The following is a 55,299-nucleotide window of genomic DNA, read 5'->3' on the forward strand; positions in this document are numbered from 1 at the left end:
ATTACTGCGCAGTTGCCCCTCTGATCTGTATTCATCCTTGGCAAACAATGTGACTCATGCGAACATTCGCGGCTGTATTTTAGAGTGCATTGACAGGAGCTGAGGGTGCAGGTCAAAACCTGTCATGAATGCGGGCTGACACAAAAAACAGGAATAACGGCATCACGGTCTGCCCCCTGCAGGGTTCAATGTTGCCGCTGCCGAAGTACATTAATCAAATACCAGCCGAAGTTCGCGGCCCGGGCTTTGGGTTATGCCATATCCGGTCTGGTATTTCTGGTGATTGCCGCCAGCTTTTCCTTTCTTACCCTGACAGCAGCAGGGCGAGCCCAGTCAATTACTCTGTGGTCAGGGGTCGAAACTGTCTGGGCTCAGGGCTACCCGCTCCTGGCCGTGATTGTCGGTCTGCAGATTGTATTGATGCCGGCACTGTTGATGTTGCTGGTCATCTATCTCCTTTTACCTTATCACCTGGGTTTAAAACCACCGGCTATCGGCGCAAGACTGGGCGCATTACTGCAGCATATGGCGGCATGGAATATGGCGGATGTGTTTCTGGTCGGGGTGCTGGTTGCTCTGGTGAAGCTGTCGGCTATGGCTATCGTGCTACCGGGTATGTCGTTTATTGCCTACTGCGGTTTTTGTGTCTGTCTGGTACTGGCGTTGACGACAATTGATTACCATACCCTGCTGCAATGGCTGGGAAATGCCGGTCACAACTCACATCACTCAAGGCCTGATAAGCGAAGCCTGCAGCGTTGTTGGGCGCTGCTGCTGACAGCGGCCATCTGTTTTATCCCTGCCAACCTTTTGCCTATCACAATTACCATCAGTGCGGGTCAGTCATCGCCCGGTACGCTGCTGGATGGTGTTATCACTTTATGGGGCATGGGATCCTGGCCGGTTGCCAGTGTGATCTTTTTTGCCAGTATCTTCGTGCCGCTGGCCAAAATCTTTTCCCTGACTTATCTCTGCTTCAGTGTCCAGTCTGGTATGACCACCCGGCAACAGGAGCGGACGTCATTGTATCGGCTAACCGAGTTTTTCGGGCGTTGGTCAATGATTGATGTCTTTGTGGTGGCAATTCTGGTTTCTCTGGTGCAGTTCGGGAATCTTGTCGCGTTTTATGTGGGGCCGGCCGTTATCGCCTTTTTTGCCGTGGTGATCCTGACCATGCTGGCGGCTGAAAGCTTTGATCCACGTCTTATCTGGAATCCGGCGCCTGAGGCCGGTTCGGAGAAATCAACTTGAGTAACATTGAAGTCGATGAGCCGCAGGCCCGGATTGTGACCGGTCAGCGGTTCTCAACGTTATGGGTATTGCCGCTGATTGCCCTGATCATTGCCGGCTGGATGGTGTGGCACCATTACTCGACCCTGGGACCTCGTATTACCATCCGGTTTGAATCCGCTGAAGGTATTGAGGCGGGTAAAACTGTTGTTAAATATCGCAATGTGGTCGTCGGTGATGTGATTCAGGTGCAGTTAACACCTGATCTGGAAGGTGTTGTAACCACTGTACAAATGACAGCCGCCGGTCAGGACTTGCTGCATGATGAAAGTCAGTTCTGGGTTGTTCGCCCAAGGGTAACCGCGGAAGGGGTTTCCGGTCTGGGAACATTGCTGTCCGGTGCCTATATCGAAATCAACCCGGGGAAGGGACCTTTCTCTGTGAAAGCCTTTACCGGTAACGAGAAGCCGCCGGTTGCGGCGCCGGACGCCCCGGGCCTGAGAGTAGACCTTTACAGCCAGCGGGCAAACTCGCTCAATGTCGGAGACCCGGTTCTCTACAGTGGCTTTACCGTTGGGCGACTGGAGTCGATTGATTTTGATCTGAAAACCCGCAAGGTCCGTTATCAGCTCTTTATCAATGCCCCGTACAACCAGCTGGTCACTAACCAGACCCGGTTCTGGAATGCCAGTGGGATCGAACTGAAGGCAGGCAGTGCAGGCTTTGAACTGAAGACAGGTAGCCTGGCTTCATTACTGAGTGGTGGCATTGCTTTTACAACGCCGCCGGATGCGCCTCCCGGTAAGGAAGTTCAGGACTATCACAGTTTTCAGTTGTTTGATGATTTCTCCAGTATTCGGGAAGCCGGCAGCTGGCAAGGTTTTAATTATTTATTGCTGGTCGATGCGTCGGTCAGGGGGCTGCAACCCGGAGCAACGGTCGAGTTTCGGGGTATCCAGGTCGGAGTTGTACGACGGATTGCGATTGACCTGATATCGGAAGGGATGGATGAAACCAACAGCGCTATTCCTGTACTGGTAACCATTCAGCCCGGGCGTATGGCTCCGGATGGCGAGCAGCTTAGTATGACCGAGATGAATAAGTACATTGCAAGCAGTGTCAAGGCCGGACTGAGAGCCTCCCTGAAATCAGGCAACCTGCTGACGGGTAGTCTGTATGTCGATCTGGATTACTATGCTGATGCAGGTGACAGCAATGGAACCCTGAATGAATATCGCGGCTATACCGTACTGCCGACGATTAAAGGCGGGCTTGGACATATTACCGAGCAGGTCAATAGCCTGCTGACCAAACTGAACAAGCTGCCACTGGATAAAACCGTTACCGGACTGAACCAAACCCTGACCAGTGCAGACAAGAGCCTGAATCAGGTGACGGTGACCGTGAAAAAGCTGGAAACCCTGCTGGCAGATATCCAGGAAAAACAGCTGCCTGAAGAGTTGCAGCAAACACTGGGCACGTTGCAGGGAACCTTGGACGACTATTCAGCTGAGGGTGAACTTTACAGTGAACTGCAGGCGACCATGGCCCAGCTCAAGCTGATGATCTGGCAGCTGCAGCCACTGGTACGGCAGTTGAATGAAAAGCCGGATAGCCTGGTGTTTGGTCGTGATCCCGCACCGGAACATAAGGAGTCGGTACAATGAATGCAGGAATGAAAACAAGCACTGTTCTGACCGCCGGTATGTTGCTGTTATTGCTGGCGGGCTGTGCCAGCCAGACTGCCAGACCTGTCTATCTGTTGCTGGGAGACTCGGCAGCTCAGGGCATCAGCACCCAGCGTTCATTGAATAAGATCACCCTGACTGTTGCGCCTTATCTGGATCAGCCTCAACTGGCGATTGCTTCAGGCCCCAATCAGGTGCAGTTCAGTAATGCTTATCTTTGGGCCGAACCGCTGTCTCTTTCTCTCACGGAGTTACTCCGGCAGAAGATAGAGGCTTTCAGAGATCGGTCAGCTGAAGCTGATCTCAATGCAGATATCAGAGTTTATATTCGCAGGCTGAATTTCAGTCCATCCGGCAGGGTCAGTCTGTCGGGAGAATACTCGCTGCATTGGGATAACAAACTGCTGGTAAAGCGTGGATTCAATCTGGGCAGAGACAGTGGTACTTCGAACTATCCGATCATGGTACCTGTGGTTGAACAGCTGCTGGAGCAGCTGGCAGCCGATATTTTTAAGGAACAACCACAGCAAAAATAAATTTTGAATCCAATCTCATCCTGGCTGCGTATACCAACACAAAGAATGTTGCGAATTTAAAATTAAAGAAGTCAGGTGAGAATAATGAAACGTATCAAAGCTGTGTGGGCTGCTCCGGTAGTATTGGCATTGGCCGCAGGTGCGGGTATCAGTATTGCCGCATCCGGCAAGTCAGGATCCAGTGGGGAATCGCCGGAAACTGCAACGGCAATCTTTGCCGGGGGTTGCTTCTGGTGTACTGAATCTGACTTTGAACATGTAACCGGCGTAATCGAAGCGGTCAGCGGTTACACTGCCGGTGATGAAAAGCACCCGAGCTACCGTGATGTATCAGCCGGTCGCACCGGTCATACTGAAGCCGTAAAGGTTATTTATGATCCGAAGAAGGTCAGCTACAGCAAACTGCTGGATGTGTACTGGCACAGCATTGATCCGACGGTAGAGAATCGCCAGTTCTGCGACAGCGGTACTCAGTACCGAACCGGTATCTACTACCAGGGTAAGGAACAGGAGATCGAGGCCAAAGCTTCTCTGACCGCATTGGAAAACAGTGGCAAGTTTGAAAAGATCTATACCGAAGTCCAGCCGCTGGGCGAGTTCTACCCGGCCGAGGATTATCACCAGAACTATTACAAGGTGAACCCGGTGCGTTACAAATACTACCGCTATCGTTGTGGCCGGGATCAGCGGTTGCAGGAAATCTGGGGTAAGGATGCTGGTAGATACTGATTTCTCTACATAGTCCTGTAATTGTCCTGAAAGAGCCGGATACTGAACTCGTATCCGGCTCTTTATATCTGCAGCCGTAGAAAATTTCAGTGTCCCGGAAATACAAGACCGTTAAGCTGTTTTATTGGTCAAGGAAGCTTGGGTTATGTTATAACGTGGTCTGATCAAATGACTGACAGCGATATACAGCTGTGACCTGAATATTTTCCGGATTCATGACTGCCAGCCTTATTCTTACTCCATCAGACCACCAGCATCGACGGCCTCTGGCCTGGGTCATGTTGGTTATGTATCTGCTGGCGGTCTACTTCTCTGTCAGTCATACCCATCATGACCGAAGTCAGCATCAGGATTTCTCGGCCAGCAATACAATCAAACTCCAGCTGTCAGATGATACCGCAGGCCATTGGTCACCGGACGTTCATCATGCGGGCTGTACCCTGATATCTCAGGCGCCGGACAGCCTGCTGAATTATTCCTCCAGCTGTAACTTGACGGCTGTTTTATACAGTTTTGAGCCATACCAGAGTCTTGATACCCCGACACCCACCAAGCGCCTGACCCGGGCTCCGCCTGAAGCCGTGTTTCATCTCGGTTAAAAGTTTTATCTCAGTTAAAGCACAATCGATTTTGCTACAGGTGTCATTATGAAACGTTTTTCCCCTATGGCTGCGCTGGCGGCCAGTATTGCGCTGTCTGTTGCTTCCCTGAATGTATCCGCCGAGTCCGGCCGTCATGCTGATGCTCATATCCATGGTACCGGGCAACTCAATTTTGCTGTCGAAGGTAATCAGGTTTATCTGGAACTGGACACCCCGGGGTTTGATATTCTCGGTTTTGAAACCCTGGCGACCGAAGAGCAGCATCACAAGCTGGAACAGGCACTGGAGCAGCTGAAACAAGCCAATCTCTGGGCATTTACTCCGGCGGCCAGTTGCAGCCTGAAACAGGTCAAGGTCAGCAGTAGTGCAGAAGAGCATGACGAGCATGAGTCTCACGCTTCTCACGATGACCATGAAGATCACGAATCGCATGATGGCCATAAGGAAGATCATCGCGGCAAGCATGACGATGATCATCATGACAAGCACCAGGAAGAGCATCACGGGCATGATGCGGATCACGGTGATCACAAAGAAGGTCATCACGGTCATGACGCGGATCATGATGAACACAAAGAAGGTCATCACGATCATGATGTGGATCATGAAGAACATAAGGAAAGCGGCCATATGGATATTTCTGCAACCTATGTCTACGAATGCAGCAATATCAACAAGCTGACTTCTATTCGGACCCGTCTGTTTGAAACCTTTGAGCACAGTGAACAGCTGAAAGTGCAGGGCATTACTTCCAAAGGCCAGATGGCAGCGGTCATCAGCCGCGCCAAGCCGGAACTGGAGCTGTAATATGTCAGGCCACCTCCCGCCGGTCATTGAGCTGGACAGTGTCGAATTCAGCTGGAAAGAAGGCATTCCGGTACTGGATATTCCCGAACTGAAACTGTATCCGCAGGAAAAAATCTTTATCCGCGGTCCTTCCGGTTCGGGCAAGACAACCCTGCTTGGCCTGCTGGGAGGTGTTATTACACCACAGCAGGGAACGGTCAATGTGCTGGGTCAGGATCTGGCGGCAATGTCCGCAGCGCAGCGGGATCATTTCCGGGCTGACCAGATCGGTTTTGTGTTCCAGCTGTTTAATCTGATTCCTTACCTGTCTGTAATTGAGAATGTGGTTCTGCCGCTGGGGTTTGCGCCCCGTCGACAGCAGAAGGTCAGTGAAAGTGGTCGCACTAATCAGCAGGAAGCACTGCGACTGCTGCAACATCTGGGGTTAGATGATCCGCAACTGTTGCAGCGTCCGGTAACTGAACTCAGTATCGGTCAGCAGCAGCGGGTAGCCGCAGCGCGGGCGCTGATTGGCAGTCCCGGGCTGGTGATTGCCGATGAGCCAACGTCAGCACTGGACAGTAATCTGCGAACCGCATTTATCCAGCTGTTGTTTGATGAATGTCAGGCAACAGGCAGCACGCTGGTGTTTGTCAGCCATGATATGGCGCTGGAATCACAGTTTGACCGCTCTATCGATCTGCAGCAGCTCAACCTGGCAGGGGAGGTGGCCTGATGTCAATTATGGGACTGGCATTAAAAAGCCTTAAAAATCGTCGTGCGACCGCATTACTGACAATATTTTCCATCGCAGTCAGTGTGGCACTGCTATTGGGCGTTGAACGGATTCGGGTTGAAGCACGTAATAGCTTTACCAGTACCGTGTCGGGCACTGACCTGATTGTGGGTGCCAGAAGCAGTTCTCTCAACCTGTTGCTGTATTCGGTGTTTCATATCGGAAATGCCACCAACAATATTACCTGGGAAACCTATCAGGAGCTGGCAGGCGACGAGGCTGTCAAATGGACCATTCCGCTGTCACTGGGCGATTCTCACCGGGGCTATCGAGTGTTGGGTACCAGTGATGCCATGTTCAGCTCATTTCAGTACGGAGATGGTCAGTCACTGGCTTTCAGCGAAGGTAAACCTTTCAGCGTCTTGTATGATGCGGTCATTGGCTCTGAAGTGGCAGCAAAGCTTGGCTACAAGACCGGCGACAGCGTGGTCCTGAGTCACGGCGTAAATTCGGATAGCCTGCAGCAGCATGATGACAAGCCGTTCCGGATTAGCGGTGTATTGCAGCCAACAGGTACGCCGCTGGATAAAGTGATTATGGTATCGCTGGAAGGGATTGAGGCTTTGCATATTGACTGGATCAATGGTGCTCCTCCAATCGCTGCGTTCTCGATATCGGCCAAAGATACCGAAGCCATGTCATTGCAGCCGGAAAGTATCACCGCATTTCTGGTTGGACTTAACTCCAGAATCAGTGCCTTTCGCTACCAGCGCCTGGTCAATGAGTATGGTGAAGAAGCCTTGACGGCAATTCTGCCGGGTGTTGCCCTGGGCGAACTGTGGCAATTGGTTGGCACTGCCGAATCTGCCTTGCTGGCGGTTTCCGGACTGGTGGTTATTGCCGGCCTGCTGGGTATGCTGACCATGATTCTGTCTTCGCTCGGTGAACGACGACGTGAGATGGCGGTATTGCGTGCCGTAGGCGCACGACCGCGACATATCTTTACTCTGATGGTTACCGAGTCTGTACTGTATGCCGCCGGTGGCGTGATGCTCGGGTTCACGCTGTTGTATGGACTGTTATTTACCCTGCAGCCGATTTTCCAGCTGCAGTTGGGTTTGCATCTGGCCATAACACCGCCAGGAGAGTTTGAGTTGATACTGGCGACGCTGGTCGTTATTTCTGCCGCACTGCTGGGTTCAATTCCGGCATGGCGAGCTTATAAAAACTCTCTGGCAGATGGTCTGACAGTCAGGCTCTAACTCTCAGGTAATAACAAGCATTATGTGGAAGCCCGGAACAATGAAATTCTATCCCCTGCAAACCATCAGCCGCTGTTTGTTAGCCGGTCTGGTCATGTTGCTGACAGTCGCTCAGGTCAATGCGCGTGAGGCCAACGTACAGACATCAGAGCCAATCGCAAAACCATCAGCCTCGCGAACAATTGGCTGGGACGAACTGATGCCCCCGGTCGATGAGGCGGTTGTCGCTCGTTACAAGTCCGGTGCCATGACCATGGAAGATGTTGAGGATTACATGGAACGCCTGGGCCAGACAGCAGTACAACAGCTGGATGCGGTGAAGGTCAGGTTGCCGGGATATCTGGTGCCGTTGAACATTGATGCAAAGCAGATGGCAACAGAACTGTTGCTGGTGCCCAGTGCCGGGGCTTGTATCCATGTACCGCCGCCACCTCCGAACCAGACAGTTTTCGTACGAATGGCGGAAGGTATCAAGGTGACCGAAGCCGGCTATACGCCTTACTGGATTGAAGGTGTTATGACAGTCAATCGTAACGAGACCAAGTACACGGACTCTCTTTACGAAATCAAGGTGACAAAACTTGAAGAGTACTATCTGGAACCTGATCCGCTTCTGGATGCTGATCCGGCTACCGGTGGCTAACTGAGTCAAACGTGAGTTCGAATGTAGAAAATGCATCGAGCTCACGTCTCCCTCCTGTGCTTCCTTCCTAAAAATCAGCATGTAATGCCAATGTTTCGGGTAATGTTTGTCCACCATCAACCACAATCGTTTGGCCGGTGATATAACCCGCTTCTTTTGAGGCCAGAAACAACGCAGTATGGCCAATATCATCAATATGACCAATGCGCTTTAAAGGGATCGTTGCTGCCATGGCATCTAGATCATCCGGGCTCAAATGGCTACTGAGTCCCTCGGTGTAAATAAAGCCGGGCAGGATAGCATTCACCGTCGTCTGATATTTGGCCAGCTCCATTGCTGCGGTACGCATAAAACCAAGCTGCCCGGCCTTGGAAGCGCCATAGTGAGAGAGCCCGGGAATACCCGTCATCGGACCCGTGATGGAAGAGGTCAGAATCACCCGTCCATGACCGGCTTTGGACAAATGGGGAAGGGCTGCCTTGACGCATAGAAAACTGCTTTTCAGGTTGTTATCCAGGACTTCATCCCAGTTGCCAGGCGTCATGGCTTCAATGGGTATCACGGGATAGCAACCGGCATTGGCACATAAAATATCCAGCCCGCCAAACTCATTTACGGTGTGCTCTACCAGATGTTGCACATCATCCCAGTCAGAAACATCACAGCAGCAAAAATGAACATCTCCTTCAAACTGTGACAGTTCCTCAAGTGTTGTTTTTGCTGCGTTGCGATCCCTGGCTGCAATCATGATTCTGGCTTTCTGCCGGGCAAAGGCTTTGGCGATACCTTTTCCTATACCTTTGGTTCCGCCAGTCACTATTACCGAATAATTTTCTAAGCTGGAAAACATTCATCACCTCAAAAACAAGTTTGTTTCTTCAGCCAGCCTTGGATCAGTTGTCCAGTAACAATAGTGGAAATAGTTAAGCGAGCAAAAGTATCAGGCAGGAATCAGGAGCTTTTGACTTCAGCCTCTTGTTGTATCATCCGGGAGTCCTGCGCCCGGTATCTGATAACAAGTAGAACAATAATAATCTGTAAAACGCAGGTCCCCAGCATTCCCACAATAGCCTGCAACTGGTCATATTTTTCGGTGTAGATATAGAGTGAGATATTGCCGACGGCAAATGCACTCCAGGCCGGGATAGAGACACCTTCCGAAGTTTTTGTTTTCAGCAGATGAAACAGTTGCAACAGACTTGCCCCTGGAAAAATAAGGGCAGGGAGGATTCCGGCGATTTCAATCAGTGTCATTCTGTTCGGGTCTCCTGACTATTTATTTTTAGCTTCAGATTATTGCAAGTGTGCGAGCAAGAAAACCATTCGTTAAAAGTATCGTGATCCGAAAGCGACCTGAAATATTGTGATGCGAAAAATGGTGGCGGGATTTTGGATAGTCAGTGTGAGCTGGTGATATCTTTCAAGGAAGGTCCGCCAGAGAACATGGAAATCGCTGATCTCTGGCTGGCATAGAATTGGCTATTTGCTTATTTACTACATACCATCATGGCAGGTTTTGGTTCGGCCCCGGCCTTGACAGCAATACTGTAAACCCTCTCCGGAAACTGATCCTGGTGGGAAAGTAATCTGGCGTTTTGGTAAGTGTCATCACCAAATACTGTCTGGGTAGACTTCTGTTTGCCGGTTTTGCCATCCAGTATGGTGACTTCATTTCCCTTGAGTATGACAACTCTGCCATCCTTCAGTGCTGATATTGACGGTGAGGCAACAGGTGACCAACCTGCTCCGGTAGAGCGCTCCTTGTAGTTTTCGCCAGCAGGCATTTCTGAAGCAAACATCATTTTCCCGGCAGCATCAAACTTTGCCATTCTGAGCAGCCGCTTCTTCTTTTTCTGGAGGTAATCGACCAGTATCAGGCTGTCATCGGGCATTAGCAGAGGTTGTGATGATTCAGCCATCAGAGTGTCCATTGCATGATTTTCACTAAGATCTGCGTTGGCGCCGTAACGACGAGTACCATAAATACTGCTCCAGATGACTTTGCCTTGCATATCAATCATCATCAACCAGCCGTGTTGTCCCTGTCCCTTGTCAAAATAACTGGCAGAGCCCCAGGCATAAAACTGCCCGGCAGTTGCTGATTCAAATACACCCTGTATTCCCAGTGCTTTGGGGCTTTTGCCGGAACTCGATATGCCAGTGTAGGTAGCAATGCTGAAAGGGAGGGTGGAAACAGTACCGTTTTGATCAATAACACTGAACTTATCCAGTGAAAGTGGCCCCCGGCCGAGATAACTGATATTGCTTCCGGCAGGGAACTCCCTGAGGATTACGCTCTTGTGTGCCATGGAATAAGCCCAGGGGCTGATGTTAGGTCCCCAGACCTTGAATTCTTCAGTTTTCATCCAGTACTGGGTATGGCTGAAATCACGCCTGGACAGAAATGATGTCCAGGTCTGGCCATAGTTTCGGCCCTTGGGGTGGTATTGCCGTGTCATCACCAGATGGTAAAAGTCACTCTGACTCAAAGGGAAGTAGCGCACCGGGTTATAGGGGAATTCTGCCCGCTCCAGTACTGAGACCTCTGATATTGACTGGCTGAATGCAGGCTCCCGGTGATGAGAAATGACGGATCCACCCCGGTTGAAGACAACCACATCGGTAATAACCAGTCCCGGGCGATGATGAAAGCGGGCGTCGTTAGCCGAAGCTTCCCGAGCAAAAGTGGCTAGATAAAGGTTCCCGGGCAACAGATAGAAGTCGACCGGATAGGCAGTCGCCGGGCTGGCCAGCGGCTGCTGTACCGTAACTCGCTGACATGAATTGCTTTTCTTCTTTTTGGCCATCAGACCCTGACTTGTTGTCAGGGCGAAAATAACCATCAAACAGTTGATAAGCAGGCGGTGCATGATTAAATTCCGTCGAACTCATGGGTATATTGCCTTCATCGACTGAACCCAATGTCCCTTTATTCAAAACGCTGCCGGATACGTTTTAATTTCATGACCTTCTGCCTGTTGACCCATCAAACCGAATTTTACAAATCCACCAATACCGGGCAGCTTGTGAAAGAGCTACTGCCAGACACGCTGATATTCGAATGGAGCAGGGTTGAGCCGCCAGAGCAGTTATTGGACAGACTGGCAGACACTGATATTGATCCCTGGCTTATCTTTCCTGAGCATTTTGCCATCTACCATTCAGCAGAATTGCCAAGGGCGGCACCGCAAAACAGATCCGGCCAGCCGTTATTTATCGTGCTGGATGCAACCTGGCAGCAGGCAAGAAAGATATATCGTCAAAGCCCCTATCTGCATAACCTGCCACTCTATGATCTGGGGGAAGTCCCTGAGTCTGTTTACACCCTGCGCCGTAATCAGCAGGCGGGGCATCTATGTACTGCAGAGGTGGTGGCATGTGTTCTCGGGAAGGAAAGTCAGTTAGATAAGCAGATACGGCTGGAAAGGTCTCTGGTTCAGTTCATCGAAGACCAGAGAATGCGATGAAAAAATGAACAGAGCACGGAATAACCACTAAAAATCACAGTCAGATGACATGTTATTCATTCCTGACAGGCAGGAAGATATAGCAGACAGAGGTCTGGTCAGTACGGCAACAGGCTGAAACCGGACTAGTCTTGCTGTATCCCTGTCAGGTTAAAACCTGAAGGGGTAGGTGCATTGCATAATCAATGCGAAACCTGTCATGCAGGAGTTTATGATGGATACCAGACTGTCACCGGCAGAACTGCTGGAAACCAACCATTACTGTGTACTGGCAACCGCCAACTCAGAGGGTGAACCGTGGAATACACCGCTTTTTTATGCGTTTGATCATAACTGGCAACTTTACTGGATATCATCCACTGATTGTCACCACTCCCGCTTGTTGGCGGAGAACCCCAAAGCATCTGCGGTAATTTATGAGCCGCCCGGAGTATCTCATGAAACGTCAGCACTCTATCTCAGTGGCACCGCTGCAATCTGTGAAGGGGCTGAAATAGAGCAGGCCCTGGAATTTTATTTACAGCGAACCGGGCTTGGAATTTCACGTAATGCCGATGATTACCAGGGTGACAGTCCATGCCGGTTCTGGAAACTGTCACCGGAGAAGGCGTGGACCCTGCAGGAGCCTGAATGGCAGGATAACCTGTTATTGGATCGTCGCACCGCGGTAGATATTCCCTGAAGCAACCCCGTTCTACATGGACGTTGAATTACGGATAAACCTTATCTCTTTTTATACCCTGCGCACGTTAGAATCCTTCGGGTTTTCTATATCAGCCCGCCGCTTGCGGGATAATAATCAAATCAGGGTCATATCATGCGCAAGTTTGTTCTGGGTGCCGCTCTTTTAACTTCTGCTCTTTCAACAACGATGGCTCTGCCTGTCAGCGCAGAGTATTCACGTTTTCAGCAGAATGAACTGACACCCGCTGCCGGACGTCAGCTGGTTGCTATGGTGATGAGTGAAGCCAGCGATGAAATCCGCGCCCTGCGTGATGCCTATTTCCAGCAGTGTGAACAGCAACGACTGAGTGACGCCAGCCAGAGCAGCCATCTCAGCTGCAGTGATGAGGCGGACGAAAAGATGGTTTCGCTGTTGAGTACCGCGGTAGGTCGTGCCTATTCAGCCGGAGCTTCCGACACTGAAGCAAGCCGTACCCGCGGCTGGTAAACAGTCATGTTATTTCCGGACGCTATACAGGGTCCGGAATCCGCATTGACTCTGATTGCTGTTGTGATACTGCAGCAGTGTTGTAGAAATTGTCCACCACCCAGTTATCAATCGCTGCTATCAGAGATAGTAGCGACCTGCCAAGATCGGTCAGTCGATAGTCTACTTTAGGTGGAACCTGTAGATAATCAGTGCGCGATACCAGCCCGTGGCTTTCCAGTTCTTTCAGGGTCTGGGTTAACATCTTCTGCGAAATCCCCTCAATTTTCCTTAACAGCTCACTATTTCTTTTCGGGCCTTCTGCCAGTAATGGAAAAATCAGTAATGTCCATTTGTTACCGATAATCGCTATCAGCTTGCGGGAAGGGCAGGTGGCAATGTAAGGATCAGGCGTCGGTAATGTCATGATTATTTTATAGTTACTTTTTTGTGCGTACTGGTGCCAGGACATAGTACAGACATAAGATCATTCAGGCAGCTAATTCTTGTCTGGAGGACTTATGAAACGTGTTTTGACTGCTGTTATTGCAGCGTTCTTGCTTACCGGCACTGCACTGGCTGCCAGCCCCAAGCGGGTATTGGTATTCGGCGACAGTAACAGCTGGGGCTGGAAACCAACGGAGCAAGGCTTTCCTGCCGAACGATACGGCGATGCTGAACGCTGGGCCGGGGTACTGGATCTGGCATTGCCGGGAGTCACGGTAGAAGTGGATGGGCTTGTTGGACGGCGTTCCAATATTGATGGCAGCAATGCTGTCGGTTTTGTTGAGAAGGATGACTTTAACGGAGCCAAAGCCCTGCCGGAAGCAATTGCCAGAAATATGCCGCTGGATCTGGTCATTATTATGCTGGGTACCAATGATCTGCAGACGGGTACTGAACGTCCAGTTGAGGATGTGGCAGCTGCTGTTTTCAGAATGGCGGACCGGGCAAGACAAGCAGACAAACCTGTGTATTCTGCCTATCCCGCACCTCAGGTACTGGTTATCAGTCCGGCAGTATTGGGAGATACTTCCCGAACACCTTTATCCGGATTATTTCAGGCTGGTGAGCAACCTTCCAGAATGTTACCTGCGGCTTTTGCCCGTGAAGCCACTCGTCACGATATTCCTTTCTTCAATGCCGCAGCTGTAACAGCAACGGACGGTATCGATGGCATTCATTTCAATAAAGATAATCATAAAGTGCTTGGAATGGCGATGGCTCCGGTCGTTGCATCCATTCTGGAAAACCGAGAGTAATAACCAATCAAAAATATCGGGGGTTATATGACAATCGTCGCAGTTGTATATCACAGTGAAAATGGCCATACCGAAAAACAGGCAATGCATGTGGTCAAAGGCATTAACAATATCAATGGGGTTACGGGACGATTGATAAAAGCAGAGTCGGTTACTGAAAACCCGGAAACTCTGAATACAGCAGATGGGATTATTTTTGGGTCCCCCACCTATCTGGGAAATGTTTCTGCCCGGTTCAAGGCTTTTATGGATGCAACATCAGGTATCTGGTTTGGCCAGCAGTGGAAGGATAAAGTCGCGGCCGGTTTTACCAACTCCCAGAGTCTGGCAGGAGATAAACTGGCAACGCTGCTGTCATTGACTGTTTTTGCAGCTCAGCACGGTATGATCTGGATAGGTCAGTCAGCGATGAACGGCTCTGCCAATGGCGATCACGGCAACCCTGAAGTGATAAACAGGACCGGCACCATGCTGGGTGCAGTGGCACAATCAGATGATGCTCCGGCAGAAATAACACCCCCGGCAGGGGATCTGAAAACAGCAGAAATGCTTGGGCAGCGAGTAGCCGGGATTGCACTCAGGCTACATTCAGGGGGGATAAATAATGGATAGTTATCAAGCGGTCCTCGATCTGGTAAATCGTTACAGTTTTACTCTGGATTCCGGTGATCTGCAGGGGTTTACGGATTTGTTTGCAAAGGCAGAGTGGGTATTTGATGGCGGTGAGCCGGCACATGGCAGTCAGGAGCTGTTTGACCGGGTTGTATTCAGAGTCATTCTGTATCCGGATGGAACACCCAGAACCCGCCACAGTAGTACCAATGTCAATATCGTGGTAGATGAACAAGCCGGTACAGCGACATGCGAACGCTATGTTGTGGTTTACCAACAAACAGATGTGTTGCCATTGCAGCTGATTTATTCAGGCCACTATTTTGATGAGTTTGCCAGGAAAGATAACCAGTGGCACTTTACACGGTGTGAAATTCGCCATCCTTTTTATGGTGATATCAGCCATCATCTACGCCCGCAAAGCTGACACCTGTAATTGCTAAGGATTGAGCGCGACAGCCTCGTTGCACTCAATCCTGTATCTACCCATGTTAAAGAGTAATTTCCGTCCAGATCGGCGCGTGATCTGAAGGTTTTTCCATACCACGGACCTTATAGTCAACACCGGCATCAACGCAGCTGTCTTTCAGGGCATCAGACAGCAGAATATGATCGATTCTTAATCCCCGCTTCGGTTCCCGTTCAAATCCGCGGCTGCGATAATCAAACCAGCTGAATTCATCGTTCTTATCCGGATAGTGCAACCGGTAGCTGTCGTGCAGTCCCCAGCCCAGTAACTTCTGATACCACTCTCGCTCTTCCGGCAGGAAACTGCATTTGCCGGTTTTCAGCCAGCGTTTGGCATTGTCCGGACCGATACCGATATCGTTGTCCTGGGGTGAAATATTGAAATCACCCATCACCACAACTCTGTCGTTCGGAGTAAAGTTGGTTTCCAGATATTGCTGGAGGTCAGCATAAAATTTTGTTTTGGCCGGAAACTTGGTTTCATGCTCACGGTTTTCGCCCTGGGGAAAATAACCGTTGATAACGGTCAGTTTGCCCTGTGCCGTTTCGAATTCACCAATAATCATTCGTCGCTGGCTGTCCGGTGCATCGCCGGGAAAACCACGTTCGACTTTTACCGGCTTCTGGCGACACAGCAGCGCAACACCGTAGTGAGTTTTCTGGCCATAGAAATAGGGTTCATACCCCATTTCCTGCAGGGCTTCGACCGGAAAATCATCATCCGTGACCTTGCTTTCCTGGATACCGATAATATCCGGCGCATGCGTATCTGTCAGAGCCTGCAACTGGTGGAAACGAACCCGAATGCCGTTGGTATTAAAAGAGACAAGTTTCATCCGTATTCTCTGTATCGCGAAACCGGGAAGGGGAGAGCAGGTTAATCACTATAAGGGGTAGGGTAGTCGGGGTGCAATGTGTTTGATGGACATATCTGTCCTGCACCTACGATTCAGTACCATCGATCTGGTAATATGCAGTCACTTTAATTCGTGAACGAATAACTCTTTACAGAGTATAAAGAGCCAATAACAAACAGGAAGTATTGCCATGCACAAAAGATTATTGCCAATGGTTCTGGGTGTCGCTCTGCTTACAGGTTGCAGCGCGGTCAATACCAAGTCAGCAATTGCTAATCCCGGCGGGGAGCCGACAGTTCTGGTGGTCGAGAACAATGCACTACTGGCCAGTCGGCTGGAAGTTGTCAATGTCCAAATGACCAGCACCGGTTATCCCGTCAAAGCCCAGGCTGAGCTGCGTAATCGTTGGGTATTTGAACTGGATTTTGCCTACCGTTTCCAGTGGTTTGATAAAGACGGTTTTGAAGTAACGTCCTGGCAGCGCCCCTGGACCCGGATTGTACTGGCCGGGGGAGAGCGTAAATATGTGCAGGCCGTTGCACCGAAGCCGGAGGCGGTTTCTTTCAAGATTCAGGTTTCGGAATAACGTAGAACAACTGAAACATACAGAATGGCATAGCGATCAAGGTATCAATATCTATTCATTGGATGTCGATACCTATGTCAATCTAATTGATAATGATTCGCGTTTGTGTATACTTGCGCCGTCTTATAGGAGTGGCTTGTCAGCCATTATTCATGTGGCTGACAAACCGGGCAAAACACACAACCGGTCATTCAATCCAATGCAATTCAACAAGCTGTCTCTCTGTATCGGGCTTTCTATAGCTCTTGCCAATACGACATATGCTGGCAGTTCCGATAAACAAACCCCTCTACAGCTGCAACCTGTCGTTGTTACAGCCACCAAAACCGAAGCCAACCTGGTCGATATTCCCCAGTCTGTATCTGTTATGACAGATGAACAGATCAGTGAAATGAGTCCTGACAGTGTCTATGAGGTGCTGGAATGGATGCCCGGTGTCAGTATCAGCTCTTCCAACCCCTATTATGCCCAGCCTTCGGTGCGCGGTTTAAGCGGCGCCCGGGTGGTAATCAATATAGATGGCCTGAACCAGACCATGGACAGCACCAAGGGCATGGAATTATCACCTTTCAACATTGATCCGTTCCTGATCAAACAGGTTGAAGTCCAGAAAGGTGCATCGTCGGTTCTCTACGGCTCCGGTGGTCTGGGAGGTGTTATTGCCCTGAAAACCAAAACCGTGGATGACCTGCTGCAGCCAGGACAAAGTGTCGGTGGTTTTGTCCGGTCCCAGTTCGGTGATTTGTATGATTCGCTGCAAACGACAGCCGGTGCCTATGGTCGTACCGATAAGGGTGAATTTGACTGGCTGGTGACAGGCACCAAATATCGTGATGACCGGGGCCAGAACGGCAGCTCCAGCAAGAATGACAACCACAAGTTCAGCAGTACCTTTGGCTGGAACCCGGATGCAGACCAGCGTCTGGCACTCAAACTGGAGATGGGGAAACGGGATTATATCAACAAGACCCTTGTTAACCCCGACAAGGCCGAGGATAAACGGGCGCAGTTAAATTACGACCTGAAACGCGGTGACCATATCAACCTGAAAGCATTGCTGGGTTACAGCGAACAGGAACGCAAGGCTTCCATGGTGAATGCCAGTGCCGGCCAGCAGGATACCGATGTCAAACGTATCCAGTTTGATCTGCAAAACAGCCATTTTCTGGTGCTGGGACCGACCGATCATGAAGTAACTTACGGGGCTAACGGCTATCAGGTCGAGCAGAAAGGAACCGTTAACGGCAAAGCTGACAGTTTTATTAAACCTGAAGGCAAGCGCAGAGAAACAGCGCTGTTCCTGCAGGATCGTATCGACTGGTCCGATTTTACCTTCATTGCAGCAGTGCGCCAGAACCAGTACAGAATGACCTCATCGGCTAATGGTGATGTAAAGCGGAATGACCTGCTGCCCAGTGCCGGTGTGACCTACCGGGCGACAGACTGGTTGTCTTTGCATGCGAATTATTCTGAAGATTTTCGTGCGCCAACGGTTGATGAACTCTATACCACCAAACGTTATGACAACGCGCCGATTGACATCATTGCCAACCCCAACCTGAAGCCGGAAACCAGCAAGAACAAGGAGTACGGCTTGACTCTGCATCATGCCGGCCTGTTCACAGTCAGTGATGAGGTGCTATTGAGAGCGACCTACTTTGATCAGGATATCAAGGATATGATCACTGTCGCCTTTCTGCGGGTCAACCCGGATACCAATCGTCGCGAGTTTGGTTCCATCAACAAGGCTTCGGTCAACAGAACAGGATTTGAGGTTGAAGCGCAGTATCGTTATGAGCAGGTGTCATTTGCCGTTGCAGCAGACAGCGTGAAGGAAAAAGACAAGATTACCGGCGATACCGATGATCACCCGGATACCCTGAAACTGAAACTGACCTACAGCTTGCCTCAATATGCCATGAAAATGAGCTGGCTGGGCCGTGCAGCAGAGCGTAACAAGCGCAATAAAACCGAATATGCCGGTTATATGACTCATGACTTCCGGGTAGTCATGAACGATGTGGCTGCGATCAAAGGCACTGAGGTCAGCTTTGCATTGAACAATGCATTTAACAGGGAGTACCGAACCAATTACGGTGCAACCGGTGAAAAGCGCAATTTCCATGTCGGACTGGCTTATAAATTCTGACCTGACCCGACTGTTATAACCCTTCTCCAGATCGCTGGTGGCTGATTTAACCCGGCCACCAGCCCTTCAGTATTCAAGCAAATGAAGCGTATCAAAACTTTCTTGGCACTGGCGGCACCCTATTGGAAAAGCCGGCAGGGACGTATTGGCTGGTTGCTGCTGCTGACCACCTGCACACTGCAGGGTCTGGTGACCTACAGCAGTGTTAAATTCGCTGAATGGAACAGCACTTTTTACGATGCACTGGAAAGCAGGGATCCTTCCCGGATTTTTGAGCAGGTCATCTATTTCGTGCTGCTGCTGTCATTTATGTCGATTGTGAATGTCAACCAGGGTTACTTTCTGGAATGGCTGAAACTGCACTGGCGACGCTGGATGAATCAGCATACGACAAGGAACTGGCTGTCACAGAACCGGTTTTATCATCTGCGTCAGCAACAGGATGTCGATAATATTGATCAGCGTATCAGTGAAGATATTCGACTGTTTATCAATGATGCGCTGGGTCTTGGCTTCAGCTGCCTCAGTGCGGTGCTAAGTGTTGGCAGTTTTTCGGTGGTGCTATGGCAATTATCCGGTTCGCTGGACTTTGAATATGCCGGCGCGGCCTACAGTATTCCCGGTTATTTGCTGTTTGGTGCCATTCTGTATGCGCTGATCGGTTTTCTGTTTGCCCGGGTTGTAGGCCGCAAGATTCGCCCTCTGAGCTGGAAAAACCAGAAAGCGGAAGCTGACTACCGTGGTCATATTATGCGGATTACCGAGCATAATGAGGCCATCGCCTTTGCCAACGGGGCTGATCGTGAACACCTGTCTTTAAAAAACTACTTCTCCACGGTCTACAGCAATTCCAAGGATCTGTTGAAAGAAAAGCGCCGTTTTAATCTTTATACCCTGTTTTATGGCCAGACCATGCTGGTTGCACCACTGGTGTTGTCCATGCCCCGTTATCTGTCAGGTGCCCTGAGTCTGGGTGATCTTATGCAACTGCGGATAGCGTTCTCGCAGGTTGTTGGTTCACTCAGCTGGTTTACCGATCACTACGCTTCGATCATGGAGTGGTTTGCCACCATGGATCGTTTAGCTGAAGTACTGGAAAAAGTGGAGAATACCGGTGCGGAGTCCCGGATTAACTATCAGTCCGGCCAGAATGCCATTGAAGTGAAGGATCTGACCCTGTTCAAACCGGACGGAGACCACTTGCTCAGTCTGGGACAGTGGAGCCTTGGCAAAGGGGAGCGCTATCACTTGAGCAGTCAGTCCGGTTCCGGCAAAACATCCCTGATCAAGGCTCTGAAAGGCTTATGGCACAATGCCTATGGTGAGGTGAGGGCGCCTGACGATATTCTGGTGTTATCCCAGCGGGACTTTATTCCCTATGGCTGCCTTAAAACGGCAATGACTTACCCCCACGATCCAGAACAGTTCACGGCCGGGCAATATCAACAGGCCCTGAATCGTGTCGGGCTGGACAGTCTGGCTGACAAACTCCATTTACAGCAAAACTGGCATCAACTGTTGTCTGGCGGTGAACGACAGCGACTGGTACTGGCCCGCTGTTTCCTGCTGCAACCTGACTGGTTGATTCTGGATGAATCATTGTCAGCAATTGATGAAACCAGTGGTCGCAAGATTGTAGAAAAACTGGTGGACGATCTGCCACATACCGGGATGTTGTGTATCTCCCATTCAGGCTGGACCCGGCAGTATTTTGGCAAGTCGCTCAGTATCAGTTAGGAATAGATTATGTCGTCTCGAAAACAGCTATCCGATCTGGATTTCAGGCATGTCAGCCTGTATTCCGAAACGTTGATCAATGAACAGTTGTACAATGCGTACAGCCTTATAGCCAAAGATCGCAACCTTGATGAGCTGGTGTTTCTTGATGCTGGCTGTGGCAGGGGACAATTGACGCGTGAACTTGCTGATCTTGTTTCCCGGCCCGAACAGGTTCTGGGTTGTGATATTGACAGGGATTGCATTGAATTCAGCCGGAAAATGAACCCGGCAATACAGTATTTTCAGCATGACCTGTTGCAGCCATTACCTGAGCAGCAAAAATTTGATGTGATTTTTCTGACAACGGCACTGGCCCAGTTTTCTCACCAGGATCAGCAGCAAGTCCTGAACAACCTTGAAGCCTGTCTGAATCCGGGCGGCTACTTTTTTATTCTGGATGTTAATTCAGACCGAACCGGGGCGATGTTCAGCCAGCTGAAGCAGACAAAAGAGTATGCGGTTATTTATAACCGGAAGCTTGCCCGGTCTTTATTGGGCATCAAGCCCGCGGTGATGTTGGCCGGACGTGTCCCGTTCCTGTTTCTGCGCCTGATGGAAGCTATTGTGCCCGGAAGAAATATGCTTCAGTTGCTTGTTGTACAAAAAACATAGCCATTACAAGCATTACTTTGTGATATCGGGCATATTTTTTGCCCGACGAGTCTGGTATACAGGGCAGCTGTTGAAAGTTGCCCTGGAAAACCGGCTGTTCCGATGCTTGAGTTCAGATCCATATCACCACAGCAGGCTCCCCTTGAGCTGCTGCTTGAAGCGGACCCGTCAGAAGCCTGCATCCGTAGCTATCTGGCAGATAGCGGGTGCTTTGCTGCCTTCTCCAATCAGGATATTGTTGGTGTTTGTGTCGTCAAACAACAATCCCCGGCATCGGCGGAGTTATTCAATATCGCTGTATCGCCCCGGTGCCAGTCGGGTGGTATTGGCAGCAGACTACTGCAGCATGTTCTCCTGAGTTTGAAATCCAGAGGAATAAATTCAGTAGAACTGGGTACCGGTACTTTTGGATATCAGCTGACGTTTTATCAGCGGCTGGGGTTTCGGGCTACCGCTGTTATCCGCAACTTTTTTCTGGATCACTATGATTTTCCGGTGATGGAAAACGGTATTCAGCATAAAGATATGCTGCGTCTGGAATGTGATCTTGGGCAGCTGGAAAATACCTACAGTACAGGCGAGGGTTAACAAGTGACAGACCTTTCCACCAACCCCGACCATTTCAAGCCTGGCCGCACAATACGTTTTCTTACCTTGGGTTTTCTGTTGTTTCTCGCCTGGGTTATTTATCTGGCCGACACCGGGGGCAAGCTCTATATCATGGACCTGGTGCGATCAATTCCGTATGGGGACAAGCTCGGACATTTTGCACTGTTTGGTCTGCTGACCCTGGGGGCTAATCTTTCGATGGGGTGCCGCCGCTGGACAGTGCCTGGAAAGATATGGTTCGGCCGGCTCCGGCTGTATCGGGGCGCAACGATTGTGACAATTGCAGTGGTGCTGGAAGAGTGCAGCCAGTACTTTCTTCCGCGGCGTACATTTGATCTGGGTGATTTGGCAGCTGATATGGCCGGTATTTTATTGTTTTGTTTGATTACAAAATGGTTTGTCCGACTTCGACAGGGAGCCGGGGCTGTTCCGGTATAGTGTGTAGTTATTGGTGAGATAGCAGGCAACACTTGCCTGCTATCTGTTATCCAAACTTATTTCTCTGCCTTTAGCTGGCAACAGCTTGCTGTTTCTGGTTTCTAACCTGTGTTTGTTTGCCCCGCCGTTTATATTTGCGACGCAAGTCATCAACTGTCAGAACAACCCCGCTAAACAGGAAAATCAGTGACAGGACAGTAAAGAACTTCAGCAGGCTATTGTTGAAATTCTCGCCTTCCCAGTAATCCATAATATGCAGCCGCCACAGGGCGTCATAGAAAACCCAGAAGTCATTACGGGCTTTCAGATAGCGTCCGGTTTCAGGATCAAAATACAGCCGGGTTCCCACCCAGTCATCGAAACTGGCCAGCCAGACATTGCGGCGGCCGTATAATTCATCAACCAGCCCCAATATTCGGGGCTCAGCCTTTTCAACCAGTTGCACCTCAACACTGGCATTACCGCTATAAATTGACCTGGCGTAGTCAGAAATCTGCTGCTGGTCCGGACGCGTAGCCGGTGCGCCCTGAGTTAAATTAATCCAGAGGGTTTCATCACTGTAACTTATCTTCAGCAGTGGTCCCTGGGCGCTGTTCAGGGTTGTAACGGCTTCAGGTGCTCCCCGGCCTTCGGTTGCATGGATGGCCTGTTGCAGCCAGTTACCGGGCAGATCCTGAGCGATATTTTTATTGACGAAGTCACCGCTTTTTATAATCGGATTAAACGGCACCAACGCAAAGAATACGCCGCCCACAATCCATGCCATAAACTGTATCCCCACCAGCCAGGCTATAACGCGGTGAGCCTTGCGGGCAAGACGAGTCAGGTTGTTTCGAGCCATTACTACTCCTTTATTCTGGTCTGGCTGAATACGGCGGATTATATCCAGATGAGTTGCATCTTTTGCTGTGGCAAATTGTCGCAAGATTTGTCTCGATGGAATCAGATAGAATGGCTGCTTATGATCACTTAAGTGTTTGATCCCGGAAGGAAAAGCCTGTCCGGCGGATGTAAGTTACGGCTATGCCTCTATCGAAAACGATTGAACAAAAAAATCTGAACAGTCTGAATAATATCCGTTTGATTATCCTGCTGACGGAACTGGCCGGACTGGTATTTGCCTCCCTGTATTTCACCGAAATCCAGCTGAACTGGGCACCGTTACTGATTGTGTCCGGGACCGGCTTGCTACTGATCAGTTATACTTTCTTCAACAGTCGCCACCAGAGAGGTATTTCCTACCCCCGACTGTTCAAACAGTTATTGGCAGATATTATGCTGCAGACCCTGTTTTTCTACTGGTGCGGCGGTTACACCAACCCGTTTATCTTTGTCTATCTGGTCACGGTTGCTATTAGTGCTGCACTGCTGCCGGTCAAGCAACGCTGGCTGATTACCACCCTCTGCATCGTTTGTTACACCTTGCTGCAGAAGTGGTATCACCCACTGGTTGATTCCCATAGCGCTCATAACTCCTTGCAACCGATGTTTATTATGCATCTGGCGGGTATGTGGCTGACGTTCAGTGTTTGTGCCTGTCTTGTTACCGGTGTTGTGGCCCGGATGGCTGATACTGTCAGAGCTCACAAGGCCGAGATCACAGCCAGCCGGGAGCAGTTATTACGAAACGAGAGAATACTGGCGGTCGCCACTACGGCGGCAGGTGCAGCGCATGAGCTGGGCACACCGTTATCAACCATGAGTGTACTGTTGGGCGAGATGGCAGAAGACGGTGATGCTTCTACCCAGTTGAAAGACGATATTCGCCTGCTGGGTTCGCAGGTTAACCTGTGCAAGGAACGGCTAAATAAAATCGTCCAGTCAAGCCGTAATCAGGATACCCATATCGTCCCGGCCCGGGACTTTATCCTGTCCCTGCTGGATGAGTGGCAACTGATGCGTCCGGAAATTCCTGTCGGGTTTGATTATTCAGCCAGTTCTGTCTGCCAGATTGAAACCGATCAGTCGCTGACGATGGCAATGATCAACCTGCTGGATAATGCCGCTGATGCCAGCCCTGACTTTGTAAAGCTGGGTATTCTGCAGCGGCAGGATAGCGTAGTTCTGCAAATAGAAGACCGTGGGCCAGGTATTGATCAGGAAATAGCCCGTCATCCGGGCATAACCACTTTCTCAACCAAAAAAGATGGTATGGGTCTTGGATTGCAACTTAGTGTCGCAACGATTGAACGATTAAATGGCACTGTACATATATATAGTGCCCGATCCGAGTGTGGTGAAAAACCTGCAGGTACCATAACCGAAGTAAGATTTCCGGAGATTTCCAGTTGTGTCTGATACTGTAGAGCCCGGCCTCAAACTTTTGCTGGTCGATGATGATGAGATCTTTTGTAATGTGCTTGCCCGCGCCATGCGTCGCAGGGATATGGATGTACGTGTCGCGCATTCAGCCGAAAAGGGCAGGGCCATGCTGCAGGAATTTACTCCGGATCTGGCGGTTGTTGATCTGAAAATGGCAGGTGATTCCGGCCTGACCCTGATTCCTGAACTGGCAGCACTTAACCCGGATATGCGTATTCTGATGTTGACCGGTTATGCCAGTATTGCGACGGCAGTAGAAGCGATTCGGCTCGGTGCCACCAATTATCTGTGTAAACCGGCTGATGCTGAACAGATTCTGGCCGCTCTTTACAGAAACCCGGATGAGTCAGAGCTGGCTCCGGTCAGTAACCGGCCATTATCGGTAGAGCGGTTGGAGTATGAACATATCCAGCGAATACTGCTGGAAAATGATGGCAATATCAGCGAAACCGCAAGGCTGTTGGGCATGCACCGCAGGACACTGCAACGCAAACTGAGTAAAAATCCGGTGAAGGCCTGATCCGGATAGGCCCTCACCGGACTGCACAAAATTATCGCTTACGTATAATGCCTGAAGCGGTAGTATTTGTGATGTGGCATAACGTCGCAGCATTTTCACCTTCCTGCCGGGAGAGAATGGGAGAGCAGATCAGGGATGAGTTCAATCATGTTCAGAAACGGAACAGGACAAGACAGTGACTGGCTGTTCCGGCTTTATAAAGCCACGATGAAATATCATGTTGAAACGGCTTATGGCTGGGATGAAGCATTTCAACGCCAGGGCTTTCGCCGCGAGCTGCCTGCGGAAGAATTTATGATTCTGCTAATGGATCGAAAACCGGTTGCCGCTTATCTGATCCGTAACCATCCGGATCATATCTGGCTGGATATGATTCTGGTTGAACCTGAATTTCAGGGACGGGGATTGGGAAACCTGATGATGGAGCGGATTAAACAGCTGGGGCATGATACAAATCTGCCAGTCAAGCTGACTGTACTGAATACCAATACGGCCGCCCAATGGTATCAGCGGTTGGGTTTTATGTTGTATGAAACCAATCTGGTATCCCGCAACTTTCACTGGTGGCCTCAGAACAGTGGAAGTGATGTATCAGAGTCGCAATAATATGGGCCTTTCGTCAGTAATAAAAAGATCATGGACAGCATTACCGAACAGGCCGTTAAAGAGGTTGTAGCCCGATACAATCCCCATACTGTTATCGTTTATGGTTCAAGGGCTCGGGGCGATGCTACCCCTGGCAGTGATATCGATATTATCTGTTTTGTGGATGCCCCTGAAGTAACCAAGGATGCCCGGCTGTTTAACGGTGTATTTCTGGATGCCTGGATTTACTCGACCGATGCCATGAAACCGGATGAACCGGAGTTTCTGCGACTGGGTGACGGTATCTGTGTCAGGGATATCCGTGGAGCAGGGCTGCCTTTTCTTGATGCTATTCAGCACAGGATCAGTCAGGGCCCCGATCCGTTATCCGATGAAGACAAGCAGCATACCCGGGAATGGGTAATGAAAATGATGGCCCGTGCCGGGCAGGACGATATTGAGGCTCATTACCGCAACAGCTGGCTCCAGTTTGAGCTGTTACCCATCTATTTTCAGCTGCGTGATCTATGGTATTTCGGACCGAAAAAGGGTTTGGCCTGGCTGAAAGATAATGACCTGGATGGCTATCAGCTGTTTGAATCAGCTTGCGCAAACCCACGGAGCAAACAGGATCTTGACCGACTGGTACGCTATGTCACTGACTGATACCGTCGCCAGTCTCCATCCTCGATAACCGGCAGGTGACGAACCTTTTTGTCGGGGATATGGTAAATCCATGCTTTCATCTCTTGTCCCGATTCCAGCCTGACAGCTACCTGTGAGCGGTCATAGAGTGACGGATAATCTTCCAGTTCATCCAGCCGAGCCTTTAACCCCTGGTCACTGACGCGATAGACCTCGACCCTGACCGGGCTTGTTGCCTGATCTGTAGCAACGGCCGGGTAGGGGCCGAGTGAGTACAGGGTATAGTGATCGCAGGTAAAGCCTTCCCCTATATATTCTGCATCAATATCAGTCAGATAATGATGGTATCGCAGATCTTTGAGCAGGGTGCCGTATACTGCCAGCAGTTGGTGTGTTTGAGCCATGTTATGCATTGCTTCATGATTTTAAGTCAGGTGACAGAGCGTATGATATCAGTCTGATTCATAAAACTATTTGCTCAGGTTTACTTCTCGTAGAGGTGAAGGTAACTGCATTGGGTGTAATCATGTCCCTGCACACTCTGATATTTGCACCTGATAATGGGAAACCACTTTTCTTGTAGCATCAGCTTTTGCAACAGTCTTGCGACTTCAATCGATGGATGATAGTGATTGCAGCGGGGAGATGCGCATTCTCCACATATGAAGGAAAGACAGATCACTCGTGTCTTGCATTCTTTCTCATCCAAATGCAAAAACTTACATTGTTGCACTGGGGGCTTATCATGCTTGCACCAGCCAGCTTTCAAGAATTCCTTACAATACCCATTGCAATGTATCTGATCCGGATTCAGGAAATAAGCTAGTCGCAGATGTCCTGCCAAGTTGCACTCCATCACAATCTGACTCGTCTGTGTTTCTGCTCGTGGACGCTTTCTCTTTCCCAGTTTTATTAACTTATCTTCAACAGGAGTGGGCATTTGCTGGGCATTTACATGACTGGAAGTAGCTGCTGGATTCCCGTCAGACCGCAACCTGACTGACTGTGTGGCATGAGTTTGCTGATACGATGGCTGTCCGCTTTGATACAGTGCGGGTAATGTTGAACGAGCTGGAGCAGGATAAACCCTACGCTGGGCTGTCATTCCAGGGTTGACAGTAACAGCAGCCTGACCAGAGAAGGGAGAGCAGCTGAACTGTGGAAGGGTTGCAGGATGAAATGGATAACCGGAGACAGGTTCTCTCAAATAATTAAACCCGCTCATTAGATAGTGACCATATTGAAGGGCTGCCTGTTGAGCCTCTTCCTGATTATCCGAACACCAGATAAATACCTGTTGAAAGGGGTTGTAAAGAATGGGTTGCTGAAACTGGTTATAAAGAGGGCACTGATACCAGACAGCTAAAACTGGAGCACAAAAAAGCAACAAGACCGACTGAAACAACCTTGCCATTTTATTTTGCCTTATCATTGTTTGAGCGTAACTGTAGTCTGAAACCACAAAGATTCCATCTGGCAATAATCTTCAGTATTGTTCGTTTTCAGAACTAAAAATAATGCTTTAGAACATAACAATAATGATTCCAGATCAATCCATGCTTGAACTTGCCCGGCAAGTTCAGCAAGAGCGGTATGTTGATGCCCGGGCGGTGTTTCTGGCAGGCTCAACAGTAAGGGGTAAGGCCACAAGTTTTTCCGATCTGGACCTGATCGTTGTCTATGAATCGCTACCTCATGCCTATCGGGAATCCTATATCTGGCACTCCCGACCAGTAGAGGCCTTTATTCATGATTCTGAAACGCTGGATTACTTCTTCAGTCGTGTAGACAGGCCCAATGGTATTCCATCGTTAATGAATATGGTTGTTGAAGGCATTGAACTGACACCGGCAGATGAATTTTCTCAGAAGCTGAAAAGTGAAGCCCGGCGCTATCTTGAAATGGGGCCTCCGGTACTTGGACCGGAAGAGCGGGATCTGGCACGCTATTTTCTGACAGATTTGCTGGATGATATTCGGGCTCCGCGCAACTATCAGGAGCTGATTGCTTCGGGTGGCAAGTTGTATGAAAAGCTGGCTGATTTTTATCTGCGGGCAAGCAATCACTGGTCTGCCAGTGGCAAGGCAATTCCTCGTCGTTTACAGCAGGTCGATCCAGAGTTTAGCCAGAAGTTCGATCGCAGCTTTGAAACCCTGTTCAGGGACGGTGACCCGAGCCAGGTAATCCTGCTTGTTGAAGCCGTACTTGCGCCGTATGGCGGTGTACTTTTCGATGGGTTTCAGCGACCTGCACCGGCAAACTGGAAAAGTAATGGGTTCTCTGCGAACAAGGCGCAGGAGTCAGTCTGTGATATTCGACTGGCAACCGATATCGACTTTCACCAGCTTAAACCTCTGATGTATGAACTTGACCGGTTTCACTACCAGCAGGAACCGGAACGATACCGCTCTCCTGAAGAAATGGACTGTCAGCGCACTGAGAAGAATATCTGGAGTCTGTACCAGTCAGGCCAGATTGAGGTCATTGTTGCGATCAATAACGAAAAGATGGTCGGGATGGTGTCCGGCACCATCAAACAGCAAGCGTCTGTTACTTCAAAGTCCTGTCGGCGGGGCTTTATAAATGAACTGGTGGTTCTGCCGGAGTATCGTGGCAGTGACTGCTTCGGCAGAACCCTGGCAGCCCGGCTGATGCAGAAAATGGAATCTCACTTGCAGCAACAGCAGGTTGAGGAAATCGCTTTAAGTGTTGCCGGCTTTAACAAACAAGCCATCCGTTTTTATAAAAAGCTGGGATACACCGCTACATCTCATATGATGGCAAAGAAAGTACAACCTGACCCGAAGCAGAAACCGGCATGAAAATAATATCAGGCTCTGGTATAACCCTTCTATCGGCAGTAGGTAGATTCCGCATTTCGATGGATGACTCACTGCTGTAAGCAGTTTTTTGTTTTATCAGCTCAGTACAATAAGAATTATGAAGATAAACAACCATATTGGCGTTTTTGCCCTCTCGATTTTTGTGATCTCCGTTCTGCTGTCGACCTATACAGCATTTTATTACGACATTGTCTGGAGCCAGGGGCTACTGATTGGTGTAGCAGACGGGGTGCTGCATGTAGTGACCGGATCTCTCGGCTATTGGGCCGGAACCCGGATGACCGGTATGAAACCAGTCAGTAGCAAGGTAAGGGTCGATGCAGCGATTGCCTATGGTCTTGCATTTTTCCTTAGTAACCTGCTGGGCCTGTTTGCCCTGTCAGCCTTTTTATTCCCACTGTTGACCGGTGTCTGGGCGTTTCTGATTGGCTGGCGTCTGAACCGCAAGCCTCGTGACAAGAAGGCCGCACCGACAATTGAAAAAGCTGTTTAGTACGACAATATATTCTGCCCTTTTGGTCCCTCTTGATGGTGCTTTGATTGATTAATTCAGAGCACCTTTATTCCTGTTCATTAGAGAGACTTTCTCTCGTGTCTTGAGTGAAGTCATAAAAGAGTCCGATGCAAGATAATACGATCCTTGAAGTGGCAGTGCTGGATGTCAAAACAGGCCAGACTGAATCCTTTGAAGCCGCATTTGCTGAAGCTCAGCAGATTATCAGTCAGATGAATGGCTATATCTCTCATGAGTTGCAGTACTGTCTGGAAAAACCGCATCGCTATATTCTGCTGGTTCGGTGGCAGACACTGGAAGACCATACCGTGGGCTTCAGACAGTCAGCTGAATATCAGCAGTGGAAGCAGCTGTTACATCATTTCTATGAGCCGTTTCCGGAAGTTGAGCATTACCAGCGAGTTTATTGAACGTATCTGTGATGTCTTATAAAAAATGAAGCCTGCATTAGTCTATCCCGTTCATGGTCTCTGTAATGGCCGGTTTTCCATCATGCCACACCCTCGCGGTGGGGAATTATTATCATCAGAAATATCGCGCCTGAAGCAACTTGGCTTTGAAGCCGTTATCTCAATGCTGACCCCGGAAGAGCAACAGGCATTGAACTTGCTTGATGAAGCTGCCTGCTGTGAAGCGGCAGGACTGGTTTATCTGAACTTTCCCATTCGGGATGAGGTGGCTGACTCTGATCTGGCAACATGCCGATTTATTGATCAGCTGGAGCAGTTGCAGCAGCACAAGCATAAAATTGTGTTCCATTGTCGTGGCGGAGTAGGGCGCTCATCGATGATCCTGAGCTTGCTGGCAGCCCGGTTGGGCGTTAAACCGGAACATAGCTTTGAACTGATCTCTCGCAGCAGGGGAGAACAGGCACCAGAATCTGAGTATCAAAAACAGTGGGTTATAAAGCTGTCCACTAAAAAAGAAGAATTTGTAGAGAATGAGTGAATACTGGAACCCGATGGTGCCCGAATTATCGGTAACGGATTTTAACCGGTCATTTGAGTTTTATACTGAATTGCTTGGCTTTTCGGTTCGTAACAGGCGAGAGAATCCCGACTTTGCCTATCTGGAAAACGAGCAGGTGCAGATCATGCTGGAGCAACTGCATGACGAAGCCTGGCTGACGGATGACGTGAGCTATCCCTTCGGGCGTGGAATAAATTTCCAGCTGGAGTTAGCTGATATTGAACCGGTTTATAACCGGCTTCAGCAGGCAGAGGTTCCGCTGTACAGGGATATGAACGAGGTCTGGTACGATACTGGCTCCATGCTATCCGGCCAGAAAGAATTTCTGGTACAGGATCCGGATGGTTATCTGCTGCGTTTTACCCAGTACCTGGGAGAAAGGGAAAAGGGGAGCGGACATGTCGCAGGATAATAAGCAGGCTGCACTGAAGTGGATTGTCGAGTTATTAAACCGTCGTAATATACCCTTTGCCGTCTGCGGCGGGCTGGCGGCAATCAGTTATGGCTCCACCCGACCACTGAATGATATTGACCTGTTCGTGCCAGCGCAGTATTTCCAGCAGGCGGTTGAGGCGGGCAGGGCGTATATATCAAAACCGGCACAGCATTACTGTGAAGTTAGTGAAGGATGGGATCTGGAATATGTTCAGTTCATTTATAGAGATGTCAAAATCGAAATTGGCAGTGCTGATCATATGAAAATTTATGATCGCTCTGTTAAGGAGTGGGTTCCGCTTGAAGTCGACTTTGCTGAAGTATCAATACGGAAGGTGTTAGGGCTTGAGGTTTCTGTCTTGTCAAAGCAGGCGCTGCTGGATTACAAGGCCATTCTGGGACGCGAGGTTGATCTCCTGGATATTGCTGCTATTAAGGGCAATCGATAACACCTGACTTGCACTAATAAAAAATTACGATTCAGTATTGCAATGGATTACAAAAATGTCACGTGAGTATGACGATGAGGTTGTAGTTATTACTGCCCACCGGTCAAATTATCCAAACCCTGTTACTTTCAATGAAGGAGAGTCATTTGAAGTAGGGCGACGGGATGATGAATATCCGGGCTGGATCTGGGTAATAACCTCTGACGGTAATCAGGGCTGGGCTCCGATACAGTATCTCAAGACCAGCAAGGGCAGGGCGTTTGCTCTGAAGGACTATAACGCAAGAGAATTAAATGTTAATACGGGTGACAAGCTTCACCTCCATCATACTCTGAACGGTTGGGTCTGGGCTTCCGACAAGGAGAATTCAAGTGGCTGGATTCCACTTGAATGCCTGGAAATCTGAGCGCTGGTTCTTCACTGAGTCGATAAAATCAAGACAACAATAAAAGAAATATCTGTGAAGCATTTCCTTCCACTGAGCCCGGTTGAGGAAGAAATATAGAAGGGCTGTAACTGCTATAGGATAACTTAAACTGATCAGAACGAGATAAAGGGAGCATGACCTTGAAGACACAGAATTTGTTTATCGTGGATTCATCAGGAACAAAAATTCCGCTGGAGTTTGAGGGCAGGTTGTTGGTTGAGCTCGGCAATGGCACCACACTGGAACTCTGCGTCAATGATATCGGTAAAGGCCCTGAGCCTTGTGCGCTCCCGATAGAAGTCAGTATTACCGGTCAGGAAGGCACACCGGCTCAACCTTCAGATGCTTCTTTTGCTGTATTGCAGATCACTCCGGGAGCCTGCAATGTAGTACACCTTTCAGCGAAGGCGTTGCCCCGAGACAAGTCCCGGGAGCAAAGCTGAAGCCTGAGTAGAGTACCAGGGGTTATGCGGAAATAACTTCCAATTCTTTGTAACCTGTATCCGGATCAGGATGGCGCTCAAACCGCTGTCCTGATATTTCTCCCAGCACAATTTCTGCCGTGGTATATATCGGGCAACCACTTGTCAGATGACCACCGGTAACCTGACCGTTGCTGTCAGCCACACTGATATGCAGATGAACGCCGTCTGGACCCAGCGTTCCTGTCAGTGAAACAATCTCGAAGGGCCCTTCAAAGGTACGGTATTGAGTGGCGTCAGCCAATCTGAGTCGAGCCTGTTTCAGGCTGCCAACACACGTCAGTATGCAGCCAGCCTGAAGTTGTTTTTCAGCCGCAAACTGTTCTATGCCGGTGCGAAGATCAACATCAGGTTTCAGGCGAAAAGCAAAAGTATGCATTATCTTCTCTTGGTATAGTCAATCGATCTGGCATAAGTTTACCAGACAGGTCTCAAATTCTGTTCTGGTATTGCAGACAGGTGCTGTGCCATGCAATTTGAAGTCAGTCCGGAATTAATGGAGGCAACCACGCTTATTACGGGTCATTTACCGCAGGAGCAGTGGTTGTTGCAAGGAACATCCCGTTATAGTTTTGACCAGACTACAGAGGAAGAGCGCTCAGGTGAGAGATTTTCCAGAAAGGCCGCACGAAACTATTTTTCCGGATTTGTACTTCGAGGTGATACGCGCCCAAAAGAGCTGATTTTCAGTCAGGGTTTTCAATTACGACAGGGGTTCAGTGAAAATGAGCGTGATATATCCTGGCGTATTGCCAAGGCAATGGGAGTCGAACGCCGAGTGTCCAATACTGGTAGAGAAGGTATCTCAACCACTTGTCGTTATCAAACAGCTCGAGTGTTTTCCGAGCGTGCACCAATATTCTTGATTGATGGTCGTGGAATGTGGGGGGTGATTATTGAACATTCCGGTGAGCAGCGTGAAGATCCTCCATATGCTGAAGTCAATTATCTGCATAGTATTCCACCGTATGCGGTTCTGGGTGTCTTACCGGACGGAGTAAAGAATATGTTGACGGCAAACCCCAATTATAAAGGGCTGGATAGTGAGTTTGCGGGTGACTTTACGACGGTTCGACGCTGGTTAAATGGATCAATGCCATGCCAGACGAGAGCCAGAAATCTTCGAGATTTTCCGGAATGGGATATCATTGAATCGGGTGAATCTTCATAATACATGATTGCGCATAATATATATTATGTTAAATCGGGTGTGCACCACTCGATTCGGACCTTATTCGATGTCCCCTTCTATCAAATTACATAACTTGCTTTATTAAATGAGTGTTTGGGGGTAAATCAGCGGGTTGAAAATTTGAAGTGTCAAGGCTTGAAACCCTGACACTTCTGGCAGCATCAGGATTACAGCGCTTCCATCAACTTGCGACCCACTTCAGTATGGTGCTGCAGGCCATCAAACCGATCCATCAGCTTTTCCGGGCCGTAGGCCATGACTGCAACCGGTGTGCCGGTGTGAGTACCTGTGCCCCACACTACATTCTGCTGCTCAGCCAATGCCCGACCCAGCAGGTTAAGGTGAATATCCTGTCCATAGACAAAGAACGCAGTGAAGTCGTCTACCTTAGGCAGGGTTTTGGCTGAAAGGTATTTGTGACCCGGAGTCCGGTAAGGGTTCGGACCGGTTTTCAGGACTTCTGCAGCCTGCTCTTCGGTAATGGTAAACGGACCGGAGGCATTGACAACTTTAGCCAGTGCCGCCGGTGTTTGTTCTGCCGGTGGCAAGGCACGGAATTCTCCGATAATGCCGTAGAAGCTGGCTTTCTGGTTGTACAGGTTATCCAGAATCTGCGGTGCGCCAAAGTTAAAGTTTGGTTTGTAGTCACGCTTGGCAAAAGCTTCGCCCGGCAGCTTTTTAGGCTGGGGCAGATTGGCGGCGGAATAACTGAAGCCGAAAGAACCGGTTTCATGGTCAGCGGTGACTACGACCAGAGTGTCTTCCCGTTTGCTGGCCCATTCATAAACGGCATCAACCGCTTCATCGAACTTCAACATTTCATGCAGCATTGTGGCAGCGTCATTATTATGTGCCGCCCAGTCGATCTGACCGCCCTCCACCATCAGGAAGAAACCGTCCTTATCCTGGGACAGAATGTCCAGTGCTTTTACAGTCATCTCTTTCAAGGATGGCTGAACCCGCTCTGCACTGTCCTTGCTTTGGGTGTAGGCAATACCATCCATCATCCCGGAGTAAGCAAACAGTCCCAGTACCTTGTCGTCAGCTTTGGCCAGTTGATCCCGGTTAAAAGCCAGTTCATAGCCTGCTTTCTGCGCTTCCAGCAGCAGGTTACGCTCATCTTTACGCTTGGACTTGATACGAATATCACCACCGGTCATTTCAACCAGTTGCTGGTAAATCTCACCTTTGTCGTTAGCAGACTTGGGAATCCAGTAACGCAGGCCACCGGACAGCATCACATCTGCACCGGTTTGCAGCATATCCTCTGCAATCTGGTTTTCCAGAGAGCGATGAGGCTGGTGAGCCGCAAAGGCAGCTGGCGTCGCATGAGTCAGACGGGTATCAGACACTAGACCGGTGGCTTTACCCATACTTTTTGCCTGCTCCAGAACGGTGCGGGCAGCGTTGCCGTCCTGATCAAGACCGATCGCCTCTGAAGGAGAAAACTTGCCAGTCGCCAACTGGCTGGCAGAGCTGGCGGAGTCTACCACCATGGAACCATGGGGATAGGTCATGGACAGGCCAACCGTACCGGCATCTGCTAGCCGGCTCATGGCAGTCTGGCCGTCTTTATAGATGGAGTTGGGCGCCAGTCGGGCATAGCTTTCCAGCATACTGACCTGCTGCGGGCCCATACCATCGCCAATCATCAGGATTACATTGCGTGCCTTGTCAGTACCTGCCAGTGCTGATGCAGAGACAGTTGCAGCCAGCACTGCTGCACAAAAGTTCGTTTTGAACCTTGTTGTCATTCGAATTCTCGTTAGCAAATTTATTGTCATGTTTGCCTGTTTCAGCTGCAGCCCAGCTGAAGGCAAGCGGGCATCATAGCGTTTCAGTGACGCTGATTGAAAGTCATTCTCAAATTACGTCCTCATCTGCCCTGCCCGTTATAGCCCGTAAATATGTCGTTTTTATGAAAAGTCTGACGTTTCCCCAGGGCTAACTTATCGGTAACCCTTGCCGACAGCCTAGGTATTGGCCTTGGGAGATAAAAGTCATGAAGGGAATGGTTCATAGCATCTGGCTGCTGGCGGCCTTGTTGATCACTTTACCGCTATCGGTATCCGCTACAGACCTGGAAACTATTGAAACCATAGAAGCTGCGGCTGTAGAAAAGGCTTCCAATAATCTGAGTTATACCGTTATTTCTGGTGGTGTTGGCTTTGCATTGAAAAGGTCTGACCGGAATCAGAATCGAAAGAGATACCGATCCCGGTGGGTGTTCAAGAATGCCAATGACTGGTACAACCGGTATCCCAATGTCAAGCTACCAAAAGAGATAGAGACCGCTTTTCAACAGGGTAAAGCTGTAGCCATTGCCGCAGTGCATTTTACGACCACTTCAGGTGGAACCTGGGTCAGAGTGGTAAAAGTGATACAAACAGAAAATGGCATTGAGGTTATTTTCGAACGAGCCCGGGCCTGTTCGAGAATCGTGAACAAGCAGATGGGAGCTGGCAGCACCGCTGTAGTATTTGATGCCGGGAACCAAAAGGTGACTGCAAGAATGAGCAGTCCGGCCTGTGAGCGAAAAAAATAACATGAAACAACTGACGATGCTGCTGGGGCTGCTTGTGACAGTTTTGTTCTCTGTCCCTGGCTCGGCTGTTGCTGGAAAAAATACCGATAGCCTTGACTATGCGGTTATCAAAACTGATGTAGGCTATGAACTGCTTAAGGATGATCAGGCTCAGGGGCGTGACAGGCGTCGTCACAGTTTCTGGGTCTTTAGCAGCATTGACCAATGGTATGAGGCATACCCGAATGTGCAGGTGCCGGGCAAAATTGCAAAGGCGTTTCAGAGCAATAAAACCGTAGTTGTGGCCTTTCACTTTTTCACGACAACTTCAGGTGGTGTCTGGGTCAGGGTTGCCGATGTGCGTCAGACAAAGAAAGGCATTGAGGCCGTGTTTCTAAGGCCGCAGGCTTGCCCGCGCACAGTCAATAAAATGGTCGGTCAGGCGGGTATTGCTGTTGCTCTCGATCCCCATGGCAAGCCTGTCAGCGCCACCATGGATCTTTTAACCTGTCAGCACAGAAAAGATCCATGACAGTGTCACGTTAAACCAGATTTACTCCTTCCCTGATCATCTGCATCGAATACGGCTGATGGCCGTTTTCATGCTGGATGATGGCGGCAATTAACTGTGGATAGTGGTCTTTTTTTACTCGCGTTCCCGGCTTTACTCCAAGCTGTCTGGAAACACTACTGACATAGGCAGAAGTATTGTTTTCTGTCGGTGGTGCCCAGGTGGTAATCACCTGTTGTATGGTCACCACTCCCCTTCTCTCATAGCTGTTCAGAATACGCGCCATGGCCCGAATCCCATAGCGGGGGTCATCAAACTGGACAAATGATTTGTCCCGCTGCTTTTTGCGCATACCGACCCAGTTATCACCATGGCGGATATTGCCCGGGTTATTGTTGCGGATACCTCTTGGCTGGTGATCATGCTGGCCTGTATGGCGCTGATATTTTGTCTTTTTGAATTTCTTTTTTGAGGAAGCGGATAGCCGGAACAGTTTGAAAAGCTTTTTCTTCCAGCTGGATATTTTCTTTTTAAAATACTTTAACTTCATTCGCTAATGCATTGTTATTTGGGAGGTTGTCACTCTACTCAACTTGTTATGCAGATACAAACCACCAACTTCAGGCAAGGCTGCTATTGTTCGAATGTACTCATGAGTCGCTTGCGGAGTGCACTGTGTTTGTACCATCGGGCAGTATGGTCATTGGTAATACCCTGATCCATCGGGCGGTTTCCGATAATCCTGACTCTATCGTCTATGAGATCAGAACCGGCCAGCCCAACGGGGTGCCATCAGCCAAGCGCTTTTTGGAATTCCACTTTGTCAGCGAACCGACATTGCGGCATACCGCCCGCCAGGCTTCCTATTTTGTAGCTATTCAACTGGGACTGTTTCCCGGCGTATTTACTGCGCCCTACTCCATCTCATACGTTGACCATTCCGGCCGAAGGCCGCGAACAAGACAGGGACCACTCAAGGTACATAAAATGCTGTATGTCAGCAGTCTGGCTGAAGGGTTCAAGCCGGAAGTTGCAACGGCTCCGGCGGAAGGACATATTCGTGCTGACGGCATTATCTGCTTTTTTCTGTTTGATCCTGCCGGCTCAAAAGCCGCAATCTATGCCCGGATTGACAAGAGTTTCGGACTGATCAAGGCGCTGGATACAAACTTTGATGACAACTCTGCGATGATGTTTTTTGCCAATACCCTCGGCCTGCCCTGGCTTTACCATCGTGAAGAGCAAGCCTCGGGTGCAACTGTAGAAGTGCCCAGTCTGTTATCCCGTACAGCCGAGACGATTGCAGATGAGCTGGTGCCCTGCTCCGGCTCTATGGCTGAATTGCAGCAGCTGCTGCCACCGGGTCTCTACCGTTATATAAAAATGACGGCCCTGATACGGGGAACCCTGCCCATAGCCAATGAACAGGTGTCTGTATCGGAGGTTGATGATGACAGCTTTGAAGTTCTGGGTTGATATCGTTCGGATTAAAATAGTTTTTGCAAAAATAGGCTGACTCAAAGGTTATCTGCAGTCCATCGGCCTGGCGACTGATAATCGGAAAGAGGGAGCAAGAGCTTGAGCTAACACAGACTATCAGTCCGCCGAACTTTTTCTTTACGATACTGACTTCATCTTCCGGGCTGGAAGAAGCAGAGGTCACCGGCCCGGCAGTATTTTCTGAGCCTATTCTCATAATCAGCCTTCCTGGCCAAACGGGGTACTCTATAAAAATAACCGGGATCAGTCCCGGGAAGACAAACAGGGAGGAATGTCTTGAATAGAAGGTTTTACTGCCTGGGTTCAGAGACTGGTTATTGCTTTTACGGTGCTGCAGGAACACCTGCAGCACCAGCACACTTGGGAAATGATAAAGACTGTTTATTTATCCATTCAGGCTCCTTGTTCTATTTTCTGCCTGGTCAGGGCGAGCTGCGGGTCAATGGCATTAACCCACTCATCCCTGTTTGAGAATCGCCCCAGCCCGGTTTTGCCAACAAAACCACTGCTCATCACCAGATCCGGCGTCAGCTGTCGCAGTTGCTGCAGACTGGAGTGGATGGCCTGATAGCTGCCTCCGGCATTTTCCAGCACAAAGGTGGACCACTGTTCGTTCCACTGGAAAAAAGTATCGCCGGTAAACAGGTAATACTGGCCATGTGGAGACTGATAACCGAAGCAGACACTGCCATCGGTATGGCCCGGAGTGTGGAAGATATCGATGTTTTCCAGCTGACGACTGGTCTCGTCAAAAGTTACATCAGCTATCGCATGCCGGGCTACGGCAGCTGCTTCCAGCGCACTGCAGCACAAGGTTGAACTGAAGCGGTCACGAATCCGGCTCAGGGAAGTGCCGGCTTCATCACGATGAGTCAACAGTTGATAACGAATACCTCCCAAGCCATCCATCTGGTCCAGTTCCTGATTATTGCCCGTGTTGTAAAACAGCACATTGCCTTCAGGTCGAGTCAGGAAGTAGGCATGGGAGTTCAGCATGCCAGAGCTGTAAAGCTCCGTTTGCCATAAATCAGGCTGTAGCTGATTCATGCGACAGGTCTCCATTTTCAGTGCGAATTGCAGAATGATCTGAAGCCAGCAAGGTATAGAACATGGGCAATACAAACAGGGTAAACAGGGTGCCGATCATCATTCCGGCAACCAGAATAATGCCAATACTGTTACGAGCCTCAGCGCCGGCGCCGGTTACCAGCACCAGCGGGAAGTGGCCCAGTACTGTGGCTGCAGTAGTCATCAGGACTGGCCGCAGCCGGGTTGATGCTGCTTCAATCACCGCCTGCATTCGATTCATGCCCTGCTCCTGCATATGGTTGGCGAATTCCACAATCAGGATGCCGTTTTTGGCGATCAATCCGACCAGTGTGATCAATCCGATCTGGGAGTAGATATTGATCGTCGTCAGCCCCAGATACGACAGCATCAGGGCACCGGCCAGTGCCAGCGGAACACAGCCCAGCAGTACGGTTAACGGATCACGGAAGCTGTTGAACTGAACGGCAAGCACCAGATAGACAATCAGCAGTGAAACGCCAAGCACAGTTAACAGGGTATTACCGCCACGTCGCAGCTCGCGCGATTCACCGGCATAATCCAGACTGTATGAGGGTGGCAGCACTTCGGCTGCAGCGGCTTCCAGTGCTTCCAGTGCCTGCTCCTTGGTGACACCTTCAGCCAGACCACCATAGATACGGAAGGCATTCTGCTGTCCAAACGAGGCCAGACTGCGGGGGCCGGTTTCCCAGTTGAGCGTAGCTATAGTACTGACCGGAACATACTCCCCGGTCGGGGTTTTCAGGTGCAGTTCGAGTAGCTTTTCCGGATCAGCCCGATATGTCTGGCTGACCAGTGGAATAACCTTGTAGGCCTTGCCACGGTCATCAAAGCGGTTAACGAAGTTGGTTGAGAGGTACACCGACAGTTGATCACTGACATCGGCGACGGTCATCCCAAGATCGGCAATCCGGTCACGATCCAGCTGTAGTGCGGCCCTTGGAAGATCAATCTTCAGATCGGTATCGGCATAAAGGAAACGGCCGCTCTCATAAGCTTTCCAGATCATCAGATCGGCATAATTCTTCATGGTCTCAAAGCTGTCGCTGGAACGTATTACCATTTCAACATCGAACTGCCCTGCTGTGGGCAGCGGTGGCAGGGTGATCGGCAGAATATCCAGACCGCTGATACCGGATACCCGCTGATAAACCTCGGGGATCTTGTCGCGAGAAGTAAAGTCGCGCTGATCCGGGCTGACAAAACCCAATCCGGCAAACCCGCCACTGGGCTGGATGGTCTGCCACATCAGTTCGGTTTTTTCGATTGCCAGCAGGTTGTCGACAACAGGTTTGATATTTTCGGTGTTGTACTGCAGTGACGCATCCGGTGGAACCTGCAGAATCAGCATGATCATGCTTTCATCCTCCATTGGCGCCAGCTCTTTCGGTGAGTCCAGATAGAAAGGCACGACTGAACAGCTCAGCAGTAAAGCGGTAGCAACCACCTGGCTTCGCCAATTAAAGGTGCGTATCAGGAGGTTTTTATATCCCTGCTGAATGCGGGCAAAGCCGCGGTTTACCTGACGGGTCAGCCACCCTTCCCGACCACCCTCCGGCGACACCCGAGCACTCATGATCGGCGACAGGGTAATGGCAACAATGCCGGAAAAGATAACGGCGATAGCCAGGGTAAAAGCGAACTCCTTGAACAGTACCCCGGTGAGTCCGGACAAAAAGCCAATGGGTGCATACACCGCTGCCAGGGTCAGGGTCATGGCAATAATCGGTACCAGCAACTGACGGGAACTCAGCAGTGCTGCCCGGGTGCGGGACATGCCTTCACGCATCAGGCGGGAGATGTTTTCCACCACCACAATAGCATCATCGACCACCAGACCGACGGATAATACAATGGCCAGCACCGTCAGCAGATTCAGGGTAAAGCCGAACAGCTGCATGGCGGCAATAGCACCCAGAATGGATACCGGAATAGTCACCAGCGGAACCAGTGCGGTGCGGAAAGAGCCCATCATGGCAAGGACAACAATGCCAACCAGAACAACGGTTTCCAGCAGAGTGGTGCCAATCTCCTTTAACGCATTGCGCATATAGGTGGTAGCATCATAGGGAATGCCGATTTTCATACCGTGCGGCAAGGTCGGGTTAATCTTATCCAGCAGCTGGTAAAGGCGGTTGCCGATTTCAATTTCATTGGTGCCCGGTTGTGACCAGACGGCAATATAAACCGTTTCCTGCTGATCCAGCCGCGCTGTGGAAGTCGCTTCTTCCGAAGCCAGCTCGACATTGGCGACATCCTGCAGGTAAATGATGTTGTTGCCGGTCTGTTTGATTACCAGTTGTCTGAAGTCTTCCGGAGTGGACAGCAACGAGTTGGTCACAAAATCAATTCGCTGCCGGCTATTCTCGGCGTAACCAAGGGTAGCAATCGAGTTATTGGTTTCCAGCGCGCTGAAAACTTCCTGAGCACTCAGGTTAAACAGTGCCAGCCGGTCAGAGTCGAGCCAGATCCGCATGCTTGGCTTGCGGCCACCGTAGGTTTCCGCCTTGAGGACGCCATCCAGACTGTTAATCACCGGATTGACCTGACGCTCGATATAATCAGTCAGTGCAGTCTGGGTCATACCTTCGGAGTGAACATTCAGGTAAAAGATGGCAAAGGGTCGGTCTGCCCGGGTTACCGAGATAATGGGATCTTCTGCCGCAGCCGGTAGTTCCGAGCTGACCTGACTTAACCTGGCAGACAGTTCGGTCAGGGCCTGGTTACTGTCGACATCCAGCTTGAGCCAGACTGTCACGGTACTGTTACCCGCAGTACTTTTGGACTCCACATAGTCGACACCGGGAATGGTTGAGGCAACCCGCTCTACCGGCTCACTGATAAAGCCCTTGACCACATCGGCAGAAGCGCCGGTATAAGTGGTCTGGATCTGCAGGCTGGAGCTTTCGATCTTGGGGAATTGCTGTACCGGAATATTACTGTAGCCCCATACCCCGGAAAGACAGATCAGAATACAGAGTACAATTGCGACAACTGGTCGATGGATAAAGATATCCAGCCATGATGAGGACTTCAGGTTACCATGTTCCATCGGAGGCTCCATCTGCGTTGCCCACTGCCGCATTCGGGTCTGCCAGCATGACTTTTACACCCTCATAGAGCTTGAACGCACCCTTGGCGGCGATCTGCTGGCCGGGTTCCAGTCCGGAGCTGATGATGACGGACTCCCCTACCCGGTCCTGCAGTACCACCGGCAGTTTACTGGCCCGGTAGCTTGCTTCACCTTCCGGGCTCAGCAGATAGACATAGTCACTCTGGCGATCATGCAGCAGCGAAACCTCGGGGATAATAATGGCGTTCTGACCAAGGCCGGCCTGGGCAATGACCTTGACCAGTGCGTTGGCTTTGATTTCATCCCGCGCCAGGCGCATTTCAGCCCGGTATTTCAAACTGCGGGAAGTAGCCGACAGCATCGGGTTAATAGCCGTAATTCTCGCCTGGTAAATGGACTGCGGCGATCCCACCGGGTGAACCCGGACTTCACTGTTGAGCGATAAGGGAAAGGCCGTCTGGGGCAGTTCAAAGTCAACCCGGAACAGATCACGAGTGCCGACCAGCGTTGCTATATCGGTATTGGCTTCCAGGTACTGGCCCGGCTCCAGATTGTTGATTGAAACCTGAGCATCAAACGGAGCCCGCAGTACTTTTTTATCGATTTTTGACTGCAGTACAGCAACATCAGACTCGGCTGTTTTCAGATCCTTGATTGCTTTATCAACCTCCTGCTGGCTGATTCTTCCTCCTTTCAACAGGGTTTCGAACCGTGCCAGCGTTGTACGTCCAAGATCCAGTCTGGCGCGGGCAGCAATCAACTGGCCCTGCTCTTCTGTATGATCAATTTCCAGCAGGATCTCCCCCTTGCGAACAATACTGCCGGAGCTGAACTCTATTCGGGTGATTTTGCCTGGCAGTTCATTGATCAACTTGATTTGCTGGTCTGGTACCAGCACCCCGGTTACTGTCGTTTCAGGCTGATAGAACTGCTGCCCGGCATTGACAGATTCCACTGTAATACTGGGTTCATAACCACCTTGCGGTTGCTCATTTTGTTGTTTCAGGCGGGTCTGGTACCAAAAAAAGGTTGCAGTAATCCCCGCCAGGATGATGGCAAAAACCACCCAGCGTCTTGTCGATGTCATGTTTTACTCTTGCTTTAGTCTGTCAGGTTTTATCGAAATTTATGTGCTGTCCTGCCGGGTTAGGGTTATGAAAGCAGCACCCTGCTTTATCTTCCTGTACTGGCTTTAGCGATAACCATTTGCTTCAAGCAGGTTGCAAACTTTCAGCAATCCGTCCCGGGTTACCGGTGTCTTCCAGTTATAGCTGTTGGTCATTCTGACCAGGCCGCGAATATAGATTGAGTCAGGGGATGGTGGCTGAACGTTAACCTTGTCGATATCTCGCTCCCAGAACTGAACCGTTTGTTGATAGCCGACGGTTAATGCCCAACCGGTGATATTGATCTCCTTGATCAGGTCAGTACGGCCTTCTATCTCCCCCTGTTCGACAGCTTGATGAAATGCGGTATCGAAAGGATCGGCCGTACGCAACATGGCGCTGTTGAGCCGATCCAGCCAGTTGGCGGATCCACGCTGACGAATCAGACGACTGTTAATCAGGATTCCCAGCTCATCGTCAAAGCTGTAACGACGCACCTTGCGCTGATCTGTCAGACTGAATGCAACCAGCTTTTCCGGCAGGGTGAGATCCAGCGACATAATAAGGCTGGCCCGCTCGTATTCATGATTGGCTTTACGAATCGCCAGTGCCAGCAGCACATCTTCCTTGCTACTGACATGCTTGTAGATCGACCCCATGGACAGCCCGGCGCCCTTGGCAATGGCTGACATGGTGAAATCCAGTAACGAACTGGACTCAATACATTCCTCGGCAGCAGCGAGAATCCGCTGTTGCTGCTCCTCAAATGAATATTTTGGTGCAGGTGCCACAGGACATACTCCCTTAATTAAAACAGCAGGGTTACAACACATAGATTGCGAAAGTATATTCGAACATCATTCGAATGAAAATATTGTAATTATTTCCTGACTGTGAGCACGGCCAGTGCCCTTAGAGAATGAGCGGTTTTTAGAGCAAAAAATGGCTGACAACATCAAGCCAGTATCGTCTGGTACACAGTCTGGCTCTTCCCTGCTCTATATATACGCACTTTATCGCTTTTGCCTGACCGTATATCGGTTATATGCATAACCCTTTGAGTTATTTGGATTTATACGGCTGAAAGCATGATTTGACGGCAAATTAATGGTTCTGAAGACGATTAAATTAAACAAAAAAGTGCATATAAATTAAACAAATTGACAACTCTGTGGTCATACCATGTGCTGGTGCCTTAAGAATGGAACTGATGTACATCTATGGGTGATTATTCGGCAAAATGCCAAATATGCGACTATATTGCATCAGGATTTGCCATAAAGGATGGTATCTGTCTAATATCTAGTTTCGATGGATCGAAAATCGGCAGCATTCATTGGTGAATATCCAAGGCTGGCGCCTCTGGTGTCGTACACGACGAAGAATAAACACTAGATAAAATGGGTGACTCTTATGACTCTTAAAGGACTTATAAAGCTGACTGATGTACTTGCAGAATACCCCCTGACCATCATCCAATGGCAGATTCTGCTGGTTGTTGCTGAAAACCCTAACTCCACTATCACTGACCTGGTTAATGAAGGCAAGCTGAACTGCGGCACTCCAAGTGACATCGCCGTTAGTGTCAAGCGCCTGGGTGAAGGCCGTCACGACCGTCCTGGCCTGAAGCTGATCAAGAAAGTACAGCACGAAGACGATGGCCGTTACTTCAAGCTGTCTCTGAGCCGCAAGGGCCAGAAGATGATCGAAAAGATCAAGGGCAACATCCGCAATATCCGCTAAGCCCATCTCCGGGCCCGATTTGATCTCGGGTCCGGAGGTCTTGTACTTCACACTTAGCGGGTCGCCTGTAGTCCGTCTAGAAATGCTGTCAGACGGACGACCTCTTTCTCCAGTTCGCTATTCTTCTGTTCAAGCTGCTTCTGTGTTACTTCCTGTTGCTTCAGGGTATTTCTTTCCTGAGTGATGCTTTCCAGTTTTGCTTCCAGTTCGCTGCAGTGATGATTCTGCTGCTGCAGATGAGCAATGGCGACAGCGATATCTTCAGGTTGCCCGAGCTTGATATTCAGATCATGTAAACAGCTGGCCTGTTGTTGCAGTTGACCATTGGCCTGGGTCAGCTCATTCAATTGCTGTTCAAGTTGCTCCCTGATGGCGGCTGTCTGTAACTGTTGAACCTCCTGCTTGCTCAGTGCGACCTTGGCCTTCTGTAGTTCTTCGGCATGACGTTCAACCCGCTTTTGTTCCAGCTGATGTGCCTGACGTTCACGGTCAGCTACCTGAATCCAGTGGTTTAGCAGTTTCTGATGACTTTCATCCAACCGCTGTTCCAGTTCCTGCAGTGCACTGGCCTTGTCTTTTTCTGCCTGTTCCAGCTGTTGAGCGCCCTGCTCTAACTGCTGTTCCTGTAATTGCAGCTGAGTCTGCTGCTCCCGGATCTGTTCCCTGTCTTCGAGGCTGGCAGTTTTAAGTTGTTCAAGCTGTTCTTCCAGTGACTTGTTTTGCTCCCGCGCCTGTTCGAGCTCAGCTTCCAGGGCTTCACGGGTCTCGGTCAGTTTACCTACGGTATCTGTCAGATGAGCAATGTCTTCTGCGTGCTGTTCATTTAGCAGACGCTGCTCTTCTGCCTGCTTGAACTTCTCTCTTCCCAGTTCCCGCTTTAGTACCCGGATCAGATCCAGCGACAGTTCGGTGTCTTCAGCATCCGATACCGCCTGCAGCTCCTGCCATTCACGGTAGTAAGGCAGCACCGTCTGCTTGCCCATACGGACTTCTTCCGCAACTTTCTGGGCATTGATCCGCTCATTGTTCTCCTGCATCCGGTCCAGGGTGCAAAAGATGCGTTCACGGCGACTATCGTCTTTGGAGCGTTCGTTCATGGCTTTTTTCTCTTTAGGTGAAACTTATAATACCGGTATTGCGATACCGGTATTATAAGTTTTAAAAAGATAAAGTGAAACCACATAAAGTACCGGTAATATTAATTACCGGTACTTTATGTATGCCGTTTGGCTGAGAATAAAGGGGGAGCAAAAAAGAGCTGAATTGCCTTTTAAAAAAGCGGCAGCTACTGAAAATCAGGATAAAAATTGCAGGGTTGCAAAAATGAAAAAGCCCCAGAGCAACCAGAAATTCAGTTGCTTTGGGGCGTTAGGAAAAAGAGGGTGTGATATGGAGCGTAGTTAATACAGGTGATCTGGCTAGTTAGTAGCTTCTTGCTTTCTGTTTGTTTTAATTGTGAAGCGAACTGTCTCTCCATTTGCAGATGACATTAGCGACTCAAGTGTCGCCAGTTGTAGTGAAACTTCCCCTCCCTGTATATCGGACTGTTGGCACTCAAAAAGCTTTCTTTGAATATTCTTGCGACCGGATTTCATATCATACCAGACAGTAAAATCACCGTGATCTTCATCCTCCGGGTAGTTTGAAACTACCATCACAAGCATGCTTGGGTTACGAGGATTTGGCTTGAGTTCAAACTTTATTCCACTATCAACATCAGCAGATCCGATTGTAAAATTGTCGCAATGCCCGAGCAGTGACATATCGAAACGCCGTACATCCAGGGTGTAATCCACTCCGGCCATAACGGGTGTGATAAACGGGGTCTCTGTGGTGTCACTTGCCTGCCTGATGGTAGAGACTATTGCTGCACAATACACAGGGCGAAGAACAAACTCTGCCAAACCAGTACCTTTACTCAAATGGCTTACTGGTAAAACACTCATCTTTATATATGGTTGGCCTGCTACAGGAAGGGCTGTGGGTAATGGTGTATAAACAGGAGCGGCCTTTTCTGCAGCTTTTTCCAGTTCATGCTTTGCGGTGATCCGGTGATGGGTTGAAATAACCCCTCTCAGCGTTCCAGTACCAGTATTGACCTCTTGAACAAGAGATACATTTTGGAGTTGTGGTTGACTTGTTGAGCTTGGAGGCTGCTCCCGGGGGGTTGCCTGAGCCTCGGGGGTAAGCGTCAGAACGACCTCTCCTGGATGTGCAGCATCATCGCCAAGATTAAGGCTCATTACATATTGCCGCCCATGAAAGGGAAAAGCACTGGATTGAACTGCTCCGGCAGAAACTGGTGTCATATCACCGATATAGTTCACAAAAATCAGGCCCGACTGATCTTCTGTACGGGAACCTGACGGAACAGCTGACAGGTGAGTTTCTGCTAGATCAAGTAGCTCAGAAAACTGCTTTTCGCTTTGGATCAGGGCTGCAGGGCTGCCCTGTGCACGCCGCTTAAGGCGCAGAATAAAAGTAACAGTAGGACCGGGCTTGCAGTTTGAGAGTACATCCTTATATGTAGGAGCAAGCACTATGTTGAAGGGATACCCTACGGTTTTCTCCAAATCTATACAGTTCTGTTGTGACTCTTTCCAGGATCCTGTAGCCAGTGATATCTCCGAAGTTGGCCCTTCATAAAGAAATTCGTAACTTGAAAAAGGCAGCTTTGATGCACCTTCATCCTGATGCACGCGAAATGTAATATGGTTCAGGGATGGGTACTTTTCTTTATTACCAAGCTCCATACGAAGGAGAGGACCATTACCCATTACTGATGATGATTTGATTTCTACATCAGGACTGACAAGAAAAAAATCCCCTCGTTTTGCCATAGCAATATCGTGGCGAGGTATCTGCCATTTTACTATGCACTGACGTCTTTCCATTTCCGCGGAAATGCATCCACGAAGCTGTGGGCGAATTGTGAAAAGGGCTTCATTGGTTCTCCTGTCGATATCTGTTATTGGAATCAGGCTTGTTAGTTTGACAACAAAACATTCTTTTTCCGGTGACTCCAGTATTGTTGCTTGTTGAAAGGCAACAGCCTGATTACTTTCTTCAAGGCAGTGCTCTCTTCGTGTTTCTATTATCAGGGAGCTGACATATGGGCTAAGTTCTTCTGTATATTTTCCTGTTACACGTAGCTCAACTCCCACATGCTCCTGATCTTCGGTTGTTCCGGCCGGATAGATATATAAAGTAGCCTTGCGCCCGAGGTAATCAAACTCTTCCGAAACAACAGGAACACCTGTACTTAGTGGTTCCGAAGAGCAGATAAGGTGCGCTTTTAAGAAATATGTTAGCGGAATACGCGACACAAAAACTTGAGAAGTAGCTGCATAAGAACAGCAAAAAGTCAGGCTGAAACACAGAAGCAGAAAGCGAGTATAGCTTCGAATATATCTCGTCTTGCAGTACATCATAGACGAACCCTTTAAGCGTGAAAAATATGATAAATATTCAGCTCACACGGAGATAATTCATTGTGTGCCGGAAGCCCCAAGAGCTACTTTTATACTGATCTTTGCGCCTTCTGCGAGACTAATCATTTCACTCTGGCTGCATAGCTTGACTCTGGCCGATCTTTGGGATCTGCCCAGAGATTGCTGTACAAGGGAATGCCATTGCCGGACACTTCCCTGACTGGAAGAGCGGTAGTATTCGACAGTAATGTCTCCATTGAAGGCTTTGGGAATATTGCTGGCGGTCAGATAAAGAGTGCCCTTTTGAGACTCCAGGCCAAATGAAACCTTGTTCTCGTCGACGCTTTCACCTCCCAGCAATTTGATCATCGAATCAGCCAGCATTGGTAAAATATGACGGTCAATACGAAGGGTATAAATCAGATTTTTCTCTGGCTCTGATTGCTTTGTGGCAAGGAAAGGTGCCTCTTTATCAACGCCTGCCAACTCTTCATCTCCCTTGGCTACTGACAGTCTGCTTACGGGACGAATAACAAATTCTTCAAAATTGACTGCTGTATTCATGTGCTTGCGTTTAACAGGCCAGCACTGCATCAAGCAGTTATCCCGAGTCACTATGCTGTCATCCGTGACATCAATATAGTGGCAGCATCCATACCTGGGCTGTTCAAGTGCTGTTAACGGACTGTACATAACCACAAAGCCCTGCAGCCCTTCCCAGCCTTTACCTCCTGCCGTAGCAGTGGATTCCCGTTCTTCCTGCTGAGCCTGCTTGATAAATAATTCAAGGCTATCCGTATTACCGGGACTACCTGCAGGAACCATCACCAGTTCCAGGCCTTTTTGGTGCCAAGTGAATGGTGCCGACAGCTCCTGGTTGTCTGTAGCTGAATTAAAGTGAAGCAAATGGACATACGCTGCATCCGCCACCTCATCAACGACTACCGTAACGGTGGGTTGTTTTAATGCCAGAATAAACTGCTCAGGGCACTCGAGTGGCGTTTTTAATTGGGCCTGAGTGGTTTTTGATGTCAGCTCAATGACGAACTGAGCACTCATTCCGGGCTCACAATGCTTAAGTGCATCTAGATAGGAAGTGTCAGTATTGTCCTGAATATGATCTGTATAGTCAGTATGAAAGCCTCCCCAACTACGGGAATCCAACACTTTTAAATGTCTGTCAGGCTTAACATATCCAAACTGGCTTTTTTTATAATGGAATTGCTGTTGTGGCATCTCAAATCGATATGTGATCTTTCCAGAACTTTTGTCACCGTGTAAGTTACCCAGAAAAAACTGAAGTTGATTTGTCGTTTTCTGACTTTTGTTGGTCAGTGCCCCACAGGCAGCCTGAGCCAACTGATGCTTGGGTATTCGCCATGTAAGCTTGCTATATCCCACCTCATGTACTTCTTCAAGATCACCGGTTAAATGAGGCCGTATAACAAACAATATTTCATCCCGGCTGCAGTCGAGGTTATCTGTTGCCATGTGGTTGAAGGGCCACATAGAAAACCCGCCTTTTTCCTGAACTTCTCCATTTTTTGTACGTCGTACTTCTCCTGCTGGATTATCAACAGTAAAAAAACGATCTTCACACAGAAATCCTGTAACACATTGATCCAGTCCTCCTTCATATGGATGATGAAAAATAAGCTGTATCAATACCCTGCCCGGATTCAAAGCATCACCAGTTGGGTAGACTCGAACTCTGGCATCTTTGTCCATCAGGTATTTAAATTCAGCAGACTCTACATGCTGTCCTGAGGTCAGCGAATCTCTGAAATTACTTAAGCGAACAAAAATATCACGACTTTGGGATACTACTACGGAGATTTCCGGGCCATTTGCTGAAGCAGTCATGAAAACTGCTGATCCGATATATAAAAAAAACAGCAGCGATAACGAAACAAAACTCAAAAGTCGACTGCAACCAGACATATTAAACCCCTGATCAATCTATCGTTTTGATATCAGTTTCTAAAAATGGTCCAAACCCTGTTATTTTTCAAATGGCGGGGTGGGTGTTTTCAGGTGGGTAGGTAAAAGTCGAACAGGCAGAATATATTGCCCCCTGCTACCAATATTCAAATGGTAACAGAGGACGATAAAAAAGGTTTAGTAATTAAATATCAATCACATCAAACGGCACCAGCGGATTAACATCAGCCTCGTAATCAACGCCTTCAACACCGAACCCAAACAGCTTCAAAAACTCTTCCTTGTACTGAACATAATCGGTCAGTTCGGACAGGTTTTCATTGGTCAGCTGTGGCCACAGTGCCTTGCAGTGCTCCTGAATATCTTCACGCAGCTCCCAGTCATCCAGACGCAGGCGGTTAGTGTCGTCCACTTCAGGGGCAGTGCTGTCAGCCTTGTACAGGCGCTCGCGGAACATGCGGTTGATCTGCTCGATGCAGCCTTCATGGATGCCCTCTTCGCGCATCTTCTTGAAGGACATGGCGATATACAGCGGCATTACCGGAATTGCGGAGCTGGCCTGAGTCACAACACTCTTTAGTACCGCAACATTGGCTGAACCGTTAACGGCTTTCAGCTGCTCGTCAATAGCGTGAGCGGCACGGTCCAGATCCTGCTTGGCCTGACCCAGCGCACCATGCCAGTAAATCGGCCAGGTGATTTCAGTACCGATGTAGCTGTAGGCAACGGACTTGCAACCTTCAGCCAGCACGCCGGCTTCATTCAGCGCAGACATCCACAGTTCCCAGTCCTGACCGCCCATTACGGTGACGGTAGCCGCTACTTCTTCTTCGGTAGCCGGTTCAACAGACGCTTCAAACAGCTGATCCTTGTTGGTGTCTACTGCAGTTGCGGTGTAGGTTTCACCCATCGGCTTCAGTACCGAGCGAATCACTTCGCCAGAGTCCGGCAGCTTGCGTACCGGAGATGCCAGGGAGTACACCACCATATCGATCTGGCCCAGGTCTTCCTTGATCAGCTCGATGGCCTTGGCTCGGGCTTCATGGCTGAAAGCATCGCCATTCAGGCTCTTGGCGTACAGGCCAGCTTCATGAGCCAGCTTGTCAAATGCGGCGGCATTGTGCCAGCCGGCAGTGCCCGGCTTGCGCTCGGTCGCAGGCTTTTCAAAGAACACACCGATAGTAGAAGCGCCGCCACCAAAGGCCGCAGTAATCCGGGAGGCCAGACCATAGCCACTGGAAGAGCCGATCACCAGCACTCGCTTGGGTGCATTCTCAATCGGACCCTGAGCCTGGGTGATTGCGATCTGTTCACGTACGTTCTGTTCACAGCCCACCGGATGGGTTGTTGTACAGATAAATCCGCGAATTTTCGGCTTGATGATCATTCCGTGCTCCGAAAGGGAAATCAATATAAGTATCAGCCGCCTAGCTTATCCAAAGCCGGCTGCGGCGGAAAGGGAGGATTTGCGAGTTATTGCAGCCTTATTGTTACTTTTCGTAGATTTTCCATGGTGAATGCCCTGCTGAGGTAATAGCTCAGGTAATAGTTCAATCGATAGCTCAGGCAATAGCTGAGGCAATAGCTCAGTCATATCGATGCCTGATTAAACCGGACGGAGGTGAACCGCCAGTCCAGACTGACTCCTGTACGGGCTTGCTGACAGGTTCCAGCGAGCGAAGGATGTCTCTTTCCCTGAACAGCACCGAGTTCCAGGGTAACGGAGTGCAATGCCGATGAAAGCACTGGGTGCACAGATTGACTTTCTTGCACTTGACGCAAAAGAAACGCAGGGATCCCGCTGAAATTTCACCCTGACATTTGCTGCAGCAGTTGCCGCTATAGTTCGCACATAACCGTGGTTTGAGTAAAATGCCTGCTTTACGGCAACCCGGGCAATCCGGCATTGCTTGAATAAGCTGTCTGGCGCAGACTTCACATACCGACCCGCAATTGTTCTGACAAATAAAGGCTGCATTCATTCCCGCAATGCGACAGAACATGCAGGTGACCCGCTTGCTAACATCCTGCAAAACCATGATGTTGCTGCATTGACAGGGAATAAGATATTCACGCCCGATACAGCGGTAACAGAAAACCTGATCATCATCTGTACGCCAACCGAAATCCTCAAAGTTAACGGGTACACTGCCGGTTGGAAGAATTCTACTTAATGATGCATTGCAGTTGTTGCAGGAAAGCGCGGTTAAATGACGGGTAGCTGTAATCTGGCTGGCGTCAAAACCGCGATCAGCCAGCATCTGGCACAGCCGCAAAGGCTGCAACTGCAAAGTCATTGCTGACAGAAGGTTCACTTTTATCCGCGACAGCTGACATTGAGCTGGAGGCATGCAGCAAGCATTCATAGCGCCGCAGATTCTTGCAGCAACATCCGCCTTCTTCTCGACTTTCAGCCTGTTGTTTCTGACAAACATAGCAATCAGGTCTGCAATCGGATTGATTGCATCTACATGAAGGTTGGGTTGGGCGTTAGCCCAGAAAATATTGACTAAATCCTGGTGTGACTCTCCGGCTGTATCCAGCATTATCAGCCATGATTCCAGGCTCGGAGGGTTCGAAGACAAGTTGCGTAACAACGCAATTAACACGCCCAGACATTCAGGTTCGTAGGGTCTGAGCAGTACACACTCTCTTGCCTGAAGTTTTCGTACAATGGTTGCTTCAGGGAAGTAAAGAGCTGCCAGTTTTGAATTTGTAGAGACTGCATTATTCCCGTCCGCCTCATTTTTCCCGAGCCATGGTACCGAGACAGTCACAAGCTCTTTGTCCGGAAGCCAGCCAATATCACACTCGGACAGTGTTCCGAAGCTATAACCCAATCGGTGGCACTCAGCTAGAAACTGATACAGTCTTGATAATCCATTCCAGAAGCAGGCCGATGCTCTGAGGCTATCCCCCTGTAATCCGGCGTCATATAGTCTTGTGACTTCAGGTAATATGCAGATGTAATAATTCTGTTCTATCACTGACTCTTCAATAATCTCTTCATAGAGTGCGGCGGGCCATATTTCATTGAGATGCTTTACCTTGCCTTGCAAAGCTGCACGACACTCTTGCTTATATCGCCTCCACTTTTGAGCATCATGTTTGAGCCCATTTGATAGGGGAGTTATCAATATATCTACAGGCTGATCTCCAATCTGTGCGGAAAGTCTGGCAATCTGGTTCAGCGGTGGTTTTCGTTTTACCAGCACAAGTGGCGGATTAATTTGAAAACGGGAGGTCAGGATATCTGCCAGTCCGGTTTCATCCGGGCCAATATCGGCTGCTTGTTCCCGATTAGACTGGGGCCCAAGGCTATCTTTATAAATCTTGTGGCAGCTAACCTGCCGGGATCCGGGTTTGTTGCAATGATGCCAGTTACCCAGTACTTCCCTAATCGGTATGTTTTGCTGGCAGCGTGTACATTTTAAAGTGCGTATATCATTTGCCATACCAACCAGATCATTGAAGTACTGAATCAGAATTCCTTCGTCAGGCTGACAACTATTCTTGCAGAGGGGACATTTGAAGGGCCTGCGGGACGCAAGTATTTTGTGACACTCTTCGCATACAGGATGAAAGCCTTTACAGAGCATTCTGACGGCGCGGGGTAGTTTGAAGGTCCCCTCGGTTCTTGCAGTGGTGCCTACGTATGTCTTTTTGCAAACCGGACACTCATCCCAGTACTTTATCTTGTCCAGAAGAATTGTTTTTTCCGAGATACCATCAGCCGGCAGATAATCGCAGGAATGGAGTGTGACTGCCTGAACTGAAGCCGTCCGCAACAACAGTGGCAGGCTGAATATAAGCATGAGCACCAATAATGTGCCTTTCTTATCCATCCCGTTTATTTCTGTATTAATAAACATCTTTGAGGCTGAATTATAGCGATTCCGGCAGTTGAATTCGGGCTGTTCAATTCCGATAGCTGGACTGACAGATTGCGAATCCGGTTTCAATCGCTATAATGCCCACTCTCTCAGGGGAGTAGCCTGCCCGATTTGTTCGGGTGCATACGTCAACATTTTCCCTGGCCCGCAGGCCATGGCGTATGCGACTGGTTGATATTTTCGGTTCAACGGAAATACAACAGTTTGGCAAGACCTGACGATAATGCACCGGCACGAGGGCCCGGAGTGTTGTTGTCTGGTTTCATTCAGCCCTCCGAACTGTCCTATGTCTGAAATGTTGTTACCACTGCTGGCTCTGATCGGTGGTTTTGTGGTGCTGGGTTACAGTGCTGACCGCCTAATTGTTACCGCCTCCACTCTTGCCTGGCACTTGGGTATGTCTACCCTGCTGATCGGTATGACCATTGTGTCGTTTGGTACTTCTGCTCCAGAATTGCTGGTTTCTGCAGTAGCCTCTCTGAATGGTGCGGAAGGATTGTCTGTCGGCAATGCGATTGGTTCCAACATCGTCAATATGGGACTGGTGCTGGGTATCTGCGGTCTGGTTGCGCCCTTGCGGATCAGCCGCCGGTTTCTGACCCACGAGCTGCCGGTACTGACGGTCGTTATGCTGCTGGCTGGCTACCTGATGATGGATGGCCTGCTGGATGGTTTTGAAGGTGGCGTCCTGATTACTGCACTGGTCGGTTACTGCATATATCTGGTCAAAGGCGACCGCCCTGCAGATGATAATGACGATGAAGATGTCGAGATTCTTGAGGTCAGCAAGGGACGTGCGCTGATAGAAAGTGCAGTGCTGCTGATACTGATGCTGGTCAGCTCACGCCTGATGGTCTGGGGTGGTATTGAACTGGCGCGAGGCTTTGGCATTGATGAGCTGATTATCGGTCTGACCGTCATTGCA

60 protein-coding genes and 1 riboswitch (1 of these 61 only partly in view) are annotated in these 55,299 nt (G+C 49.6%); of the genes, 40 read left to right on the forward strand and 20 right to left on the reverse strand.

All coding sequences use genetic code 11. The features are described 5' to 3' along the window. The first annotated feature begins 105 nt into the window (after positions 1-105). The 9 genes from ACYZZ0_RS02015 to ACYZZ0_RS02055 all read left to right on the forward strand — a co-directional run bounded on the left by ACYZZ0_RS02015 (position 106) and on the right by ACYZZ0_RS02055 (position 8,212). Positions 106-1,251 (forward strand): paraquat-inducible protein A, encoded by a 1,146-nt coding sequence (locus ACYZZ0_RS02015; protein ID WP_461534895.1) that lies wholly within the window; start codon positions 106-108, stop codon positions 1,249-1,251. Further along, positions 1,248-2,897 (forward strand): intermembrane transport protein PqiB, encoded by a 1,650-nt coding sequence (gene pqiB, locus ACYZZ0_RS02020; protein WP_461534896.1) that lies wholly within the window; start codon positions 1,248-1,250, stop codon positions 2,895-2,897. The genes ACYZZ0_RS02015 and pqiB overlap by 4 nt, the downstream gene beginning before the upstream one ends. Before the next feature lie 8 nt (positions 2,898-2,905). Continuing rightward, on the forward strand, positions 2,906-3,454 hold the full coding sequence (locus ACYZZ0_RS02025; RefSeq protein ID WP_461534897.1) for a PqiC family protein: 549 nt from the start codon (positions 2,906-2,908) through the stop codon (positions 3,452-3,454). Between the two features lie 84 nt (positions 3,455-3,538). Continuing rightward, positions 3,539-4,183 (forward strand): peptide-methionine (S)-S-oxide reductase MsrA, encoded by a 645-nt coding sequence (gene msrA / locus ACYZZ0_RS02030; protein WP_461534898.1) that lies wholly within the window; start codon positions 3,539-3,541, stop codon positions 4,181-4,183. A 215-nt stretch (positions 4,184-4,398) separates the two neighbouring features. Then, on the forward strand, positions 4,399-4,782 hold the full coding sequence (locus ACYZZ0_RS02035; protein ID WP_461534899.1) for a hypothetical protein: 384 nt from the start codon (positions 4,399-4,401) through the stop codon (positions 4,780-4,782). A 48-nt stretch (positions 4,783-4,830) separates the two neighbouring features. Next, positions 4,831-5,592 (forward strand): ZrgA family zinc uptake protein, encoded by a 762-nt coding sequence (locus ACYZZ0_RS02040; protein WP_461534900.1) that lies wholly within the window; start codon positions 4,831-4,833, stop codon positions 5,590-5,592. A 1-nt stretch (position 5,593) separates the two neighbouring features. After that, entirely contained in the window at positions 5,594-6,307 is a 714-nt protein-coding gene (locus ACYZZ0_RS02045) for an ABC transporter ATP-binding protein (RefSeq protein ID WP_461534901.1), read from the forward strand. Then, positions 6,307-7,569: an ABC transporter permease gene (locus tag ACYZZ0_RS02050; RefSeq protein ID WP_461534902.1), complete on the forward strand. Its 1,263-nt coding sequence runs from the start codon at positions 6,307-6,309 to the stop codon at positions 7,567-7,569. Before ACYZZ0_RS02045 ends, ACYZZ0_RS02050 begins: the two co-directional genes overlap by 1 nt. A gap of 40 nt (positions 7,570-7,609) precedes the next feature. After that, positions 7,610-8,212 (forward strand): DUF3299 domain-containing protein, encoded by a 603-nt coding sequence (locus ACYZZ0_RS02055; RefSeq protein ID WP_461534903.1) that lies wholly within the window; start codon positions 7,610-7,612, stop codon positions 8,210-8,212. 67 nt (positions 8,213-8,279) lie between these two features. Here ACYZZ0_RS02055 and fabG read toward each other — a convergent pair whose 3' ends face one another. From fabG to ACYZZ0_RS02070, 3 genes are all read right to left on the reverse strand, one after another. Then, on the reverse strand, positions 8,280-9,062 hold the full coding sequence (gene fabG, locus ACYZZ0_RS02060; protein ID WP_461534904.1) for a 3-oxoacyl-ACP reductase FabG: 783 nt from the start codon (positions 9,060-9,062) through the stop codon (positions 8,280-8,282). 101 nt (positions 9,063-9,163) lie between these two features. Then, positions 9,164-9,466: a hypothetical protein gene (locus ACYZZ0_RS02065; protein WP_461534905.1), complete on the reverse strand. Its 303-nt coding sequence runs from the start codon at positions 9,464-9,466 to the stop codon at positions 9,164-9,166. Positions 9,467-9,699: 233 nt separating this feature from the next. Continuing rightward, complete coding sequence (locus tag ACYZZ0_RS02070) at positions 9,700-11,082, reverse strand: hypothetical protein (protein ID WP_461534906.1); 1,383 nt, start codon at positions 11,080-11,082, stop codon at positions 9,700-9,702. Between the two features lie 93 nt (positions 11,083-11,175). Here ACYZZ0_RS02070 and ACYZZ0_RS02075 point away from each other — a divergent pair, with 93 nt between their 5' ends. The 3 genes from ACYZZ0_RS02075 (at position 11,176) to ACYZZ0_RS02085 (ending at position 12,850) form a co-directional block, all read left to right on the forward strand. Next, a complete protein-coding gene (locus tag ACYZZ0_RS02075; protein ID WP_461534907.1) occupies positions 11,176-11,679 on the forward strand; it encodes a tRNA-uridine aminocarboxypropyltransferase in 504 nt (167 codons plus the stop codon). A gap of 211 nt (positions 11,680-11,890) precedes the next feature. Further along, a complete protein-coding gene (locus ACYZZ0_RS02080; RefSeq protein ID WP_461534908.1) occupies positions 11,891-12,361 on the forward strand; it encodes a pyridoxamine 5'-phosphate oxidase family protein in 471 nt (156 codons plus the stop codon). Between the two features lie 135 nt (positions 12,362-12,496). Beyond that, a complete protein-coding gene (locus ACYZZ0_RS02085) occupies positions 12,497-12,850 on the forward strand; it encodes a hypothetical protein (RefSeq protein ID WP_461534909.1) in 354 nt (117 codons plus the stop codon). A gap of 22 nt (positions 12,851-12,872) precedes the next feature. Here ACYZZ0_RS02085 and ACYZZ0_RS02090 read toward each other — a convergent pair whose 3' ends face one another. Continuing rightward, positions 12,873-13,256, reverse strand: coding sequence for a winged helix-turn-helix transcriptional regulator (locus ACYZZ0_RS02090; protein WP_461534910.1), 384 nt, complete (start codon positions 13,254-13,256; stop codon positions 12,873-12,875). Positions 13,257-13,350: 94 nt separating this feature from the next. Here ACYZZ0_RS02090 and ACYZZ0_RS02095 point away from each other — a divergent pair, with 94 nt between their 5' ends. From ACYZZ0_RS02095 to ACYZZ0_RS02105, 3 genes are read left to right on the forward strand one after another with little or no spacing between them, the layout of a single operon-like run. After that, complete coding sequence (locus ACYZZ0_RS02095) at positions 13,351-14,091, forward strand: GDSL-type esterase/lipase family protein (RefSeq protein WP_461534911.1); 741 nt, start codon at positions 13,351-13,353, stop codon at positions 14,089-14,091. Positions 14,092-14,118: 27 nt separating this feature from the next. Further along, positions 14,119-14,703, forward strand: coding sequence for a flavodoxin family protein (locus tag ACYZZ0_RS02100; protein ID WP_461534912.1), 585 nt, complete (start codon positions 14,119-14,121; stop codon positions 14,701-14,703). Further along, positions 14,696-15,130, forward strand: coding sequence for a nuclear transport factor 2 family protein (locus ACYZZ0_RS02105; RefSeq protein WP_461534913.1), 435 nt, complete (start codon positions 14,696-14,698; stop codon positions 15,128-15,130). The genes ACYZZ0_RS02100 and ACYZZ0_RS02105 overlap by 8 nt, the downstream gene beginning before the upstream one ends. A 64-nt stretch (positions 15,131-15,194) precedes the next feature. Here ACYZZ0_RS02105 and xthA read toward each other — a convergent pair whose 3' ends face one another. Continuing rightward, a complete protein-coding gene (gene xthA, locus ACYZZ0_RS02110; protein WP_461534914.1) occupies positions 15,195-16,007 on the reverse strand; it encodes an exodeoxyribonuclease III in 813 nt (270 codons plus the stop codon). Positions 16,008-16,218: 211 nt separating this feature from the next. Here xthA and ACYZZ0_RS02115 point away from each other — a divergent pair, with 211 nt between their 5' ends. From ACYZZ0_RS02115 to ACYZZ0_RS02140, 6 genes are all read left to right on the forward strand, one after another. After that, positions 16,219-16,614, forward strand: coding sequence for a YcfL family protein (locus ACYZZ0_RS02115; protein ID WP_461534915.1), 396 nt, complete (start codon positions 16,219-16,221; stop codon positions 16,612-16,614). A 199-nt stretch (positions 16,615-16,813) separates the two neighbouring features. After that, complete coding sequence (locus ACYZZ0_RS02120) at positions 16,814-18,763, forward strand: TonB-dependent receptor domain-containing protein (RefSeq protein WP_461534916.1); 1,950 nt, start codon at positions 16,814-16,816, stop codon at positions 18,761-18,763. Between the two features lie 81 nt (positions 18,764-18,844). Next, complete coding sequence (locus ACYZZ0_RS02125; protein ID WP_461534917.1) at positions 18,845-20,500, forward strand: ABC transporter ATP-binding protein/permease; 1,656 nt, start codon at positions 18,845-18,847, stop codon at positions 20,498-20,500. Between the two features lie 9 nt (positions 20,501-20,509). Then, entirely contained in the window at positions 20,510-21,154 is a 645-nt protein-coding gene (locus ACYZZ0_RS02130; RefSeq protein WP_461534918.1) for a class I SAM-dependent methyltransferase, read from the forward strand. Positions 21,155-21,256: 102 nt separating this feature from the next. Continuing rightward, a complete protein-coding gene (locus tag ACYZZ0_RS02135; RefSeq protein WP_461534919.1) occupies positions 21,257-21,742 on the forward strand; it encodes a GNAT family N-acetyltransferase in 486 nt (161 codons plus the stop codon). Positions 21,743-21,745: 3 nt separating this feature from the next. Then, positions 21,746-22,201, forward strand: coding sequence for a VanZ family protein (locus ACYZZ0_RS02140; RefSeq protein WP_461534920.1), 456 nt, complete (start codon positions 21,746-21,748; stop codon positions 22,199-22,201). Between the two features lie 70 nt (positions 22,202-22,271). Here the strand turns inward: ACYZZ0_RS02140 and ACYZZ0_RS02145 are convergent, their stop codons facing one another. Continuing rightward, positions 22,272-23,042 (reverse strand): hypothetical protein, encoded by a 771-nt coding sequence (locus ACYZZ0_RS02145; RefSeq protein WP_461534921.1) that lies wholly within the window; start codon positions 23,040-23,042, stop codon positions 22,272-22,274. A gap of 182 nt (positions 23,043-23,224) precedes the next feature. On the opposite strand from ACYZZ0_RS02145, the gene ACYZZ0_RS02150 reads away from it, so the two are divergent. From ACYZZ0_RS02150 to ACYZZ0_RS02165, 4 genes are all read left to right on the forward strand, one after another. Beyond that, on the forward strand, positions 23,225-24,499 hold the full coding sequence (locus ACYZZ0_RS02150; protein WP_461534922.1) for an ATP-binding protein: 1,275 nt from the start codon (positions 23,225-23,227) through the stop codon (positions 24,497-24,499). Further along, a complete protein-coding gene (locus ACYZZ0_RS02155) occupies positions 24,492-25,043 on the forward strand; it encodes a response regulator transcription factor (protein ID WP_461534923.1) in 552 nt (183 codons plus the stop codon). The genes ACYZZ0_RS02150 and ACYZZ0_RS02155 overlap by 8 nt, the downstream gene beginning before the upstream one ends. Before the next feature lie 147 nt (positions 25,044-25,190). Next, complete coding sequence (locus ACYZZ0_RS02160; protein ID WP_461534924.1) at positions 25,191-25,649, forward strand: GNAT family N-acetyltransferase; 459 nt, start codon at positions 25,191-25,193, stop codon at positions 25,647-25,649. 30 nt (positions 25,650-25,679) lie between these two features. Next, entirely contained in the window at positions 25,680-26,294 is a 615-nt protein-coding gene (locus tag ACYZZ0_RS02165; RefSeq protein ID WP_461534925.1) for a nucleotidyltransferase domain-containing protein, read from the forward strand. On the opposite strand, the gene ACYZZ0_RS02170 is transcribed toward ACYZZ0_RS02165, so the two are convergent. After that, entirely contained in the window at positions 26,279-26,677 is a 399-nt protein-coding gene (locus ACYZZ0_RS02170; protein WP_461534926.1) for a gamma-glutamylcyclotransferase family protein, read from the reverse strand. The genes ACYZZ0_RS02165 and ACYZZ0_RS02170 overlap by 16 nt on opposite strands. Positions 26,678-26,757: 80 nt before the next feature. Further along, positions 26,758-27,687, reverse strand: coding sequence for a hypothetical protein (locus tag ACYZZ0_RS02175; RefSeq protein ID WP_461534927.1), 930 nt, complete (start codon positions 27,685-27,687; stop codon positions 26,758-26,760). 142 nt (positions 27,688-27,829) lie between these two features. Here ACYZZ0_RS02175 and ACYZZ0_RS02180 point away from each other — a divergent pair, with 142 nt between their 5' ends. The 8 genes from ACYZZ0_RS02180 to ACYZZ0_RS02215 all read left to right on the forward strand — a co-directional run bounded on the left by ACYZZ0_RS02180 (position 27,830) and on the right by ACYZZ0_RS02215 (position 32,353). Continuing rightward, positions 27,830-29,095 (forward strand): GNAT family N-acetyltransferase, encoded by a 1,266-nt coding sequence (locus ACYZZ0_RS02180; RefSeq protein WP_461534928.1) that lies wholly within the window; start codon positions 27,830-27,832, stop codon positions 29,093-29,095. A gap of 118 nt (positions 29,096-29,213) precedes the next feature. Then, positions 29,214-29,609: a hypothetical protein gene (locus ACYZZ0_RS02185; RefSeq protein ID WP_461534929.1), complete on the forward strand. Its 396-nt coding sequence runs from the start codon at positions 29,214-29,216 to the stop codon at positions 29,607-29,609. Positions 29,610-29,737: 128 nt separating this feature from the next. Continuing rightward, complete coding sequence (locus ACYZZ0_RS02190; protein WP_461534930.1) at positions 29,738-30,040, forward strand: antibiotic biosynthesis monooxygenase family protein; 303 nt, start codon at positions 29,738-29,740, stop codon at positions 30,038-30,040. A gap of 82 nt (positions 30,041-30,122) precedes the next feature. After that, entirely contained in the window at positions 30,123-30,578 is a 456-nt protein-coding gene (locus ACYZZ0_RS02195) for a protein-tyrosine phosphatase family protein (RefSeq protein ID WP_461534931.1), read from the forward strand. Then, positions 30,571-31,011, forward strand: coding sequence for a bleomycin resistance protein (locus ACYZZ0_RS02200; RefSeq protein ID WP_461534932.1), 441 nt, complete (start codon positions 30,571-30,573; stop codon positions 31,009-31,011). The genes ACYZZ0_RS02195 and ACYZZ0_RS02200 overlap by 8 nt, the downstream gene beginning before the upstream one ends. Further along, positions 30,998-31,483, forward strand: coding sequence for a hypothetical protein (locus ACYZZ0_RS02205; protein ID WP_461534933.1), 486 nt, complete (start codon positions 30,998-31,000; stop codon positions 31,481-31,483). Before ACYZZ0_RS02200 ends, ACYZZ0_RS02205 begins: the two co-directional genes overlap by 14 nt. A gap of 55 nt (positions 31,484-31,538) precedes the next feature. Next, on the forward strand, positions 31,539-31,889 hold the full coding sequence (locus tag ACYZZ0_RS02210; RefSeq protein ID WP_461534934.1) for an SH3 domain-containing protein: 351 nt from the start codon (positions 31,539-31,541) through the stop codon (positions 31,887-31,889). Between the two features lie 161 nt (positions 31,890-32,050). Then, positions 32,051-32,353 carry a hypothetical protein gene (locus tag ACYZZ0_RS02215; protein ID WP_461534935.1) on the forward strand — a complete coding sequence of 101 codons (303 nt, stop codon included), beginning with the start codon at positions 32,051-32,053 and terminating at the stop codon, positions 32,351-32,353. Between the two features lie 22 nt (positions 32,354-32,375). Here the strand turns inward: ACYZZ0_RS02215 and ACYZZ0_RS02220 are convergent, their stop codons facing one another. Continuing rightward, entirely contained in the window at positions 32,376-32,771 is a 396-nt protein-coding gene (locus ACYZZ0_RS02220; protein WP_461534936.1) for a PPC domain-containing DNA-binding protein, read from the reverse strand. A 90-nt stretch (positions 32,772-32,861) separates the two neighbouring features. Here ACYZZ0_RS02220 and ACYZZ0_RS02225 point away from each other — a divergent pair, with 90 nt between their 5' ends. Further along, on the forward strand, positions 32,862-33,563 hold the full coding sequence (locus tag ACYZZ0_RS02225; protein WP_461534937.1) for a hypothetical protein: 702 nt from the start codon (positions 32,862-32,864) through the stop codon (positions 33,561-33,563). A gap of 188 nt (positions 33,564-33,751) precedes the next feature. Here ACYZZ0_RS02225 and ACYZZ0_RS02230 read toward each other — a convergent pair whose 3' ends face one another. Next, positions 33,752-35,338, reverse strand: a complete 1,587-nt coding sequence (locus ACYZZ0_RS02230; protein WP_461534938.1) for an alkaline phosphatase — start codon at positions 35,336-35,338, stop codon at positions 33,752-33,754. 248 nt (positions 35,339-35,586) lie between these two features. On the opposite strand from ACYZZ0_RS02230, the gene ACYZZ0_RS02235 reads away from it, so the two are divergent. Together ACYZZ0_RS02235 and ACYZZ0_RS02240 are read left to right on the forward strand one after the other, a co-directional pair. Continuing rightward, a complete protein-coding gene (locus ACYZZ0_RS02235) occupies positions 35,587-36,129 on the forward strand; it encodes a hypothetical protein (RefSeq protein ID WP_461534939.1) in 543 nt (180 codons plus the stop codon). Between the two features lies 1 nt (position 36,130). Next, the gene (locus ACYZZ0_RS02240; protein ID WP_461534940.1) at positions 36,131-36,640 is read left to right on the forward strand and encodes a hypothetical protein; all 510 of its coding nucleotides are present in this window, start codon (positions 36,131-36,133) and stop codon (positions 36,638-36,640) included. Between the two features lie 10 nt (positions 36,641-36,650). Here the strand turns inward: ACYZZ0_RS02240 and ACYZZ0_RS02245 are convergent, their stop codons facing one another. After that, positions 36,651-37,169, reverse strand: a complete 519-nt coding sequence (locus ACYZZ0_RS02245) for a structural protein (protein WP_461534941.1) — start codon at positions 37,167-37,169, stop codon at positions 36,651-36,653. A 125-nt stretch (positions 37,170-37,294) separates the two neighbouring features. Between ACYZZ0_RS02245 and ACYZZ0_RS02250 the strand changes: the two genes are divergently transcribed. Beyond that, positions 37,295-38,095, forward strand: a complete 801-nt coding sequence (locus tag ACYZZ0_RS02250; RefSeq protein ID WP_461534942.1) for a hypothetical protein — start codon at positions 37,295-37,297, stop codon at positions 38,093-38,095. 417 nt (positions 38,096-38,512) lie between these two features. On the opposite strand, the gene ACYZZ0_RS02255 is transcribed toward ACYZZ0_RS02250, so the two are convergent. The 4 genes from ACYZZ0_RS02255 to ACYZZ0_RS02270 form a co-directional block, all read right to left on the reverse strand. Continuing rightward, positions 38,513-39,166 (reverse strand): MBL fold metallo-hydrolase, encoded by a 654-nt coding sequence (locus tag ACYZZ0_RS02255; RefSeq protein WP_461534943.1) that lies wholly within the window; start codon positions 39,164-39,166, stop codon positions 38,513-38,515. Next, a complete protein-coding gene (locus ACYZZ0_RS02260; RefSeq protein ID WP_461534944.1) occupies positions 39,147-42,272 on the reverse strand; it encodes an efflux RND transporter permease subunit in 3,126 nt (1,041 codons plus the stop codon). Before ACYZZ0_RS02260 ends, ACYZZ0_RS02255 begins: the two co-directional genes overlap by 20 nt. Next, positions 42,226-43,347, reverse strand: a complete 1,122-nt coding sequence (locus ACYZZ0_RS02265) for an efflux RND transporter periplasmic adaptor subunit (protein WP_461534945.1) — start codon at positions 43,345-43,347, stop codon at positions 42,226-42,228. The genes ACYZZ0_RS02260 and ACYZZ0_RS02265 overlap by 47 nt, the downstream gene beginning before the upstream one ends. Before the next feature lie 105 nt (positions 43,348-43,452). Beyond that, positions 43,453-44,157: a TetR/AcrR family transcriptional regulator gene (locus ACYZZ0_RS02270; RefSeq protein ID WP_461534946.1), complete on the reverse strand. Its 705-nt coding sequence runs from the start codon at positions 44,155-44,157 to the stop codon at positions 43,453-43,455. A gap of 622 nt (positions 44,158-44,779) precedes the next feature. On the opposite strand from ACYZZ0_RS02270, the gene ACYZZ0_RS02275 reads away from it, so the two are divergent. Beyond that, complete coding sequence (locus ACYZZ0_RS02275) at positions 44,780-45,109, forward strand: MarR family winged helix-turn-helix transcriptional regulator (RefSeq protein ID WP_461534947.1); 330 nt, start codon at positions 44,780-44,782, stop codon at positions 45,107-45,109. A 53-nt stretch (positions 45,110-45,162) separates the two neighbouring features. On the opposite strand, the gene ACYZZ0_RS02280 is transcribed toward ACYZZ0_RS02275, so the two are convergent. Next, a complete protein-coding gene (locus tag ACYZZ0_RS02280) occupies positions 45,163-46,206 on the reverse strand; it encodes a hypothetical protein (RefSeq protein ID WP_461534948.1) in 1,044 nt (347 codons plus the stop codon). A gap of 118 nt (positions 46,207-46,324) precedes the next feature. On the opposite strand from ACYZZ0_RS02280, the gene ACYZZ0_RS02285 reads away from it, so the two are divergent. Continuing rightward, the gene (locus ACYZZ0_RS02285) at positions 46,325-46,513 is read left to right on the forward strand and encodes a hypothetical protein (RefSeq protein WP_461534949.1); all 189 of its coding nucleotides are present in this window, start codon (positions 46,325-46,327) and stop codon (positions 46,511-46,513) included. Between the two features lie 14 nt (positions 46,514-46,527). Here ACYZZ0_RS02285 and ACYZZ0_RS02290 read toward each other — a convergent pair whose 3' ends face one another. From ACYZZ0_RS02290 to ACYZZ0_RS02305, 4 genes are all read right to left on the reverse strand, one after another. Then, positions 46,528-48,540: a hypothetical protein gene (locus ACYZZ0_RS02290; protein ID WP_461534950.1), complete on the reverse strand. Its 2,013-nt coding sequence runs from the start codon at positions 48,538-48,540 to the stop codon at positions 46,528-46,530. Positions 48,541-48,597: 57 nt separating this feature from the next. Then, positions 48,598-50,403, reverse strand: coding sequence for a hypothetical protein (locus tag ACYZZ0_RS02295; RefSeq protein WP_461534951.1), 1,806 nt, complete (start codon positions 50,401-50,403; stop codon positions 48,598-48,600). Positions 50,404-50,665: 262 nt separating this feature from the next. Beyond that, positions 50,666-51,868, reverse strand: coding sequence for an enoyl-ACP reductase FabV (fabV, locus tag ACYZZ0_RS02300; RefSeq protein WP_461534952.1), 1,203 nt, complete (start codon positions 51,866-51,868; stop codon positions 50,666-50,668). 199 nt (positions 51,869-52,067) lie between these two features. Further along, a complete protein-coding gene (locus tag ACYZZ0_RS02305; protein ID WP_461534953.1) occupies positions 52,068-54,326 on the reverse strand; it encodes a hypothetical protein in 2,259 nt (752 codons plus the stop codon). 128 nt (positions 54,327-54,454) lie between these two features. Beyond that, positions 54,455-54,654, forward strand: a riboswitch (yybP-ykoY riboswitch). A gap of 6 nt (positions 54,655-54,660) precedes the next feature. Here ACYZZ0_RS02305 and ACYZZ0_RS02310 point away from each other — a divergent pair. Then, positions 54,661-55,299: the 5' portion of a calcium/sodium antiporter gene (locus tag ACYZZ0_RS02310; RefSeq protein ID WP_461534954.1), read on the forward strand. 366 nt of this gene lie beyond the right edge of the window; only the first 639 of its 1,005 coding nucleotides appear in the window; the start codon lies at positions 54,661-54,663; its stop codon lies off the right edge, out of view.

Source organism: Spongorhabdus nitratireducens (assembly GCA_947387575.1).
Taxonomy (GTDB): Bacteria; Pseudomonadota; Gammaproteobacteria; order Pseudomonadales; family Endozoicomonadaceae; genus CANDOC01.

Excerpts from the sequence above, each read along its gene's own strand:
- ACYZZ0_RS02195 (WP_461534931.1), top strand. The coding sequence starts at position 30,123 with ATGCCACACCCTCGCGGTGGGGAATTATTATCATCAGAAATATCGCGC.
- ACYZZ0_RS02085 (WP_461534909.1), top strand. The coding sequence starts at position 12,497 with ATGCGCAAGTTTGTTCTGGGTGCCGCTCTTTTAACTTCTGCTCTTTCA.
- ACYZZ0_RS02275 (WP_461534947.1), top strand. The coding sequence starts at position 44,780 with ATGACTCTTAAAGGACTTATAAAGCTGACTGATGTACTTGCAGAATAC.
- ACYZZ0_RS02075 (WP_461534907.1), top strand. The coding sequence starts at position 11,176 with ATGACCTTCTGCCTGTTGACCCATCAAACCGAATTTTACAAATCCACC.
- ACYZZ0_RS02065 (WP_461534905.1), bottom strand. The coding sequence starts at position 9,466 with ATGACACTGATTGAAATCGCCGGAATCCTCCCTGCCCTTATTTTTCCA.
- ACYZZ0_RS02190 (WP_461534930.1), top strand. The coding sequence starts at position 29,738 with ATGCAAGATAATACGATCCTTGAAGTGGCAGTGCTGGATGTCAAAACA.
- ACYZZ0_RS02050 (WP_461534902.1), top strand. The coding sequence starts at position 6,307 with ATGTCAATTATGGGACTGGCATTAAAAAGCCTTAAAAATCGTCGTGCG.
- ACYZZ0_RS02135 (WP_461534919.1), top strand. The coding sequence starts at position 21,257 with ATGCTTGAGTTCAGATCCATATCACCACAGCAGGCTCCCCTTGAGCTG.
- ACYZZ0_RS02285 (WP_461534949.1), top strand. The coding sequence starts at position 46,325 with ATGTATGCCGTTTGGCTGAGAATAAAGGGGGAGCAAAAAAGAGCTGAA.
- ACYZZ0_RS02055 (WP_461534903.1), top strand. The coding sequence starts at position 7,610 with ATGAAATTCTATCCCCTGCAAACCATCAGCCGCTGTTTGTTAGCCGGT.
- ACYZZ0_RS02025 (WP_461534897.1), top strand. The coding sequence starts at position 2,906 with ATGAAAACAAGCACTGTTCTGACCGCCGGTATGTTGCTGTTATTGCTG.
- ACYZZ0_RS02040 (WP_461534900.1), top strand. The coding sequence starts at position 4,831 with ATGAAACGTTTTTCCCCTATGGCTGCGCTGGCGGCCAGTATTGCGCTG.
- ACYZZ0_RS02210 (WP_461534934.1), top strand. The coding sequence starts at position 31,539 with ATGTCACGTGAGTATGACGATGAGGTTGTAGTTATTACTGCCCACCGG.
- ACYZZ0_RS02180 (WP_461534928.1), top strand. The coding sequence starts at position 27,830 with ATGCTTGAACTTGCCCGGCAAGTTCAGCAAGAGCGGTATGTTGATGCC.
- ACYZZ0_RS02105 (WP_461534913.1), top strand. The coding sequence starts at position 14,696 with ATGGATAGTTATCAAGCGGTCCTCGATCTGGTAAATCGTTACAGTTTT.
- ACYZZ0_RS02090 (WP_461534910.1), bottom strand. The coding sequence starts at position 13,256 with ATGACATTACCGACGCCTGATCCTTACATTGCCACCTGCCCTTCCCGC.
- ACYZZ0_RS02230 (WP_461534938.1), bottom strand. The coding sequence starts at position 35,338 with ATGACAACAAGGTTCAAAACGAACTTTTGTGCAGCAGTGCTGGCTGCA.
- ACYZZ0_RS02220 (WP_461534936.1), bottom strand. The coding sequence starts at position 32,771 with ATGCATACTTTTGCTTTTCGCCTGAAACCTGATGTTGATCTTCGCACC.
- ACYZZ0_RS02165 (WP_461534925.1), top strand. The coding sequence starts at position 25,680 with ATGGACAGCATTACCGAACAGGCCGTTAAAGAGGTTGTAGCCCGATAC.
- ACYZZ0_RS02240 (WP_461534940.1), top strand. The coding sequence starts at position 36,131 with ATGAAACAACTGACGATGCTGCTGGGGCTGCTTGTGACAGTTTTGTTC.
- ACYZZ0_RS02255 (WP_461534943.1), bottom strand. The coding sequence starts at position 39,166 with ATGAATCAGCTACAGCCTGATTTATGGCAAACGGAGCTTTACAGCTCT.
- ACYZZ0_RS02045 (WP_461534901.1), top strand. The coding sequence starts at position 5,594 with ATGTCAGGCCACCTCCCGCCGGTCATTGAGCTGGACAGTGTCGAATTC.
- ACYZZ0_RS02145 (WP_461534921.1), bottom strand. The coding sequence starts at position 23,042 with ATGGCTCGAAACAACCTGACTCGTCTTGCCCGCAAGGCTCACCGCGTT.
- ACYZZ0_RS02295 (WP_461534951.1), bottom strand. The coding sequence starts at position 50,403 with ATGACTGCTTCAGCAAATGGCCCGGAAATCTCCGTAGTAGTATCCCAA.
- ACYZZ0_RS02225 (WP_461534937.1), top strand. The coding sequence starts at position 32,862 with ATGCAATTTGAAGTCAGTCCGGAATTAATGGAGGCAACCACGCTTATT.
- ACYZZ0_RS02185 (WP_461534929.1), top strand. The coding sequence starts at position 29,214 with ATGAAGATAAACAACCATATTGGCGTTTTTGCCCTCTCGATTTTTGTG.
- ACYZZ0_RS02305 (WP_461534953.1), bottom strand. The coding sequence starts at position 54,326 with ATGGATAAGAAAGGCACATTATTGGTGCTCATGCTTATATTCAGCCTG.
- ACYZZ0_RS02080 (WP_461534908.1), top strand. The coding sequence starts at position 11,891 with ATGATGGATACCAGACTGTCACCGGCAGAACTGCTGGAAACCAACCAT.
- fabG (WP_461534904.1), bottom strand. The coding sequence starts at position 9,062 with ATGTTTTCCAGCTTAGAAAATTATTCGGTAATAGTGACTGGCGGAACC.
- ACYZZ0_RS02170 (WP_461534926.1), bottom strand. The coding sequence starts at position 26,677 with ATGGCTCAAACACACCAACTGCTGGCAGTATACGGCACCCTGCTCAAA.
- ACYZZ0_RS02175 (WP_461534927.1), bottom strand. The coding sequence starts at position 27,687 with ATGGCAAGGTTGTTTCAGTCGGTCTTGTTGCTTTTTTGTGCTCCAGTT.
- ACYZZ0_RS02130 (WP_461534918.1), top strand. The coding sequence starts at position 20,510 with ATGTCGTCTCGAAAACAGCTATCCGATCTGGATTTCAGGCATGTCAGC.
- ACYZZ0_RS02290 (WP_461534950.1), bottom strand. The coding sequence starts at position 48,540 with ATGATGTACTGCAAGACGAGATATATTCGAAGCTATACTCGCTTTCTG.
- ACYZZ0_RS02235 (WP_461534939.1), top strand. The coding sequence starts at position 35,587 with ATGAAGGGAATGGTTCATAGCATCTGGCTGCTGGCGGCCTTGTTGATC.
- ACYZZ0_RS02070 (WP_461534906.1), bottom strand. The coding sequence starts at position 11,082 with ATGCACCGCCTGCTTATCAACTGTTTGATGGTTATTTTCGCCCTGACA.
- ACYZZ0_RS02150 (WP_461534922.1), top strand. The coding sequence starts at position 23,225 with ATGCCTCTATCGAAAACGATTGAACAAAAAAATCTGAACAGTCTGAAT.
- ACYZZ0_RS02035 (WP_461534899.1), top strand. The coding sequence starts at position 4,399 with ATGACTGCCAGCCTTATTCTTACTCCATCAGACCACCAGCATCGACGG.
- ACYZZ0_RS02205 (WP_461534933.1), top strand. The coding sequence starts at position 30,998 with ATGTCGCAGGATAATAAGCAGGCTGCACTGAAGTGGATTGTCGAGTTA.
- ACYZZ0_RS02265 (WP_461534945.1), bottom strand. The coding sequence starts at position 43,347 with ATGACATCGACAAGACGCTGGGTGGTTTTTGCCATCATCCTGGCGGGG.
- fabV (WP_461534952.1), bottom strand. The coding sequence starts at position 51,868 with ATGATCATCAAGCCGAAAATTCGCGGATTTATCTGTACAACAACCCAT.
- msrA (WP_461534898.1), top strand. The coding sequence starts at position 3,539 with ATGAAACGTATCAAAGCTGTGTGGGCTGCTCCGGTAGTATTGGCATTG.
- ACYZZ0_RS02115 (WP_461534915.1), top strand. The coding sequence starts at position 16,219 with ATGCACAAAAGATTATTGCCAATGGTTCTGGGTGTCGCTCTGCTTACA.
- ACYZZ0_RS02245 (WP_461534941.1), bottom strand. The coding sequence starts at position 37,169 with ATGAAGTTAAAGTATTTTAAAAAGAAAATATCCAGCTGGAAGAAAAAG.
- ACYZZ0_RS02100 (WP_461534912.1), top strand. The coding sequence starts at position 14,119 with ATGACAATCGTCGCAGTTGTATATCACAGTGAAAATGGCCATACCGAA.
- ACYZZ0_RS02160 (WP_461534924.1), top strand. The coding sequence starts at position 25,191 with ATGTTCAGAAACGGAACAGGACAAGACAGTGACTGGCTGTTCCGGCTT.
- ACYZZ0_RS02280 (WP_461534948.1), bottom strand. The coding sequence starts at position 46,206 with ATGAACGAACGCTCCAAAGACGATAGTCGCCGTGAACGCATCTTTTGC.
- ACYZZ0_RS02095 (WP_461534911.1), top strand. The coding sequence starts at position 13,351 with ATGAAACGTGTTTTGACTGCTGTTATTGCAGCGTTCTTGCTTACCGGC.
- xthA (WP_461534914.1), bottom strand. The coding sequence starts at position 16,007 with ATGAAACTTGTCTCTTTTAATACCAACGGCATTCGGGTTCGTTTCCAC.
- ACYZZ0_RS02120 (WP_461534916.1), top strand. The coding sequence starts at position 16,814 with ATGCAATTCAACAAGCTGTCTCTCTGTATCGGGCTTTCTATAGCTCTT.
- ACYZZ0_RS02200 (WP_461534932.1), top strand. The coding sequence starts at position 30,571 with ATGAGTGAATACTGGAACCCGATGGTGCCCGAATTATCGGTAACGGAT.
- ACYZZ0_RS02125 (WP_461534917.1), top strand. The coding sequence starts at position 18,845 with ATGAAGCGTATCAAAACTTTCTTGGCACTGGCGGCACCCTATTGGAAA.
- ACYZZ0_RS02260 (WP_461534944.1), bottom strand. The coding sequence starts at position 42,272 with ATGCGGCAGTGGGCAACGCAGATGGAGCCTCCGATGGAACATGGTAAC.